Source organism: Streptomyces populi, from assembly GCF_002911015.1.
GTDB lineage: Bacteria > Actinomycetota > Actinomycetes > Streptomycetales > Streptomycetaceae > Streptomyces > Streptomyces populi.
The window spans coordinates 115344-172475 of the sequence record NZ_KZ626845.1 but is presented as its reverse complement, the minus strand read 5'-3'; the positions used below and the strand labels follow the sequence as shown (position 1 = coordinate 172475).

Annotated in this window: 53 protein-coding genes (2 of these 53 running past the window's edge); 30 read left to right on the top strand and 23 right to left on the bottom strand. The window is 71.9% G+C overall.

The genetic code is table 11. The features are described from left to right. The 15 genes from CW362_RS05575 to CW362_RS05505 all read right to left on the bottom strand — a co-directional run. Nucleotides 1-494 carry the 5' portion of an NAD-dependent epimerase/dehydratase family protein gene (locus tag CW362_RS05575; RefSeq protein ID WP_103548214.1) on the bottom strand. 532 nt of this gene lie to the left of the window's left edge, so only the first 494 of its 1026 coding nucleotides appear in the window; the start codon lies at nt 492-494; the stop codon falls past the left edge of the window. Between the two features lie 3 nt (nt 495-497). Beyond that, nucleotides 498-1145, bottom strand: a complete 648-nt coding sequence (locus tag CW362_RS05570) for a PIG-L deacetylase family protein (protein ID WP_103548238.1) — start codon at nt 1143-1145, stop codon at nt 498-500. Continuing rightward, nucleotides 1142-1960, bottom strand: coding sequence for a sugar phosphate nucleotidyltransferase (locus CW362_RS05565; RefSeq protein WP_103548213.1), 819 nt, complete (start codon nt 1958-1960; stop codon nt 1142-1144). Before CW362_RS05565 ends, CW362_RS05570 begins: the two co-directional genes overlap by 4 nt. Beyond that, nucleotides 1957-3192 carry a class I SAM-dependent methyltransferase gene (locus CW362_RS05560; RefSeq protein ID WP_103548212.1) on the bottom strand — a complete coding sequence of 412 codons (1236 nt, stop codon included), beginning with the start codon at nt 3190-3192 and terminating at the stop codon, nt 1957-1959. Before CW362_RS05560 ends, CW362_RS05565 begins: the two co-directional genes overlap by 4 nt. Beyond that, a complete protein-coding gene (locus tag CW362_RS05555; RefSeq protein WP_103548211.1) occupies nt 3192-4460 on the bottom strand; it encodes a glycosyltransferase in 1269 nt (422 codons plus the stop codon). Before CW362_RS05555 ends, CW362_RS05560 begins: the two co-directional genes overlap by 1 nt. 2 nt (nt 4461-4462) lie before the next feature. After that, nucleotides 4463-5698 (bottom strand): hypothetical protein, encoded by a 1236-nt coding sequence (locus tag CW362_RS05550; protein ID WP_103548210.1) that lies wholly within the window; start codon nt 5696-5698, stop codon nt 4463-4465. 1 nt (nt 5699) lies between these two features. Then, nucleotides 5700-7220: a right-handed parallel beta-helix repeat-containing protein gene (locus tag CW362_RS05545; RefSeq protein ID WP_103548209.1), complete on the bottom strand. Its 1521-nt coding sequence runs from the start codon at nt 7218-7220 to the stop codon at nt 5700-5702. Nucleotides 7221-7233: 13 nt separating this feature from the next. After that, nucleotides 7234-9183: a heparinase II/III family protein gene (locus tag CW362_RS05540; RefSeq protein WP_103548208.1), complete on the bottom strand. Its 1950-nt coding sequence runs from the start codon at nt 9181-9183 to the stop codon at nt 7234-7236. After that, complete coding sequence (locus CW362_RS05535; RefSeq protein WP_103548207.1) at nt 9180-11363, bottom strand: bi-domain-containing oxidoreductase; 2184 nt, start codon at nt 11361-11363, stop codon at nt 9180-9182. Before CW362_RS05535 ends, CW362_RS05540 begins: the two co-directional genes overlap by 4 nt. 25 nt (nt 11364-11388) lie before the next feature. After that, nucleotides 11389-13323 carry an asparagine synthase (glutamine-hydrolyzing) gene (asnB, locus tag CW362_RS05530; RefSeq protein WP_103548206.1) on the bottom strand — a complete coding sequence of 645 codons (1935 nt, stop codon included), beginning with the start codon at nt 13321-13323 and terminating at the stop codon, nt 11389-11391. 3 nt (nt 13324-13326) lie between these two features. Continuing rightward, nucleotides 13327-14880 (bottom strand): Wzz/FepE/Etk N-terminal domain-containing protein, encoded by a 1554-nt coding sequence (locus CW362_RS05525; protein WP_103548205.1) that lies wholly within the window; start codon nt 14878-14880, stop codon nt 13327-13329. Further along, nucleotides 14877-16244 (bottom strand): YveK family protein, encoded by a 1368-nt coding sequence (locus tag CW362_RS05520; RefSeq protein WP_103548204.1) that lies wholly within the window; start codon nt 16242-16244, stop codon nt 14877-14879. The genes CW362_RS05525 and CW362_RS05520 overlap by 4 nt, the downstream gene beginning before the upstream one ends. Further along, nucleotides 16234-17454: a glycosyltransferase family 4 protein gene (locus CW362_RS05515; protein WP_420856860.1), complete on the bottom strand. Its 1221-nt coding sequence runs from the start codon at nt 17452-17454 to the stop codon at nt 16234-16236. The genes CW362_RS05520 and CW362_RS05515 overlap by 11 nt, the downstream gene beginning before the upstream one ends. Before the next feature lie 43 nt (nt 17455-17497). Then, nucleotides 17498-18814, bottom strand: a complete 1317-nt coding sequence (locus tag CW362_RS05510; RefSeq protein ID WP_103548202.1) for a nucleotide sugar dehydrogenase — start codon at nt 18812-18814, stop codon at nt 17498-17500. A 73-nt stretch (nt 18815-18887) separates the two neighbouring features. Further along, nucleotides 18888-20366, bottom strand: coding sequence for a sugar transferase (locus tag CW362_RS05505; RefSeq protein WP_103548201.1), 1479 nt, complete (start codon nt 20364-20366; stop codon nt 18888-18890). A gap of 762 nt (nt 20367-21128) precedes the next feature. On the opposite strand from CW362_RS05505, the gene CW362_RS05500 reads away from it, so the two are divergent. From CW362_RS05500 to CW362_RS05455, 10 genes are all read left to right on the top strand, one after another. After that, nucleotides 21129-21533, top strand: a complete 405-nt coding sequence (locus tag CW362_RS05500) for an FKBP-type peptidyl-prolyl cis-trans isomerase (RefSeq protein ID WP_103548200.1) — start codon at nt 21129-21131, stop codon at nt 21531-21533. A gap of 50 nt (nt 21534-21583) precedes the next feature. Next, complete coding sequence (locus CW362_RS05495; protein ID WP_103548237.1) at nt 21584-22270, top strand: hypothetical protein; 687 nt, start codon at nt 21584-21586, stop codon at nt 22268-22270. A gap of 106 nt (nt 22271-22376) precedes the next feature. Next, on the top strand, nt 22377-22868 hold the full coding sequence (locus CW362_RS05490; protein WP_103548199.1) for a GNAT family N-acetyltransferase: 492 nt from the start codon (nt 22377-22379) through the stop codon (nt 22866-22868). Nucleotides 22869-23384: 516 nt separating this feature from the next. Then, entirely contained in the window at nt 23385-23600 is a 216-nt protein-coding gene (locus CW362_RS05485; protein ID WP_162683967.1) for a hypothetical protein, read from the top strand. Between the two features lie 303 nt (nt 23601-23903). Beyond that, a complete protein-coding gene (locus CW362_RS05480) occupies nt 23904-25838 on the top strand; it encodes an N-acetylmuramoyl-L-alanine amidase (protein WP_420856858.1) in 1935 nt (644 codons plus the stop codon). A gap of 200 nt (nt 25839-26038) precedes the next feature. Beyond that, complete coding sequence (locus CW362_RS05475; protein WP_103548197.1) at nt 26039-26536, top strand: winged helix-turn-helix transcriptional regulator; 498 nt, start codon at nt 26039-26041, stop codon at nt 26534-26536. 196 nt (nt 26537-26732) lie between these two features. Beyond that, complete coding sequence (locus tag CW362_RS05470; protein ID WP_103548196.1) at nt 26733-27257, top strand: SRPBCC family protein; 525 nt, start codon at nt 26733-26735, stop codon at nt 27255-27257. Continuing rightward, nucleotides 27257-28318: an LLM class flavin-dependent oxidoreductase gene (locus CW362_RS05465; RefSeq protein ID WP_103548195.1), complete on the top strand. Its 1062-nt coding sequence runs from the start codon at nt 27257-27259 to the stop codon at nt 28316-28318. The genes CW362_RS05470 and CW362_RS05465 overlap by 1 nt, the downstream gene beginning before the upstream one ends. Nucleotides 28319-28628: 310 nt before the next feature. After that, nucleotides 28629-29159 (top strand): DUF7144 family membrane protein, encoded by a 531-nt coding sequence (locus CW362_RS05460; protein ID WP_103548194.1) that lies wholly within the window; start codon nt 28629-28631, stop codon nt 29157-29159. Nucleotides 29160-29333: 174 nt separating this feature from the next. After that, entirely contained in the window at nt 29334-30728 is a 1395-nt protein-coding gene (locus CW362_RS05455; RefSeq protein ID WP_240657653.1) for a hypothetical protein, read from the top strand. Nucleotides 30729-30766: 38 nt separating this feature from the next. On the opposite strand, the gene CW362_RS05445 is transcribed toward CW362_RS05455, so the two are convergent. The 3 genes from CW362_RS05445 to CW362_RS05435 form a co-directional block, all read right to left on the bottom strand. Further along, nucleotides 30767-31558 carry an SDR family NAD(P)-dependent oxidoreductase gene (locus tag CW362_RS05445; RefSeq protein WP_206300867.1) on the bottom strand — a complete coding sequence of 264 codons (792 nt, stop codon included), beginning with the start codon at nt 31556-31558 and terminating at the stop codon, nt 30767-30769. A 191-nt stretch (nt 31559-31749) separates the two neighbouring features. Next, a complete protein-coding gene (locus CW362_RS05440) occupies nt 31750-33492 on the bottom strand; it encodes a hypothetical protein (RefSeq protein WP_167455606.1) in 1743 nt (580 codons plus the stop codon). Between the two features lie 99 nt (nt 33493-33591). Then, a complete protein-coding gene (locus CW362_RS05435) occupies nt 33592-34011 on the bottom strand; it encodes a TOBE domain-containing protein (RefSeq protein ID WP_103548192.1) in 420 nt (139 codons plus the stop codon). Nucleotides 34012-34186: 175 nt separating this feature from the next. Between CW362_RS05435 and CW362_RS05430 the strand changes: the two genes are divergently transcribed. From CW362_RS05430 to CW362_RS05415, 4 genes are all read left to right on the top strand, one after another. Further along, nucleotides 34187-34576: a cell division protein SepF gene (locus CW362_RS05430; RefSeq protein ID WP_103548191.1), complete on the top strand. Its 390-nt coding sequence runs from the start codon at nt 34187-34189 to the stop codon at nt 34574-34576. Between the two features lie 129 nt (nt 34577-34705). Continuing rightward, entirely contained in the window at nt 34706-35863 is a 1158-nt protein-coding gene (locus CW362_RS05425; protein WP_103548190.1) for an AAA family ATPase, read from the top strand. A gap of 33 nt (nt 35864-35896) precedes the next feature. Further along, entirely contained in the window at nt 35897-36229 is a 333-nt protein-coding gene (locus tag CW362_RS05420; protein WP_103548189.1) for a nucleotide pyrophosphohydrolase, read from the top strand. A gap of 193 nt (nt 36230-36422) precedes the next feature. Continuing rightward, nucleotides 36423-36902, top strand: coding sequence for a DUF6099 family protein (locus CW362_RS05415; RefSeq protein WP_103548188.1), 480 nt, complete (start codon nt 36423-36425; stop codon nt 36900-36902). A 273-nt stretch (nt 36903-37175) separates the two neighbouring features. Here CW362_RS05415 and CW362_RS05410 read toward each other — a convergent pair whose 3' ends face one another. Beyond that, complete coding sequence (locus CW362_RS05410; protein WP_103548187.1) at nt 37176-38099, bottom strand: LLM class F420-dependent oxidoreductase; 924 nt, start codon at nt 38097-38099, stop codon at nt 37176-37178. 122 nt (nt 38100-38221) lie between these two features. Continuing rightward, nucleotides 38222-38935: an SDR family oxidoreductase gene (locus tag CW362_RS05405; protein ID WP_103548186.1), complete on the bottom strand. Its 714-nt coding sequence runs from the start codon at nt 38933-38935 to the stop codon at nt 38222-38224. Nucleotides 38936-39105: 170 nt separating this feature from the next. Here CW362_RS05405 and CW362_RS05400 point away from each other — a divergent pair, with 170 nt between their 5' ends. After that, nucleotides 39106-39738: a TetR/AcrR family transcriptional regulator gene (locus CW362_RS05400; RefSeq protein ID WP_103548185.1), complete on the top strand. Its 633-nt coding sequence runs from the start codon at nt 39106-39108 to the stop codon at nt 39736-39738. Between the two features lie 529 nt (nt 39739-40267). On the opposite strand, the gene CW362_RS05395 is transcribed toward CW362_RS05400, so the two are convergent. Next, the gene (locus tag CW362_RS05395) at nt 40268-40723 is read right to left on the bottom strand and encodes a nuclear transport factor 2 family protein (RefSeq protein WP_103548184.1); all 456 of its coding nucleotides are present in this window, start codon (nt 40721-40723) and stop codon (nt 40268-40270) included. Nucleotides 40724-40930: 207 nt separating this feature from the next. Here CW362_RS05395 and CW362_RS05390 point away from each other — a divergent pair, with 207 nt between their 5' ends. After that, nucleotides 40931-42493: a class I adenylate-forming enzyme family protein gene (locus CW362_RS05390; protein ID WP_162683966.1), complete on the top strand. Its 1563-nt coding sequence runs from the start codon at nt 40931-40933 to the stop codon at nt 42491-42493. Further along, nucleotides 42480-43370 (top strand): MBL fold metallo-hydrolase, encoded by an 891-nt coding sequence (locus CW362_RS05385; protein ID WP_240657652.1) that lies wholly within the window; start codon nt 42480-42482, stop codon nt 43368-43370. Before CW362_RS05390 ends, CW362_RS05385 begins: the two co-directional genes overlap by 14 nt. Before the next feature lie 21 nt (nt 43371-43391). Here the strand turns inward: CW362_RS05385 and CW362_RS05380 are convergent, their stop codons facing one another. After that, on the bottom strand, nt 43392-43895 hold the full coding sequence (locus CW362_RS05380; protein WP_103548182.1) for a MarR family winged helix-turn-helix transcriptional regulator: 504 nt from the start codon (nt 43893-43895) through the stop codon (nt 43392-43394). Between the two features lie 179 nt (nt 43896-44074). On the opposite strand from CW362_RS05380, the gene CW362_RS05375 reads away from it, so the two are divergent. The 12 genes from CW362_RS05375 (at nt 44075) to CW362_RS45570 (ending at nt 55189) form a co-directional block, all read left to right on the top strand. Beyond that, nucleotides 44075-45541, top strand: coding sequence for an MFS transporter (locus tag CW362_RS05375; protein ID WP_103548181.1), 1467 nt, complete (start codon nt 44075-44077; stop codon nt 45539-45541). A 157-nt stretch (nt 45542-45698) separates the two neighbouring features. After that, nucleotides 45699-45998 carry an antibiotic biosynthesis monooxygenase family protein gene (locus CW362_RS05370; protein WP_103548180.1) on the top strand — a complete coding sequence of 100 codons (300 nt, stop codon included), beginning with the start codon at nt 45699-45701 and terminating at the stop codon, nt 45996-45998. A gap of 1 nt (nt 45999) precedes the next feature. Then, nucleotides 46000-46926, top strand: a complete 927-nt coding sequence (locus tag CW362_RS05365) for an MBL fold metallo-hydrolase (RefSeq protein WP_103548179.1) — start codon at nt 46000-46002, stop codon at nt 46924-46926. A gap of 65 nt (nt 46927-46991) precedes the next feature. Then, complete coding sequence (locus tag CW362_RS05360; protein WP_103548178.1) at nt 46992-47690, top strand: TetR/AcrR family transcriptional regulator; 699 nt, start codon at nt 46992-46994, stop codon at nt 47688-47690. Further along, nucleotides 47687-48151: a hypothetical protein gene (locus CW362_RS05355; RefSeq protein WP_103548177.1), complete on the top strand. Its 465-nt coding sequence runs from the start codon at nt 47687-47689 to the stop codon at nt 48149-48151. Before CW362_RS05360 ends, CW362_RS05355 begins: the two co-directional genes overlap by 4 nt. A gap of 281 nt (nt 48152-48432) precedes the next feature. After that, nucleotides 48433-49767 carry a beta-ketoacyl-[acyl-carrier-protein] synthase family protein gene (locus CW362_RS05350; RefSeq protein WP_103548176.1) on the top strand — a complete coding sequence of 445 codons (1335 nt, stop codon included), beginning with the start codon at nt 48433-48435 and terminating at the stop codon, nt 49765-49767. Then, nucleotides 49764-50987, top strand: a complete 1224-nt coding sequence (locus CW362_RS05345; RefSeq protein ID WP_103548175.1) for a ketosynthase chain-length factor — start codon at nt 49764-49766, stop codon at nt 50985-50987. Before CW362_RS05350 ends, CW362_RS05345 begins: the two co-directional genes overlap by 4 nt. A 62-nt stretch (nt 50988-51049) precedes the next feature. Beyond that, nucleotides 51050-51322: an acyl carrier protein gene (locus CW362_RS05340; RefSeq protein ID WP_103548174.1), complete on the top strand. Its 273-nt coding sequence runs from the start codon at nt 51050-51052 to the stop codon at nt 51320-51322. A gap of 86 nt (nt 51323-51408) precedes the next feature. Continuing rightward, nucleotides 51409-52194 carry an SDR family NAD(P)-dependent oxidoreductase gene (locus CW362_RS05335; protein WP_103548173.1) on the top strand — a complete coding sequence of 262 codons (786 nt, stop codon included), beginning with the start codon at nt 51409-51411 and terminating at the stop codon, nt 52192-52194. A 46-nt stretch (nt 52195-52240) separates the two neighbouring features. Next, a complete protein-coding gene (locus CW362_RS05330; RefSeq protein ID WP_103548172.1) occupies nt 52241-53200 on the top strand; it encodes an aromatase/cyclase in 960 nt (319 codons plus the stop codon). Between the two features lie 193 nt (nt 53201-53393). After that, nucleotides 53394-54962 (top strand): acyl-CoA carboxylase subunit beta, encoded by a 1569-nt coding sequence (locus CW362_RS05325; RefSeq protein ID WP_103548171.1) that lies wholly within the window; start codon nt 53394-53396, stop codon nt 54960-54962. Then, a complete protein-coding gene (locus tag CW362_RS45570) occupies nt 54881-55189 on the top strand; it encodes an acyl-CoA carboxylase subunit epsilon (RefSeq protein WP_103548170.1) in 309 nt (102 codons plus the stop codon). Before CW362_RS05325 ends, CW362_RS45570 begins: the two co-directional genes overlap by 82 nt. A 174-nt stretch (nt 55190-55363) precedes the next feature. On the opposite strand, the gene CW362_RS05315 is transcribed toward CW362_RS45570, so the two are convergent. After that, on the bottom strand, nt 55364-56188 hold the full coding sequence (locus CW362_RS05315; protein ID WP_162683964.1) for an AfsR/SARP family transcriptional regulator: 825 nt from the start codon (nt 56186-56188) through the stop codon (nt 55364-55366). A gap of 408 nt (nt 56189-56596) precedes the next feature. Here CW362_RS05315 and CW362_RS05310 point away from each other — a divergent pair, with 408 nt between their 5' ends. After that, nucleotides 56597-57132 carry the beginning of a 3' terminal RNA ribose 2'-O-methyltransferase Hen1 gene (locus CW362_RS05310; protein ID WP_103548168.1) on the top strand. Its footprint extends 967 nt past the window's final position, so 536 of the gene's 1503 nt are visible here — the first part of the coding sequence; its start codon is at nt 56597-56599; the stop codon falls past the right edge of the window.

Below are 57132 nucleotides of genomic sequence, written 5' to 3'. Positions count from 1 at the left end.
CGCATGTACACCGGGGTGAAGTCGTCGTCGGCCAGCTCGTGCAGGTCGTCCTCCACCCGCACCTTGGACTCCGCGTACGGCGTCACCGGCCGCAACGGCGCTTCCTCGGCGACCAGTTCGTCGCCGCCCGCGGCGCCGTAGACCGAGCACGTCGACGCGTACAGGAAGCGCCGCACCCCGGCGTCGCGGGCGAGCTTCGCCAGCTTCACGGAGGCGTGGTGGTTGATGTCGTAGGTGAGTTCGGGCGCCAGCGACCCCAGCGGGTCGTTGGACAGCGCGGCCAGGTGGATCACGGCGTCCACCCCGGCCACGTGCTCGGCCGTGACGTCACGCAGGTCGACCTTCGTCCCCGGCGGGTCGGCGGGCGTCGGGCCGAGCACGCAGTCGGCGAACAGGCCGGAGTCCAGCCCGACGACCTCGTGCCCGGCGGCCGTGAGGACCGGGGCCATGACGGTGCCCAGGTAGCCCTGGTGGCCGGTCAGCAGTACGCGCAAGGTTCATTCCCCCAGGTCGAGAGTCAGTTTGGTGACCGCGAACGCCTCGGCGTAGCGCGTGTTGCTTTCGATGCCGCGGATCCGGGCGAGCCCGAGGAAGGCCTCCCGGTCGTACCAGGGCCGGTGCTGCTGCGAGGGGTAGTGCTCCTGTAGCAGTCGCACCTTCTCCTCGGCGGTCTCCGGCGCCAGCGGCTGGTACGCCGACGGACGGCCGAGGTCGCCGTCCCACTTGACGATCTCGTAGCCGAGCACGAGGTGGTCGCGGAACGCGGTGGTCATGAGCTTCGCCAGGCCGCGGTGGTCCTGGTGCGCGTCGTCGGTGCGCGGGGCGAGCACGAGGTCCGGCTCCGTCCGCGCGCGCAGTTCCTCCACCGCGCCCTTGGCCTCGTCCCAGTGCGCGGGCAGCCGGCCGTCCGGCAGCTTGTGCACGGTCAGGTCGAGGTCGGCACCCGGGCAGAAGGCGGCGAGCGCGGCCCGCTCCTCCTGCTCCCGCTCGCCGCCACCGCCGGAGAGCACCAGCGCGTCGACGCGGACGCCCGGATGCGCGCGGCACAGCGCCAGCAGCGTGCCGCCCGCGCCGATGGCGATGTCGTCGCAGTGCGCGCCCACCGCGACGATCCCGTTCAGGCGCCCGGCCCCCAGCCGGATCACGCGGCGCCGGCCCGGCTCGCGGGCACCCGTGCCACGGTGCCGCCCTGCTCCCACACGGCCCACGGACGGTCGCCCCGGGTGTAGGCCTCGTCGAGCGCGGCCCGTTCCTTCACGGTGTCGGTCGGCTTCCAGAAGCCGCGGTGCTGGTGCGCCACCAGCCTTCCCTGCTTGGCCAGTTGGGCACAGCCGTCGGCCACCAGGTCCCCGTTCTCCGGTATGTGGTCGAAGACCTCCTGGCGGAGCACGAAGTAGCCGCCGTTCTCCCACAGCGGCATGTCGCTCACCGCGGTGATGCCGCCCACCAGCCCGTCCTCGCCCAGCTCCACGCAGTGGAAGGAGGACTGCGGCGGGACCACCATCATCGAGGCGCCCGCGTCGCGCCGGGCGAAGTTGTCGATCATCTCCGGCAGCGGGGCGTCGGTGAGCACGTCGGCGTAGTTGGCGAGGAACATCTCGTCGCCGTCCAGGTGGTGGCGCACCCGGCGCAGCCGCTCACCGATCGGCGACTCGATGCCGGTCTGGGCGAAGGTGATCGTCCAGTCGGCGATGTCGGTCGACAGCAGCTCGGTCCTCCCGCCCCGCAGCACGAAGTCGTTGGACGTCGTCTCCTCGTAGTTGAGGAAGAAGTCCTTGATGTGATGGGCCCCGTACCCGAGGCACAGGATGAACTCCTTGTGCCCGAAGTGCGCGTAGTAGCGCATGACGTGCCAGATCAGCGGGCGCGGGCCGACCATCGCCATCGGCTTGGGCACGTCGTCGGACGTGCCGTTGCGCATCCGCATCCCGTAACCGCCGCAGAACAGGACGACCTTCATCGCTTGACCTCGACAATGCTCAGTTCCGGAATGGGGAAGACGAGCCGGCCGCCCCAGTCGTGCACGAAGGACAGTTGCTCGGTCAGCTCGGTCCGCAGGTTCCACGGGAGGACGAGGACGTAGTCCGGCCTGTCGGCGGCGATCCGCTCGGGCGACAGGATCGGGATGCGGGTGCCCGGGGTGAACCTGCCGTGCTTGTAGGGGTTGCGGTCGACCGTGTACGCGAGCAGGTCGGGCCGGATGCCGCAGTGGTTGAGCAGGGTGTTGCCCTTGCCGGGGGCGCCGTAGCCGACGACCGTCTCGCCGCGCTCGGCCGCGTCGATGAGGAACCGCAGCAGGTCCCGGCGCACCTTGGCCACCCGGGCGGAGAACTCGGTGTACCCGGACAGCTCCTGGAGTCCGGCGGCCTTCTCCCGGTCGAGGACCTCGGCCACGCGGGCGGAGGGTTCCCCGGCCACCTCGGACGGGCGGGCCCACAGCCGGATCGAGCCGCCGTGCGTGGGCAGCAACTCGACGTCCACCAGGGAAAGTCCGCCGCTCGCAAGGGCTCGGATCGCGGACGCGACCGTGTAGTACTGGAAGTGCTCGTGGTAGATCGTGTCGTACTGGTTCTCCTCGATCAGGGTCAGCAGGTGCTGCACCTCGATGGAGACCCAGCCGTCGTCGGCGACCAGGGCGCGCAGCCCCTGGGTGAACCCGACCACGTCGGGGATGTGCGCGTACACGTTGTTGGCCACGACCAGGTCCGCCGGGCCGTGTTCGGCGCGGACGGCCGAGCCGGTGTCCGGGGACAGGAACGCGGTGAGCGTGGGCACGCCCGCGTCCCGCGCCGACGCGCCGACGTTCACCGAGGGCTCGATGCCGAGGCAGCGGATCCCGCGGTCCACCACGTGCTTCAGCAGGTACCCGTCGTTGCTCGCGACCTCGACGACGAAGGAGTCGCCGCCGAGATCCAGCCGCGCCGCCGCGCCGTCGACGAACGTCCGCGCGTGCTCCACCCAGGACGTCGAGAAGGAGGAGAAGTACGCGTACTCGCTGAACGTCTCCTCCGGCGTGATCAGCGGCGGGATCTGCGCGAGCCAGCAGTCGGTGCACACCCGCAGGTGGAGCGGGTACGCCGGCTCCGGTCGGTCCAGTTGGTCCGCGGCGAGAAAGCTCTCGCACGGCGGGGTCGCCCCCAGGTCGACCACGCTCGCCAGCGACGCCGCGCCGCAGAGTCGGCAACGTGCCATCAAAGTCCCCCATCCCGCTCGCCCGGGCGCACCCGCGACGAGCCCGTTCTTTCCCCTACCGGCGGCGGGCCGACCCCGTCGCCGGACCGTCCCGCGATCGCGGTGCGGTACCCCTCCACCAGGCGCTCCAGCCCGACGGCCGGGCTGAAGTCCCGCTCGTAACGGCGCCGGGCCGCCCGGCCCATCTCCCGGTTGCGGTCCGGATCGGCAGCGATCCGGCGCAGACAGGACGCGAGCGAGCCGGCATCGCCCGGCACGTGCCGCAGCCCGGTCACCCCGTCCTCGACGAGTTCCACGAAGGCCCCGTGACCGGCGGCGACGGCCGGGACCCCCGCCGCCATCGCCTCCACGACCACCAGGCCGAACGCCTCCAGCCAGGTCGACGGAGCCACCACGGCGACCGACCGCGCGACCGCCTTCCGGCACTCCGCCGTGTCGCACAGACCGGCGTAGCGCACGTCGTCCCGCCCCGCCGCCCAGGCGGTCACCTCCCGCTCCAGCGGCCCCGTTCCGGCGATCACGAGCGGCACGCCGATCCCGCCGCCGGAGGCGATCTCGTCCCACGCGGCCATGAGCAGCCGTACGCCCTTGGCCTCCGCAAGCCGGCCGAGATAGAGCAGGTGCTCGCCGTCGCCCTCCCGGACCACGCCGGGCTCGGGCACGAAGTTGTGCTTCACCGCCAGGCGTTCGGCCGGCATGCCGGCCCCCACCAGGACCTCGCGCTGCGCCGCGGAGATGCAGAAGAACCGCTCCACGCCGGACCACCAGCGCCGCCGGTTGACCGACAGGCTGACCGCCAGCGGCACCGTCGCCAGCCGGGAGCCGCGGTAGCAGCCGTGCCGGACGGCGGGCAGCGGCGTGGACCCGACGCACGCGGTGCACGGCCGCCCGTCCCGTTGCAGCGTGCCGGGCGGGCAGACCTGGGTGTAGTTGTGCAGCGTGGCGACGGCCGGCACGCCCGCGTCGGCGCAGGCGGCCAGGACCGCCGGCGACAGGAGCGGGAAGACGTTGTGGACGTGCACCACGTCCGGCCGTTCGGCGCGGAGCTTCGCGGCGAGCTCCTTGCGGACCGCGTGGTTCCACGGCACCCGCAACGGCAGCGCGGCCTTGGCGGGCAGGGACATGGCGGAGATGTCGTCGCTGCGCCGCTCGAACAGCTCGACCTGGTGGCCGGCCCCGCGCAGCAGTTCCACCTCCTGGTCGACGACCTTGTTCTCACCGCTCGGCTGTGCCGAGGCGTAGCGGTTGTGCACCACGAGGACGTGCATGCTCAGCCCACCTCCGTTCTCTGGGCCCAGCGCGGGACGCGCCGCCTCCGTGGGACATCGGGTGCTTGCGGGGGAGCGGCCGCGGCGGGCGTCGCCAGCAGTGAGGCGGCCACGGCCAGGTGCAGCAGGTACGGCGAGGCGTCGCCCAGTCCGGCCTCGGTGTACGACGCGATCGCGCAGTAGCTGATCAGGAAGATCGCGCAGGCCCTCGACAGCGACGGCGGACGCAGCAGGGCGACGCCGCCCAGCACGGTGATGAACGCCGCCACCAGACAGACGCCGATCATGCCCTGCTCGTTGTAGACGGCCAGCCAGCTGTTGTCGATCGGCAGCCCGTCGAACGACTTGTCGCCGAGACCGGCGCCGAACAGGTGCTCCGTGGTGCTCCGCGGCTCTGCCAGCAGGGCGTGCCAGACCTTGGCCCGGCCGGTGAGGCTGGAGAAGTTCTCCTGGCTCTGCCCGCGCAGGAACCACGTCTGCAGCGCGGAGGCGAACCCCACCGCGACCACCGCGACGATCGCCACCGCCCAGGTGAAGAACCGGCGGGCGGCGGCGCTGGTCAGCATGAGCGAGCCGATCGCCAGCGCCAGCCCGAGGAGCAGGCCGAGCGTGGCCGTGCGGGTGTGGGTCAGGGCGAGCAGGACGAGGGAGGGCACGATGACCACGGCCGCGCTGGTCCGGTCGGTCCGGCGGCCCAGGAGGAGCAGCACGGTCAGCCCGATGATCACCGCGGCGTACTGTCCGATCTGCGGCGGGGTGAGCGGCCACAGCGCGCCGACCAGACGCCCGCCGTAGAGGTCGGGCAAGGCCGCGCCCGGTGAGGCGACCAGGCCCGCGGCCACCGTCCCGAGCACGGCCAGGTACATCCGGATGTGGTGCCGGACGAATGTCGTCCCGCCGTCCCACCAGCGGCTGAGCAGCCACAGCGTGCCGACGAAGAGGGCCAGCCGGAAGCAGCGGAACAGCGCGCCGAACCCCGACTCCAGGTGCACGCTGGAGATCACGCTCGACACCAGCAGCAGGGTGAGCAGGAACACGTAGGAACTGGTCCGCACGCGCAGCCGGACGTTGACCACGAGCGCCAGTGCGAACGCGGTGACCAGCGCGCCCATGGTGACCATCTGGATGAGGGAGCGGGGCAGCGGCACGATGGTCTTCGCACCGGCGGAGCCGAGCGTGTTGAGGATCAGCAGTCCCCAGACCGTCCCGACGATCTTCGGTGTGCGGTCCGTGTTCATCTCAACCACCGTCCTGGGCGCGGAAGGTGCTGCCCGCGTCCTGCCGGTACGGCGTGCCCTGCCACTGCCCGGAGTCGAGTACCCGGCTCGGGTCGTGGGCGACGAACCTCCACGGTCCGACGTAGGTGTTGTCGTGCCAGCGGTTGTGCTGCTTGCCGGTGATCGCCTCGGCCACCCGGTCGCCCTGGTACGGCGACCAGTCCGGGTAGGTGCCGTAGTTGGCCAGCACCGCCATGCGGTCGCACTTCACGGTGCAGCCGACGACGGACTTGTCCAGCACGAAGCGGTTGTCGTGGATGTCCACCCGCTGGGTCCTCCACCGGCAGTCGTCGTAGAGCGGCGCGGTGGCGATCGCCGGCTGCGCGCAGCGCTTGGTGTTCTTCACCAGCAGCGTGCAGTCGCCGGACGAGGTGTTGGCCGGGCTGTTGCAGAACCGGTCGGCGTTCTCCCACAGGGTGATCCCGGACCAGTTGTCCTCCAGCAGGTTCCGGGCGATCTCGATCTTGTCGGTGCGGGCCCGGACCCGTGGTTCGCCGCCGGACTCGGACAGGTAGACGGTCGCGAACGGGAAGCTGTCGCCGCGGTCGGCGTACTTGCGGCCCTCGACCCAGTTGTTCCGCCGGATCGTGTTCCCGCGGACGACCGCGTTGTAGCTGGTCTCGTAGATCAGCGCGGCACCGTCGTTGGCCTCGAGCACGTTGTCCTCGATGAGGAAGTCGTTGTTGTCGGTGTCCGCCCAGAGCCCGGTTCCCCGGTTGTCGTGCACCCAGTTGCCGCGTACGTCGGCGCCGTCGACGGCCCAGAACTTGACGCCTCCGGTGCAGCCGCAGCCCTCCTGCTTCCGCTCCCAGTCGTCGGTGTTGTTGCCCGTGATCTCGTTGCCCTCGAGCACCAGGCCGCTGATGGGACCGTTGCCCTTGTACGCGTTCATGCCGTACTGCCCGTTGTCGCGCAGACAACTGGCGCGGACCTGCTGACGGGCACCGGCCATCAGCCCGGCGCCGGAGTTGTCCTGGATCGTCGTGTGCTCGATCACCCAGCCGTCGGCCGAGTCGTGGTTGACCACGCCCTCGTTCTGCGGGGCGACGAAACCCCGCACGGTCAGGTAGCGGATGGTGACGCCGGGGGCGTTGCCGGAGAACGCGTACTGGTTGGTCCTCCGGCCGTCGAGCACCGCGCCCGGCGCGCCGAGGTAGACGTCCCCCTTCTTGGGGACGACCTGGGCGTAGCGGTCCTTGTCGAGCCGGTGCCTGCCCGGCCGGAGCCAGAACGTGGTGTTCGGGGGACGGCTCTTGGTCTTCGCGGCCAGGTCACCGGGCTTGGCGGGGTCGACCGTCACCGCGCCCGCCGGTGCCTTCGCCGGCCCGGACGCGGGCTCGGCGCACACCCGGGCCACGGTCGTGGCCGGCCCGGCGGTCGGCTTCAGCCGCGTGCTCGGCGCGCTGTCGCAGCCGGTCGCCATCGGCAGGACCAGCGCCAGCAGTGCCGCCGGCAGCGCCCAGTGCCGCCCCTTGATCCCCAAGCGTCCTTCCCCCCTAGCCCCGGAACCCGAGTACGGTCGTGAACTCCCGCGTGCCCTCGGCGAAGCCGGTGCCGACCAGCGTCGTGGCGGGTTCCTTGCGCCCGAAGCCGGCGGAGTACCAGCCCAGCGGCGGCTCGCTCTCGCCGCGGTGCGCCCGCCAGTCCAGCTCCCCGGGCAGGTCGAGCACCGCGGAGCGGTCCTCGCCGTCCCGGGTCCAGGTGAGCCGCGCCCGGTTCCCCTCCAGGTCCGCGGTGACCGCCGGGCCGAGGTGGAACGCGAGGCGCACCGCCCGGCGCGGGCCGCGCACCTCGTCGACCAGCTTCAACTCCCGGCTCGTGGAAGTCAGTTCCACCCAGCGGCGGTGCACGGAGTGCTCGTAGCCGTCGTGCTCGGCGCACCAGCGGGCCACTCCCTCGCCGGACGTGTCCGCGACCAGGACGCGGCTGCCGGCGTGCCGGGTCCACAGGAACGGGCCGCCGGAGCCGGACTGGTCGGTGCCGTCCAGCTCCAGGGTGTTGTGGCCGAGGGTGGAGCGGAAGTACTGCCGCCACTCGGGCTGCCCGTGGTAGCAGTACGTCCCCGGATCGGCGAGCACGTCGACCCCGTCGTGCCGTACCTCCACGGACAGCGCGTCCGCGTGGGCGTGCGCGGCGATGGACAGGAATCCGTGCGGACCGCCGTCGCAGCGGACCCAGATCTCCTCCGGACCGCGCAGGATCGTCATGCCCGCGTCGGCGAAATGGGCCGGCCGGGCCGCCGGGCGGGTCACGCTCCCGTCCTTCGCGTACGGCCGGACGAGCGCGGCCAGCAGCGAGGTGCGCACATCGGTGCCGGTCACCTCCGGCCACCAGCCGAGCCGGCCGAACACGGCCTCCCCGGTGGCCAGCAGCGAGCCCCAGCGGTCGGTGCCCGCGCCGTCCACGACCAGACCGTGTCCGTCGTCCGCGTCGCCCTGGCGCGGCGGCCGCAGCCGGTTGTCCACGACGGCCGCGAGCGCGTCCGTCATCCGCAGCAGCACCAGCCGGACCGTCGCGGGGACCTGTACGCCCGCGGCGTCCGCCTCGGCCAGCGCGGCCAGGCCCAGCTCCAGCACCAGCCCGTGGTACTCGGTGGCCAGCTCCCGGTTGAGGCCGGAGCCGAAGGTGTTGGCCCGCAGGTTCCGCTCCAGCGAACGCAGCGCGTCGGCCCGCCAGCGCGCCGAGGAGGGGAACCATCCGAACGCGCAGGACGCGGCCAACTGCCCGGCGGCCTCGGCGATGACGTGGTTGTTCGCCGAGGAGCCCCGGCTGGGGAAGGCGGCCAGCCAGCGCTGGTGGTGCCAGATCTGCTCGCGCGCCTCCGGATTGTCCTCGAACAGCGCGGCCGCGCCCGGCCAGCCGTCGAGCAGCCGGCGGATCCACACCCAGGACAGCAGCCGGATCCCCAGCTCGATGCCGCTGGTCCACTGCACCCCGCGCAGCGGCGTGTTGACCGCCCACCACGACCGCAGGTGCGTGGCCACCCGTTCCGCGTACCGCTCGTCCCCGGTGACCGCGTAGGCGGCGGCGAGCACGGTGAGGTACTGGTGCCGGGACGGCTCCCAGATCTGCTTGATGTCCCCGACCGCCTCCTCGTCGCGGTACGGCACGTCGAAGGCGTACACCAGCGGAGCCCGGCGCCAGGTCTTCGGGTCCAACGACCAGTCAGGGGCGGCCATGTCGTGGCGCTCCACCCCGAAGAACTCGGCGTGCCCGTCCATCAGCCGGTCCGCCTCGGCGACGAGACGCTTCACGGCGTCCGGCGGCACCGCGTCGACCGTCCCCGCGGGCAGCACCGCGGTGAACCGGGCGCCGCGCACGCTCGGGCAGACCGGCTGCGCCGACCGCCAGCGCCGCCTGCGCACCGTGTCACCCACCCGGCCGCCGACCTCCCGCGGCCCCATCCGGGACAGCCGCCGCAGGTACCACCCCGCGCTCATGGTCATCGGGCGTCCGCCAGCGTCACGGGCGCGCCGCCGGCCAGGCCGGCCTGCACGGCGAGGGTGGCCGCCGTCGTGGCCACCAGCGACTCCAGCGGCACCGGCATCGGACCGCCGGTCCGGACGGCCCTGACGAACGCGGCCAGTTCGGCGGACTGGCCCTTGTCCCGGGCCTTGGGCAGCCGCGAACTGACCCACTTCTTGTGGCCGTACACCGAGGCACGGACGAAGTCGTCGAGCCGCAGCACCTTGCCGTCCGCGACCAGGTCCAGCGTCTCCTTGGGGAAGCCGGACGCGCCGGTGGTGACGTAGCTGATGGTGGCGGTGGATCCGTCCGGGTAGCGCAGCACGACCTGCAGGTCCTCGTTGCCGGACGGGGCGACCGCGTACACCGAGACCGGATCGGCGTCGAGCAGCCAGCTCGCGGTGTCGATGAAGTGCCCGCCCTCGCCGGCGAACCGCGATCCCTCGGTGCCCTGCTGGAGGTACCAGCTGCCGTGGTCGAGGCGGCCCGCGTTGACCAGGTAGCGCAGGCTCGCCGGGCCGGTCCTGGCGCCGAACCGCTGCCTGGCCTCCTGCAACAGTGGCGCGAACCGGCGGTTGAAGCCCACCTGCAACCGGTCGTTGCCGGACTCCTCCACCGCGGCGAGCACACCGGCCAGTTCGTCCTCGGTGAGCGCCAGCGGCTTCTCCACGAAGACCGCCTTGCCCGCCAGCAGCGCCTTGCGGGTCAGCTCGGCGTGCGAACTGTGCCGGGTGACCACGAACACCGCGTCGACGGACTTGTCCCCGAGCACGGCGTCCAGGTCGGTGGTCGCCTCGGCGAAGCCGAACTTCCGCTGCGCGTTGGCCGCGGACAGCGCCGTCGTGGTGACGACCGTCGACAGCTCGACACCGTCGCGCTGGGTCAGGTGCGGCAGCAGCATCGACGTCGCGTAGTTGCCCGCGCCGACGAACGCGAGGCGCACCGGCGTCCTGACGGGCCGGACCGGGGCGGACCCCCCGGCCGCGGTCCGCTTCACCGCGGGCACGGTCACCGCGGGGGCCTCGGCCTCCACCGCCTGCTCGGGGTACCGGAACAGCACGGCCACGGCCTTCAGTTCGCCGTCCTTCAGGCTCCGGTACGTCTCGACGGCGTCGTCGAAGCCGGCGATGTGGGAGATCAGCGGCTCCACGTCGACCTTGCCGCGGGCGACCAGGTCGAGGAAGCACGCCAGGTTGCGGCGCTCGGTCCAGCGCACGTAGCCGATCGGGTAGTCCCGGCCCTCCAGCTCGTACGCCGGGTCGTAGCGCCCGGGTCCGTAGCTGCGGGAGAACCGGACGTCGAGCTCCTTCTCGTAGTACGCGTTCCACGGCAGGTCGAGGCGGCACTTGCCGATGTCGACGACCCGGCCGCGGTCCCGGCAGAGCCGTGCCGCCAGCTCGACGGGCTGGTTGCTGCCGCCGCCGGCGGCCAGGTACACCTGGTCCACGCCGTGGCCGTCGGTGAGTTCGGCGACGGAGTTCTCCACGGCCGCGGAGGAGGGGTCGCCGCAGGCCGTCGCGCCCAGGCTCTCGGCGAGCTCGCAGCGCGCCGGGTCGGGGTCGACGCCGACGACCCGGACCCCCGAGGCGGTCAGCAGCTGCACCACCAGTTGTCCGATCAGCCCGAGGCCGATGACCAGCGCCACCTCGCCGAGCCGCGACTCGCCCTGGCGGACGCCCTGCATCGCGATCGACCCGACGGTGCCGAAGGCCGCGTGCCGCGGCGCGAGACCGTCCGGCACCGGGGCGTAGAGGTTCTTCGGCACCCAGTTCAGCTCGGCGTGCAGCGCGTGCTCGTTGCCGGCGCAGGCCACCAGGTCGCCGACCTTCACGTCGTCGATCCCGGCGCCGACCTGCTCGACCACCCCGCACAGCGAGTAGCCCAGCGGTGTGTAGGAGTCCAGCTTGCCCATCACCTTGCGGTAGGTGGCGGGCACCCCGTTGGTGGCCACGCTCTGCACGACCTTGGCCACCTGGTCCGGCCGGGAGCGGGCCTTGCCCAGCATCGACATGCCGGCCTCGGACACCTTCATGAGCTCGGTGCCGGTGGAGATCAGCGAGAAGGCGGTCCGCACCAGCACACCGCCGGGCTTGCACCCGGGGACCGGCACGTCGAGCAGCGCCAGCTCGCCGCTCTTGTAGTTCTGTACGACCTGTTTCACCGAAGTCCTCTTGTCTCTACTGTCTCTACGCCGTCACGGGGGAGTCCTGGCCGGCCTTGGAAGTCGCGCCGCGGTACCAGTACTCGAGGGTCAGCACGTGCCACAGATGCTTGGAGAAGTCCCGCTGCCCGGAGGCGTCCTCGGCGACCATGCGCGCCAGGGCGTCCCGGCGCAGGAGCCCGGAGCGGACCAGTTCGCCGTCGTTCACCACCTCGCGCACCAGTGGTGCCAGGTCCCGGCTCATCCAGGCCCGCAGCGGTGCGCTGAACAGGCCCTTGGGCCGGTACACGATCTCCCGCGGCAGGACCGAGGTGGCCGCCTCCTTGAGGACGGCCTTGCTCTGCCGTTTGACGATCTTGCGGTCACCGGGGACGGCGAACGCCGCCCTGACCACCTCGACGTCCACGTACGGCACCCGCACCTCGGTCGAGGCGGCCATGCTCGACCGGTCCGTGTACGTGAGGTTCAGGCCCGGCAGGAACATCCGGGCGTCGCCCAGGCACATGCGGTTGACGAAGTCGTCGAGGTCGTTGTCCTCGTAGACGTCCGCGTGCTCGGTCAGCACGTCCTCGACCGTCGGGGCCAGGTCCGGATCGATCAGGGCGAGCAGCTCGTCCTGGTCGTACATGGTGTAACTGCGCCGGAAGGCGGTCTCCTCCGGCAGGTCGGCGAAGGACAGGAACCGCTTCGCGAAGCGCACCGACCGGTAACCGCGGCGGGCCGAGGCGACCGGCAGCCGGTCCACGGCCGCGGACAGGCCGCGCCGCAGGGGCCGCGGGACGCGCTGGTAGCGCAGCGCGATCAGGTTGGCCAGGTGCTTGCGGTACCCGGCGAACAGTTCGTCGGCCCCCATGCCCGAGAGCATCACCTTGACCCCGGCCTCCCGGGCGGCCGAGCAGATCAGGAACGTGTTGATCGCGGCGGGGTCGCCGATCGGCTCGTCCAGGTGGTGCGTCATCCGCGGCAGCAGGTCGAGCACGTCCGGGGCGATCTCGATCTCGTGCAGGTCCACGCCGAACTCCGCGGCGACCTGCCGGGCGTAGCGCAGGTCGTCCGGCATCGCCTCGAACTTGGCGTCCTCGGCGCGGAACCCGATCGTGTAGGCGGAGATCCCCGGCCGGTCGCGGGCCGCCAGCGCGGTCAGATAGCTGGAGTCGAGACCGCCGGAGAGGAACGTCGCCACGGGCACGTCGGAGAGCAGGTGGCGCCGGGTCGACTCCTCCACGACGGCGGCGATGTCCGGCAGTTCGCCGCTGCGGGCCCGCTCCCGCCCCTCGGCGGCGACGTCCCTCAGGTTCCAGTACCGGCCGCGCTCCACCCGGCCGTCGGGCCGGAACCGCATCCAGCTCCCCGGCGGCAGCTTCTCCGCCTCGCGGAACGCGCACCGTGAGTCCGGCACCCAGTAGTACAGCAGCGACGCCACCAGCGCGGCGTGGTCCACCTCCAGCGTGCCGCCGGTCACCGCGGCCAGCGCCTTGAGCTCGGAGGCGAACACCAGGCCCGGGCCGCGTCGCAGCAGGAACAGCGGCTTGATGCCCAACTGGTCGCGGGCGAGCACCAGTTCACCGGTGCGCTCGTCGAAGACGCCGAACGCGAACATGCCGCGCAGCCGCGGCAGGCAGTCCGTGCCCCAGCGCCGCCAGGCCTCCAGCAGCACCTCGGTGTCGGAGGTGCCGCGGAAGCGCACCCCGGCGGCCTCCAGCTCGGCGCGCAGCTCGGGCGCGTTGTACAGCTCGCCGTTGTACGTCAGGACGAGGCCGCCCGAGACCATCGGCTGGGCGCCGGTCTCGGACAGGTCGATGATGGCCAGCCGACGGTGCCCGAGGTGCACCTCGCCGTCACCGGCGGGGTGGCTGTAGCGGCCCGCCCCGTCCGGACCGCGGTGGGCGAGGGTGTCGGTGAGCCGGTCGGCCACGGCCTTCCCGTCCGGCCACCGGTACGTGCCTGCGATGCCACACATGTACTACCGAGCCTCCTGGTCACTGTCCGGGACGCGGGCCGCCCACATCGGCAGCCGCTCCGTCCGCGGCCGGTCCTCCCCCACCGCCTGAACGGCGGGGGAGGTACCCCCACCGCCCTGCCGGGCCGGACGGTCGTTCTGGCCGCGCAGCGCGGTGAGCGGTCCGTCCCACAACGTGCCGTCGGTCCGGTCACGCGGATCGGGGTCGATCAGCACCACACCGATAACCGCGACGCGCTGGTCCGCGAGCTGCCGCGCCACGGTGTGCAGCCACGCGGCGCTGCCGTGCCCGGCGCGCACGACGAGCACGGTCCGGGTGCCCAGGTACCGGAGGTCGGTCCACGCCGTGCCGGGCGCCACCGAACCGACGCCGATCCGGCGTTCCTGGTGCGGTGCGTCCGCGGCATCGGCACCACTGACCACGGCCGGGTCTCCCGGCTTCGGGCGCCGCCTGCTGAGCTGTGGGCCGGGCAGGCCGTCGACGACGACCACCGGTCCGTCCGCCGCCAGTGCCCTGGCGAGGTCCAGGGCGATCGCGCCCGCGTTGCGGGCACAGCCCAGTTCCAGCAGCGACACCGGTTCCGCGGAGCCGCGCACGGCCCGGGCCAGGGACGTGGTGAGCCGTTCGCGTGCCGCCCGGTTCCGGCGCCGCCGCCACAGCCTGGCCTTCCGGCGGGGCAGTTCCGTGATGACCGAGGCGCCGAGGTTCGACGCGATGTCCCGGCGCAGCACGGGGCGATCCGCCACCACCGAGCCGACCGCGGCCACGGAGAGGCCGAGGACGAGGCCGAGGACCAGCCCGACCGCGCCGTTGGTGGCGGCGTTCTTCGGCAGGGAGGCCTGCATCGCGCTCGGGGTGTCCACGATCTGGGTGCCGGCGACGAGTTGGGGCGTGCCGATGCGCGCGTCCGCGGCGCGCTGGCTGAAATCGGTGATCCGCGAGGTGAGTTCGGCCCGGCGGGCGAAGAGCGACTCCAGGTCCGCCGACGCCGTCGGTCCGGTCTGCGTCGATCCGTCCCCGATCGCCTTGTTGACCTGGGCGAGTTCGCCCTGCATACGGTCACGCTGGTCGAGCAGGGCCTTCGCCTCGGCGGTCGCGGCATCCTTGATCCGCTTCACGTGGTCTGCGACGAACGCGTCGGCCAGCGCCTTGGCGCGAGCCTCCGCGTCCGCGTCGCTGTCACCCGTCACCGTGATCTGAAGCAGGTTGTTGGTCAGGCCGGCACCCGAGTACTCCTTCATGAAGTCCTCCGGTTTTTCCGAGGACTTGAGGGACTTCAGGGCCTGGCCGGCGATCCGCGTGGTCTGCAGCAGCGCGACGTCGGTGCGGATCAGTGTTCCGGGGTCGTTCGGCTGATCCTCCCGGTGCGCGACCAGCACCTTGGTCACCGCGGTCGGCGGCGCCGGCATCAGGATCGCCACCGCGGCGCCCGCCAGCAGTCCCAGCAGTCCCGTGGAGCACCAGAAACGGCGCCGTCTGCGGACCGCCACCACCAGTGCCTGCAGGTCCACCAGCGGAGTGGCGGCCGACGACTCCGGCGTCGTACTCGTCGTCACCCTGCACTTCCCTTCACGTCATGGCCCACCGCGAGCACCGGCGTGGCGGCCTCCTGGGGACGGTCGGCGGCTCGCGCCGGAACGGTCCGGGCCGTTCCGGCCAGTACGACGCCGACGACCTCGTGCCGGGCGTCCGCACACGCCTCGGCGATGCCGGCGAGTTCCCCGGCGGTCCAGTTGCCCGCGCTCAGCACGACCAGGGCCCCGGACTCGTCGCCGCGGTCGGGCACCATCGGCCGGGACACCGGGACCTCCACCAGCCGCAGCAGCGGATCGCCGCCCGCCTCGGCGACGAGTTCCACGGCGGCCCGGCGGGCGATCCCGTCGCCGTCCGGGACGACGACCAACAACCGCCGGGGGGCGGGCAGCCGGTCCCGGAGACGGGCGCACACCCGCCGGTAGTGGATCAGCCTGCCGGCCTCGTCGCCGTACACCTGCGGGGCCGGTACGTCCCAGCGGACGTCGACACCCAGCAGCCGGCGGATCCCGGCCCGCGGGCCACGCCCCTCCGGCCGGTGCGTGGGCCGGGACCCGGCCACGTCGACGGTGCCCAGCAACGTCGAACCCAGTGCCGCGGCGATCTCCGGCCGGGTGCGCAGCCGACGGCTCATCCGCGCCACGGTGAGATGGCCGATGACCCCGAGCAGCAGGAACAGCAGCGCCCCGGCGGCGATGAGCTGCGTCCGCGTCGGCGGTGCCTCTCCGGTCGGCCGGGCCGCCGGGCCCATGACGACCATGTGGGCCTTGTTGGCGGCCGGGTCGGACTGGTTCAGCTTGGTGATGGCTTCCTGCAGCGTCGTACGCAGCTTCTCCAGCTCCGTACGGGCCTGCACGCCCTCCACGGTCTTGCCCGGATCGGCCGCGTCGGCCAGCTGCGTGATGCGGCGGCTGGTCTGCGTCACCGTCTCCTGGAGCGCCTCGCGCTGCGCCGCCGCCTCGGGGTCGCTGTTGTCGTCCACGACCCGCGCGGCGAACGTGACGAACTGCTGGGCCACCGCGTCGGCGAGCTGCTGCGCGCGCTCCGGGGTCTCGGCCGTGCCCGAGATCTCGATGATGTTCCCGTCGGAGGTCTTGGCGCTCACCCGCTTGCGCAGTTCGCTCTTGGAGACCCCGGACCAGTGGAGCGTGCCGGCCGCCTGGTCGACCACGACCGAACTGGTCGCGATCTCCTCCTGGGTCAGCAGCTCGCGCTCCTCCCACGCCCCCGGCAGCAGCACCGACGCCGACGTCGTGTACTGCGCGGGGAACAGCAGGGAAGCGCCGTACCCGCCGAGCGCGCCCACCAGGGCGAGGGCGGCGAGGAGCCGCCAGCGCCGACGGATGATCCGCCCGATGGTGGCCAGGCGTATCGTGTCATCGTTCAACGGTGCGGCCTCCGCCCTGTGCACGGTCCGGGTCGCCCGCCGACGCCGGAGCGGCGTCACCGCAGGCGGCGGCGTAGGCGGCGAGCAGCGAGGCCTGCGAGTTGCGCCAGGAGAGCGGGCCGCTGATCCGCTCCTGGCCGATCTTGCCCATCAGGGCCCGCTTCTCCGGATCGTCCATGAGCCGTGCGACGAGCCGCGCGAACTCGGCCTCGTCGTTGGCGGGCGCGTAGACGGCGGCGTCACCGGCGGAGACGCGCGCCTCCCGGAGGTCGAAGGAGACGAGCGGCCGGCCCATCACCATGTACTCCAGGACCTTGTTCATGGTCGACACGTCGTTGAGCGGATTGTGCGGGTCGGGGGAGAGGCACACGTCCGCCGTGGACAGGTAGCGCACCAGGTCGGCGTCCGGGATGCGCCCGGTGAACTGCACCTGATCCGAGAGCCCGAGCTGCCGGGACAGCTCCACCATCGCGTCGAAGGTGTCACCGCCGCCCACGAACACCGCGTGCCAGTCGCTCCGCCCGACCTCGTCGCGCAGCTTCGCCAGGGCCCGCAGGGCGTAGTCGACGCCGTCCTGCGGGCCCATCACACCGAGGTAGCACAGCAGATGGGGCTTGCCGCGCTTCAGCTCCGGCTCCGGCGGCACGGGGTGGAAACGGTCGATGTCGGGCGCGCTGCGCACCACGAAGACGTCCTCGGGCCGCTTGCCGCCACGGCTCACCGCGACGTCCCGGTAGCTCTCGTTCGTGGCGATCACGACGTCCGCGGTCCGGTACGTCATCCGCTCCAGCGCGCACACGCCGCGGTAGAGCAGGTCCTTGCCGCGGCCGAACCGGGAGAGGTACAGCTCGGGCACCAGGTCGTGCTGGTCGAAGACGAACCGCGCGCCGCGCCGCTTCAGCCACCGGGCCGGCAGGAACAGCAGGTCGGGCGGGTTGCAGGCGTGGACGACGTGGACCGGGCCGACCTTCCGGGCCAGCCGGAACGTGTGCCACAGCGCCGATCCGTACTCCCGCAGGTAGCCGGCCGGTCCTCCGGTGGCCGCGCGCAACGGGTAGCGGTGGATCCGCACCCCGTCGATCACGGCCTCCGGCTCCGTGTCCCGCTTGCTGCCCTGCGGACAGATGACGTGCACCGTCCAGCCCGCGTCGCGCAGTGTCGTGCACTCCTGCCACACCCGCCGGTCGAACGGCACCGACAGGTTCTCCACCAGGATCAGCGCGCGCCGGCCCGGCCGGGCGCCCCCGGTCTTTTTACCAAGCAAGGCCCATGTATCCCGGTTCGGCCCGGCGCGCGTCGGCGTCGGGAAGGCGGACGAGGTCGACGATGACGGGGCCGTCACCATGGGGAAGCGCCGCCAGTACGGCCGGATCCTTGGTCCCGACGAGGCACACCTCGGCGTGCTCGAGCACCTCGTCGACGGAATCCGCGAGCAGCTGCGCGAGGTGCGGCAGCCGGGTCTCGATGTACTCGCGGTTCGCGCCGAGCAGCCGGGACAGGCTCACGTTGGCGTCGTGGATCCGCAGGTCGTAGCCCTTGCCGAAGAGCCGCTCCGCCAGTTCGACGAGCGGGCTCTCGCGCAGGTCGTCGGTGCCGGGCTTGAAGGACAGCCCGAACAGCCCCACCTTGCGCTTGCCGGTGCGCTCGACCAGCTCCACCGCACGCTGTAGATGGTCGGCGTTGGAGGGCAGCACATGGGACAGGATGGGCACCGACACGTCGGCCCGCTGCGCCGCGTGGACCAGGCTGCGCAGGTCCTTGGGCAGGCAGGAGCCGCCGAAGGCGAAGCCGGGCCGCAGGTAGGCGGGGCTGATGTTCAGCTTGCGGTCGGCCAGGAACACGTCGATCACCTGGTGCGAGTCCACCCCGAGCGCCTGGCACACCGCGCCCAGCTCGTTCGCGAAGCCGATCTTGAGGCCGTGGAACGCGTTGTCCGCGTACTTGATCGCCTCGGCCACCGGGACCGGTACCCGGAACACGTCGCCGGGCAGATCCTCGTACAGCTCCGCCACCACGTCGCCGCTCGCCGCGTCGAGTTCGCCGATGACGGTCTTGGGCGGGTCGAAGAAGTCCCGCACGCTGGTGCCCTCGCGCAGGAACTCCGGGTTGACCGCGACCCCGACGTCCACGCCGGCCGTGCCCCCGACGGCCTTCTCCAGGATCGGCACCAGCAGGTTCAGACAGGTGCCCGGGAGCATGGTGCTGCGGAACACGACGGTGTGCCGCCCGCCCCGCTCGGCCAGCGCGGTACCGATCTCCTCGGTGACCCGCTCCAAGTACGTGGTGCACAGACTGCCGTTGGGCTCCGACGGCGTGCCCACGCAGATCAGCGACACCTCGCTGTTCGCGATCGCCTCACGGACGTCGGTGGTGGCGCGTAAGGCGCCGCTCCCCACGACGTCGGCGACGAGTTCGCCGATCCCCTCCTCGACCACCGGGGCCTTGCCGTCGTTGACCAGGTCGACCTTCACCTGGTTCACGTCGACACCGATGACCTCGTGCCCCCGGCCGGCCAGGCACGCGGCCGACACACAGCCCACGTAGCCGAGCCCGAAAACGCTGACCTTCATGACCCGTTCCTCCCCCCGGTCAGGCCCCTGCGGCCTGCCGTCCGCACCCCTGCCCGACGACGCTCCGCGCGCATCAGTAGGCCCCCTGCCCGTACAGCACCGCACGCAGCGTCTTCCACAGGATCACCGTGTCCAGGGCGAGCGACCAGTCCTCCACGTACCGCAGGTCCAGCCGCACCGCCTCCTCCCACGACAGGTCGCTGCGTCCGCTGATCTGCCACAGGCCGGTGAGTCCGGGCTTGACCAGCAACCGCCGCCGGATGTCCGGTCCGTACGCGGCGGACTCCTCCGGTAACGGGGGCCGCGGACCGACGAGCGACATGGACCCGGCCAACACGTTGAAGAGCTGCGGGAGTTCGTCGAGCGAGTACCGGCGCAGCACCGCTCCCACCCGGGTCACCCGCGGATCTCGGCGGACCTTGAACAACAGCCCGGCGCCCTCGTCGAGGCCGGCCAGCTCGGCACGTGCCTTGTGGGCCCCGACGACCATGGTGCGGAACTTGAGGATCGTGAACTCGCGGCCGTTCTTGCCGACCCTGCGCTGGCGGTAGAACGCCCCGCCCCGGCTGTCCAGCAGCACGAGCAGCCCGACGACCAGCATCAGCGGCGCGAACAGCAGGATCAGGACCGCCGCGCCCAGCCGGTCGACCACCACCTTGACCGCCCGGCGGCCCCCGGTGAAGGTCGGCATGCTGACCCGCAGCAGCGGGATCCCGAGCACCGCGTCCACGTGCAGCCGCGGGCCGGCCACCTCCATCAGCACGGGCGCCACGACCATCTCGGCGTCGCTGCCCTCGAGGTTCCAGGCCAGCCGCTGCAGCTTGTCCGGTGACCAGTGCGGGTCCGGTGTGACGGCGACGACACGGTAGCCGTCGCGGTGGACGTGGTTCGCGACGTCCGCCAGCCTGCCGACGACCGGAACCCCGTCCAGCTGGTCACCCTCGAGCCCGTGACCGTCCGTCGTGCACACCGCCTCCACCCGCCAGCCCAGGTGCGGGAACTTGCGGGTCCGGGAGACCAGGTCGCGCACGGTGGCCGGGCTCCCGGCGGCGAGCACCGGCCGCAGGCAGCGCCCTTCCTTCCGCTGTTTGTGCAGCCACAGGCGCAGCAGATACCGCTCCGTCATGGCGACCAGCGCGATCGCGGGGATCGCGACGAAGATCCAGAGTTTGATGTTGCGCGAGGTGAGGGCGATCCCGCCGAGCGCGAGCACGACGGTCGCCGTGAACAGAGAGCGGCCGAGCCGGCGGAATTCCTCGGCGCCCTGGCCCAATACGGCCGGTGCCCACGCCCGGCTCACCCAGAGCGACCCCAGCACCAGCAGTTCGGTGCCGAAGGCGAGGATCCCCCACTTCTCATGCCAGTTGGCCGCGTCCCGGGCCCCGAAGAAGTTGCCGATCGCGGCCACCACGCAGGCGGTGACCACCGTGTCGCTGGTGATGACGGTACGGCGGTACCGCTGCTCCCAGTCGGTCGCAGGCTGGTTCATCGCCTCGTCCGTCAGACGCCCGCGCGCAGACGGAAACGGGCGTACTAGTCCCCCTTGCCGCACAGAACCCCCCAGGTTCCAGTGATTCGACGTGTTCGTCCAACACTGTTCCTCGCTCCGGGAGGCACCCCCGCCCCCCGCACCGCGCCGCGCCGTTCCTCCCCCCGGGAGGCCCCCGCCTCCCGCGCCGCGCTCTTCCTCCCCCCGGGAGGCGCGCCTCCCGTGCATGACAGTCCGACCGTTCCAGGGCTGTATGAACAATTCGCCCTGACGGCGGCGGACTTGCTCGTCCTGCCGGACGCCCGAGGTGTCCGGGAGCCGTCGAGGTCCCGGGTGCTCCCCGCACCCAAGCCCTCTGGAGCCCCGAGAACCGACCACCCCCAAGTCTGGTGCCGAGGACGCCCATACTGGCATTCCGTGGCACCGGACCTATAGATCCTTATTGGTCGCCTCGTGTCCGAACAGGTGAAGCACGGTCAATCTAGACCATCGAGGCCGGTATGAAGAGGGGGATGTGTGGAATTTGTGCCCAAGATTTGGTGTCGGGCCCATTGATCGACGACTACCCACGGGTGCTTCGGTGTAACCGAGCGTTCCGGCGGCCCGCCCGGCGCCGGGGCGCGGCTCGCACGGGGTGGTGATCGGTGAGCGTCCCGTGTCGTCTCTCCTGTGTCGTCCCTCCGGTGGGGGACGGCTCCGGCGATGACGGTCGTGCGGGCGGGCCCGACAGGGGCATTGCCGGTAGCGTGATCGACTGCCGCATGGAAGGTCCATGTGTCCGGCCGGCCCGTACGAGGGATTCCGGTGGCGAGCGATGGGACCGTGATGAGCGAACTGACGAAGCCCGGAATCGAGGTGCCGGAGGGTGACGCGCCCACCGAGCTGACGATCCGGGACCTCGTGGTCGGAGACGGACCCGAGGCGCAGCCGGGCAGGGTCGTCCAGGTTCACTATGTAGGGGTCACGTTCGCGTCCGGAAGGGAGTTCGACTCCTCCTGGGAGCGGGACCGGCCGTTCAAGTTCGCCGTGGGCGGTGGCAAGGTCATCAAGGGCTGGGACCGGGGGGTGAGGGGAATGAAGGTCGGCGGCCGGCGCGAGATCATCGTTCCCCCGCGGCTCGGTTACGGCAGGCAGTCACCCTCTCCGTTGATCCCGGCGGGCTCGACGCTGATCTTCGTCGTGGACCTGCTCACGGTCGTGAGCGGGCCCGCCGGAGCGAGGCACGCTTGACCGCCTCGGTCACGGGTGTCCCGCCGTTCAAGTCTCCTCTCGTCAAAGCGGTGTTCAGGGACGTGACCTCGATGCACGTCTCCCGGCCGGCCGCGTGGGCCGCCGCGTCGGTGACGCGGACAGTGCTGACGGAGATCATCGACGGCGCGAGGAGCGCGGCGGCGGAGGAGGCCCGGAAGAAGCTGATTCCCCGGGACCTCGTCTCGGCGATCGGCCGGAACGTCGAGATCGAGGTGGGGTGCCAGTGGTACCTCCACAGCCCGACGTTCCATGGCCTGACCGGTGTCCTGTACGACGCCGAGGGAGTCATCGTGTCTGTCCGTGAGCGCAGAGGGGCGCGCAGACCGAGTGCTGTGGCCGGCGCCCACAGGTTCGAGGCCGGGGTCAGGAAGCTGCTGCGGAGCCAGGGGGTGACGGCCGTTCCGGCGATGGTCCGCGACCTGGACGGAATCGCGAGCGTGTTCCTGACGGACCTCGCCCGGGACGCGGCCGTGGTCGTCCGCGAGGACGGGGCCAGGCGTTTCGGTACGGTCACCCCGGTGACGTCGGGCGAACCGGCCGCGCCCCCGTTGCCCGGGGAATCCCTCCGGACCCCGTCCGCCCGCAGGGCGGCCGGGCGGACCATCGGCAGGGACGACGTCCTGGCCGCCACCAGGATCCAGTTGTTCGGCGGCGACCTCAGGCGGCGAGCCCTCACCGAAGCACGCGAGGCGACACGGAACACTTCGGCCGGCTGAGCGGGTGCGATTCGCCCGGCCCGGGTGCGCCGTGACGGAGGCCGGCGCGTCGGTACGGAGAAAACCCGGGAGAGCGGACACCCGTGCGGTGCTACGGTCGGGCGCCATGAGCTGGCTTCCCGACGACTTCGTCCACCCCGTCCTGGTGCCGCTGTCGGACGGCCATCACCTGCGGCCCATCCGGGAGGCGGACACCCCGCTCGACTATCCGGCCGTGATGGGCTCGCGCGAGCGGCTGTGGACCGTCTTCGGCCCGGCCTGGGGCTGGCCCGCGGCCACCATGACCTACGAGGCCGACCTGTTGCGGCACGAGAAGGAGATCGCCGCACACCAGTCCTTCAACTACGCGCTGTTCGACGCGGCGGAGACCGCGCTGCTCGGCTGCGTCTACATCGACCCGCCGGAGAAGGCCGGCGCGGACGGTGAGATCTCCTGGTGGGTGGTGGACGAACTGGTGGGCAGCGAGGCCGAGCAGGCGCTGGACGCGCTGGTGCCGCGGTGGATCGCCGAGGACTGGCCGTTCGAGCGACCGCGCTTCATCGGCCGCGAGATCTCCTGGCAGGCCTGGCTCGCCCTGCCACCGCACCCCGATGCCTGAGAAGCCGTATTTCCACCGGTCATGAGGACGGGTGTGATCGAACAAGGTCCCTGGACGAGTGATCTCGGCCGGGTGGACGCATGAGAGCAGAGCCCCTCGACGGCTCGAGACTGCGACACCGGTCGAGCACCAGGAGGCACGGCTCGACCGACTGGCCGGCGAAGCCGGGTCCGAGGGCGCGCGAGGGCCGGTCCCGATCGAGGAGGCGGCCGCCACGCTCCGCGCCGGTCCCGCCGACTGCCACGGCATCGATGGGCAACGGCCGCATCGGCGCCGTTCCCGGCATCGTGCACGCCACCGGTCCGTCCACTGCGTGAGGCACCATCGCATTTTCCACCTCCATCATGTGGCTGCGTCTCGCATCTATCGCATTCACTACGTCAGGGCCTGCGCGGTATGGGGCACCAGCGCGGCCGGTCCGGTCTTCACGTACGGCACGTGGACCGGGGAATCCGGCTGGGGCACGGCCGGAGTGACGTTCGCCTTCGGGTGCGGAGGCGGAATGTGGGGCACCGCATGGAACTGAAATCAGAGGTGGCAGAAATGCGCTCGCCGGATCACAAGACCGACCGTATCGGACCCGTCATCGCTTCCGTCGTGAGCGTGGGCAGTCTGTATGCGGCTCACCTCGTGGCGCCCGAGCTGTCGCTCGGTCTGCTGCTCGTGCCTGGGATTCTCCTGGGTACGGCTGTCGCGATGGTGCTGCGCAAGCCGAAGGGGAGAGGGCGGTAGATCGAGCTGGGCAAGCCTTGTGCCGCCGACGGCAACGGTACGGCGGCGCGCCGCACGGGGCGACGGGCGGCATCCGGTGGATTCCTCATCCGCCGGAGGCCGTCCACCGTCTTCGGGGCCGTGGCCGTTCGCTATTCTCTGGTCTCCAGCGACCGTGTCGTCACTCGTCCGCGGTGGTGAATTCCTTTCGCGGTCGCAGCATGCCCCGAATTTTCCCCATTTTCTCCTCGAAGAGACACCGGATCCGCCCTGCGGCAGTGGTGTGAGCCGGTCATTTTTCATTTCCCCTGGAGTACGGAACACGTGAAGACGAAGACAACGGCGGACAGCGCTGCCCGAAAGCGCCTGTCACGCCATCGGCTGGCCGGATTAGCGGCAGCGGGCGCGCTGACCGCGGGAACCCTGACCGCCCTGGTGCCGACGGCCGCGCAGGCCGGAACCACCGCACCGGCCGGATCGAGCGCACGACAGCGGGACTTCACGGCCGCCGCCGCCAAGTACCACGTCCCCGTAGGGGTGTTGCTGGCCGTGGCGTACCAGGAGTCGGCGTGGGACGCCCACGCGGGCCGGATGAGCACCAGTGGCGGCTACGGTCCGATGCACCTCACCGACGTCACCCCCGCGATGCTGGCCGCCGGTCCGGCCGGAGCGGTGGGGCGGGCGGACCTCGCGGCCAGGGCGAAGGACCCCGCCCTGCACACGCTGCGGGCCGCGGCGAAGCTCACCGGTCTGACCCCCGCCGAACTGCGCGACGACCCCGCCGCCAACATCGCGGGCGGTGCCGCGCTCCTGGCCTCCTACCAGCAGGCCGTGTCCGGCGGCCGGCCCTCGGACGCGGGCCGGTGGTACGGGGCGGTGGCCCGTTACAGCGGCTCGTCGCAGAAGCGCAGCGCCACCGCGTTCGCCGACCGCGTCTTCGCCACCGTCAGGAACGGGGCCACGCGCGTCACCCAGGACGGCCAGCGGGTGACCCTGGGCGCCGACAGCGGAGTCCGTGCCGACAAGGGGCAGTTGGGCAAGCTCTCCCTGGCCGGCGTCGCGACGGTGGCGGCGACCGAGTGTCCGGCGGAGGTCTCGTGCACCTTCGTGCCGGCGGCTTCGTCCAACGGCCAGGTCTCCAACCGTCCGGCCAACGGCATCAGGATCGACACGATCGTCATCCACGACACCGAGTCGTCGTACGAGTCGGCCATCGCGACGTTCCAGAAAGCGGGCGGCGCTTCCGCGCACTACGTGATGCGGGCCTCGGACGGCGCGGTGACGCAGATGGTGCCGACCAAGGACGTCGCCTACCACGCCGGAAACTACTCGACGAACCTGCACTCCATCGGCATCGAGCACGAGGGCTACGCCGCGCACGGGGGCACCTGGTACACCGAGGCGCAGTACGAGGCCACGGCATCCCTGGTGCGCTACCTCGCGGACCGCTACGGCATTCCGCTGGACCGTGAGCACATCATCGGCCACGACAACGTCGCCGGTCCGAACTCCAGTCTCGTCGCGGGCATGCACTGGGACCCGGGCGCGTCCTGGGACTGGGAGCACCTGATGAGCCTGGTCGGCGCTCCGGTGACGGGCGAGCACGGGGTCGGCCCGGTCGGCTCGGCGGTGACGATCACTCCCGGCTTCACCGAGAACCAGCAGACCGTGCAGGTCTGTCCCATCGACGATCCCACCGGTGCCACTTCTTCGTGCACCGAGCGGCAGCAGTCCTCCAACTTCGTCTTCCTGCGCACCGCTCCCAGTGACACCGCTCCGCTCTTCGGCGATCAGGCCATCCACAAGGGCGCGGCGGGCACCGACCAGATCAGCGACTGGGGGTCCACCGCCCAGGCGGGGCAGCAGTTCGTCGTGGCAGGTGTCGAAGGTGACTGGACCGCCGTCTGGTACAGCGGCTCCATGGTCTGGTTCCACAACCCGGGCGGCGCCAACACCACTCCCGCGCACGACGTGACGCTGGTCTCCGCCGCGGGCACCACGCCGGTGGCGGTCTACGGCTCCAGCTACCCCGACCGGGCGGAGTACCCCGCGGGGCTGTCTCCCTCGACACAGGCGCCGATCAGCTACTACACCGTTCCCGTGGGCCAGGCGTACGTCGCCACCCGGCCGCCGGCCAACACCGACGACTACTTCACGTCCGGGACGGTCGTCACCGGCGCCAAGCAGATGTACACCATCCAGTACAACCACCGTGTCGCGCTGGTCTACTCGTCGGACGTGACGGCGACCGGCGTCTGACCCCCGGCTCCGGCCCGTCACGCCGACCCGCCGGACGGGCGGCGCGCGTGGCCGGGCCGCCCGGGGCGCGAGCGGGTGCCCGGCACGTTCCGACGTGCCGGGCACAGCGGCCGTCCGGCCGGGACCCTCGGGGGCGTGTGCCGCGGCCACTCCGCCCCGACCTGCCGGGTTCGTTTCCGAGACCTTCGTATGCTGGGTGCGTGAGGCGGACTTCTTTTGCGAACTGGCCCTGTTCCATCGCGCGCACGATGGACCTGCTCGGCGACTGGTGGACACCGCTGGTGCTGCGCGAGGCGTTCTACGGGATCAAGCGCTTCGACGCGTTCCAGCAGGAGCTCGGCATCGCGCGCAACACCCTGACCGACCGGCTCCGCCGGCTGGTCGACGAGGGGCTCATGGAGAAGCGGGCCTACCAGACGGACCCGGTGCGGTACGACTACGTGCTCACCGAGATGGGCCGGGACTTCTTCGGGGTGCTGGCCGCCATGAACAGCTGGGGCAACCGCTGGCTCAGCGGTGAGCAGGGGGCGCCGGTCGTCTTCCACCACGACCGCTGCGGGCACGAGGCCGAGGCCGCGGTCGTGTGCGCCGACTGCGGCGAACCGATGACGGCCGAGGACACCCGTCCGCGGCTCGGCCCCGGCTATCCGCCCCACCTCGCCGAACGGCCGGACGTCCAGAGGCGTTTCACCGCCTGAACGCGATCCGCTCTCCCGGCCCGCCCTCGTTCCGGTTTCTCCCGCCGCTCTCCCCTTCCGTTCTCGCGACCGCTCCCGCTTCCGGCCCCGCGCCGGGAGCGGTTTTCCTTGACACGACAGTCTATCTACGCAACTCTCAAGGTCAGAGGCCTGGGGCGGGTGGGATCCCGGGGGACGAGAGGAAGGCCGGAAACACATGGAGTGGACGGGCGCGCGCTACGCGGACCAGCCGACCGTCGACGTGCGGACACGGATCGACGCCCCGCCGCGACGGGTGTGGGACCTCGTCTCCGACATCCGGCTGATGCCGGACCTGAGCGCTGAGCTCCAGTCGGTCGAGTGGCTCGACGGCGTGACGGCGCCGCGCGTCGGCGCCCGTTTCGTGGGGCGCAGCAGGCACGAGTCGCTGGGGGAGTGGGAGACCACCTCGTACGTCGTGGAGTGCGAGCCGTGCCGGACGTTCGCCTGGGCCGTCGGGGACCCCGAACACCCCAGCGCCCTCTGGAGGTTCGTCCTGGAGGAGGCGGACGGCGGCACGGAACTGACCCAGTGGATGCGGATGGGGCCGGGCCGCTCCGGGCTCTCCTTCGCGATCGACCGGATGCCGGAGAAGGAGCAGAAGATCGTGTTCGTGCGGCTGCGGGAGTTCGAGCGGAGCATGAGGGACACCGTCGCGGCGATCGGGAAGCTGGCCGAGAGCGCGGAAGGGGCGGACGCCTGATGCGTACCTCCACGACGATCGAGGCGTCGGCGGGCGACTGGCGGGAGACCGTCGACTTCGTGGTCGAGGCCGAGAAGCTCGGGATGGACATCTGCTGGGTCGCGGAGGCCTGGGGCTCCGAAGCCCCTTCCCCGCTGGGCTACTTGGCGGCACGGACCGACCGGCTGCTGCTCGGCTCCGGGATCATCCAGCTCGGGACCCGCACCCCGGCGGCCATCGCCCGTGCCGCGATCACGCTCTCCAACATCTCCGACGGGCGCTTCCTCCTCGGCCTCGGCCCCTCCGGCCCGCAGGTGATCGAGGGGCTGCACGGCGTGCCGTTCGCGCGCCCGCTGTCCCGGATGCGGGAAACCGTGGAGATCGTCCGACAGGCGGTCGCCGGGGAGAAACTCTCGTACGAGGGAAGGGAGTTCACGATCCCGCTGCCGGGTGGCGAGGCACGGCCCATGCGGATGTCCATGCGCGCCGAGCACGAGCTGCCCGTCTATCTCGCCACCCTCTCGCCGAGGATGCTGCACCTGACGGGCGAGGTCGCCGACGGCTGGCTGGGCACCAGCTTCGTGCCCGAGGGTGCCAAGGAGGCGTACTTCGACCACCTGGACGCGGGCCTCGCGGCGGCGGGCCGCAGCCGTGCCGACCTCGACATCTGCCAGGGCGCCGAAGTGGCCTTCGCGGAGGACGAGGACGCCCTGCGCGCCATGGTCGCGGGCCGGAAGAAGGAACTCGCCTTCAGCCTGGGCGGAATGGGCTCCGCCACCACCAACTTCTACAACGCCGCCTACAGCAGGCAGGGCTGGGCGGACGTCGCCGCCGAGATCCGTGAGCGCTGGCAGGCCGGGGACCGGGACGGCGCCGCCGGGCTCGTGAGCGACGAGATGGTCCTCGGCACCACCCTGATCGGCACCGAGGGCATGGTCCGTGAACGGCTGCGCGTCTGGCGCGCCGCGGGCGTCGACACCGTCCGCCTCTACCCCGCCGGCGAAACCCTGGACGAGCGGCTCACGACGCTGGGGCGCGCGCTGGACCTCGTGTCCGAGGAGGAGCCGACGACCGCCGGGTGACCCGTGACCGCCCCGAAACCGGTGACCGTCGCGTGACGTGACCGCCCGGAAGCCGGTGGCCGCCGGGTGGCCCGTGACCGTCCGAAGCCGCCGGCCGCCGGTGCCGGGAAGCGGGCGGTGTCCGCCGACCGTGCCGCGGTGTCCCGGCGCCCGGTCGGCGGGCACCGCGCGGTCGGCCGGACGCCGCCCGGCCGTCACCCGGCCGGCGGCACTCCCGTGGCGGGGCGGGCGCGGCGGGCGGACGCTCGAACTCCCCGGTGCTTCCGGCGCGGGGACGGCCGCGGCCGACAGCGCAGCGAGGTGGTCGAACATGAGCCAGGATTCTTCGAGGCCGCCGGGCCCCCCGCCCGGCGGCGGCACGGGATCCCAGCCCAGTGGCGCAGACATGCCGCTGTGGGGAGACCAGTGGTCCGGGGCCGGCCCCGCCGCGGGAGGCATGGGGCCGCCGCCCTCGGGCAGCAGCGGCTGGGCGGCGGGCGGAGTGACCTTCGCGGGCGTCCTCCTGCTGGTGAACGGCGGTCTCAACATCCTCCAGGGCATCTCCGCGATAGCCAAGGACGACGTCTACGCGCGCGTGAACGACTACGTCTACCGCATCAACCTCACCGGCTGGGGCTGGATCCTGCTGATCCTCGGCGCGGTCGCCGTCGTCACCGGCTGGGGGATCCTCAAGGACGCCGGATGGGCCCGGATCACCGGCATCGTGCTGGCCTCGCTGAGCATGCTCTTCCAGTTCATGTTCCTGCCGTACGCGCCGATCTGGGCGGTCATCCTGCTGGCCATCGACGTCTTCGTCATCTGGGCCCTGGCCACGTACCGGCCCGCCGCCCCACCACGCTGACGCCCCCTTCCCGGCCCGCCGACGGCAAGTGCCGGGAAGGGGGCCGCCGCAGTGCCGTCGAACCCACGAACCGGACCGAGCGGAACGAGACGCCATGGATGACGTGACCGACCGGACGCGGGCGGGGCTGCCCGCGCGCGCCGTCGCGGACACCCTCGACGATCCGGGGACGACGTGAGCACCGCGGACGCGAGCGGCGGCGCCGCGAACGGCGGTGGTACGGGCGGCGGCGACGCGCGGGAGATCGCCGAACTGCGGGCCCGCATCGCCGAACTGGAGCGGCGCCCGCCGAGACGCGAGCACCACCGCGTCCGGTCGACCTTCGCGGTCGTGCTGGTCCTCCTCGCCGCCCTGCTGACCCCGCTGAGCGCCGTGGCGGCCTGGTCGAGCGATCTGATCGGGAACACCGACCGGTACGTGCAGACCATGGAGCCGCTCGCCTCCGACCCGGACATCCAGAACGCCGTCGCCAACCGGGTGACCGACGCGGTGATGCAGCACGTCGACGTCGAGACGCTGCTCCAGTCGGTCGCCCCCGCCGACCGGCCCCGGCTGGCCAAGGCCCTCGGGCCGCTCAGCGGTCCGATCACCAGCGGCATCAAGGACTTCGTGCACACCGTGGCGCTGAAGTTCGTCAGCAGCGACGCGTTCGCCACCCTGTGGACCCAACTGAACCGCCGGGCGCACGCCGCCGTGGACAAGGCGCTGACCGGAAGCGGCGGCGGAGCGGTGAAGCTCACCAACGACGCCGTCGTCATCGACCTCGCCCCCGTCATCGACCAGGTCAAGCAGGCGCTCGTCGACCAGGGGCTCGGCGTCGCGGCGAAGATCCCCCAGGTGCACACGAACTTCACCGTGATGACCTCCGACTCCATCGGCAAGGCCAAGAAGCTCTACCGGCTGCTCGAACTGGTCGGGTTCTGGCTGCCGGTCCTGACCCTGCTGCTGGCCGCCGGCGGTGTGCTGCTCGCCGTGCGCAGACGCCGTGCCCTCGTCACGGCGGCGCTCCTGGTGGCGGCCGGGGCCGCCGTCCTCGGCATCGCACTGTGGATCTTCCGGGAGATCTATCTCGACGGTCTCCCGGCGGACGTCTCCCAGCCCGCCGCCGCGTCGGTCTTCGACACCCTGGTGCGCTACCTGCGGACGTCGGTACGCCTGATCATCACCCTCGGCATCATCGTGGCGCTGGCGGCGTGGCTGACCGGCAGGGGCCGGGCGGCCAGGCAGGTCAACGCCGCCTGGACCGGCGGCATCGGTGCCGTGCGGACCGCGACCGGGGCCGAACTCGGCGCGGTCGGAACCTGGGTGCACCGGGAGAAGAAGTGGCTCAACTGGACCGTGGTCGTGGTCGCCGCCGCCGTCCTGCTGGTCTGGAACTACCCCACGGCCGTCGTCACCGTCTGGATCGCGGTGCTGGCCCTGCTGGCCCTGGCGGTGGTCGAGTTCCTCGACGACGACGGCACCCCGCACCTGACCGGCACCGGCACCGGCACCGGCACCGGCACCGGTATCGGCACCGGCGGAGGCGGCGGACCGGCGGCGGGACCCGCGGCCGGGAACACGGCCTGACCCACCGGTGTACGCCGAGTCCCCCGCCCCCGGTTCGTCTAGACGCTGTACCCGCCGTCCACTCCCAGTGCCTGCCCGGTGATGAAGCCCGCGCGGTCCGACGCCAGGAACGCGACGGCCTCGGCGACGTCCCGCGCGGTGCCGAAGCGGCGCAGCGGGGTGTTGCGGCGGGTGATCTCCAGTGCCGCCTCGTCGAGTTCACCGGACCCGATCAGACGGGCGGCGGTGCCGTCGGTCAGCATGCCGGGTCCGACGCAGTTCACCCGGACGCCGTAGCGGCCCTCCTCGGCGGCCAGGGCCCGGGCGACCGCCTCGACCGCCCCCTTCGGCCCCGAGGAGAGCCCGTCGCGCACCGGGAACCGGCGGGTGGCCACGGTGGTGACGACGACGACGCTGCCCCCGCTCTCCCGCAGCAGCGGCAGCGCGGGGTGCACCAGGTTGAAGAACGCGCCCGCGTCCACGTCGAGCTGGGTCCGGAACTCGCTCGGTGTCACTCCGCTCAGGTGCACCATCGGCACATGCGGGCCCGCCGCGTGGACGAGGGTGTGCAGTCCCCCGAACGCGGCGGCCGTCCCGGACACGGCCTCGGCGACGGACCGTTCCTCGCCCAGGTCGAGCCGCAGGGGTGTCACACGGCGGCCCTGCTCCGCGAACTCCTCCGTCGTCCGCGCCGCGAGCGCGTCGGCGGCCTCCCTGCTGGAGCGATAGGTGAACACCACGTCACTGCCCCGCTCGGCGAGGATCCGCACGATCGCCGCGCCGATGCCTCCGGTGCCGCCGGACACGAACGCGACGCCCGTGCGGTGCGAGAAGTCCGACGTCTTCGTCATCGGCATCACAGTCCCGGTGGTTCGGCGATGGTGACCTTCACGACCTCGCCGGTCCGGCATGGATCCGGTGCGGATCCGGACGACGCACGTCCGCGTACAGCCGGGCGACGGGACATTCCAGCACGCGCCGGTGCCCGGCGAACAGTCACGCGCACCGATCCGCCGTCCGGGCGGGACGCACGGCACGGCGCTCAGGGCCGGTCCGCCGACAGATCGAGGTCCGTGCTCGACAGGGTCATCGGCGCCGCCGAGACGGCTTGCAGGCGCACGCGTACGCCGGCCCGCGGGAGCGCGAACCCCCCTTTCGGAGGCCGGAGTTCGTAGCGCCCGGAGGAGTGTCCGGCCAGGGTGGAGGGGCCGGACGCCACCGTCCAGTAGGGGCTCGTGCCCTGGCCCGTGGCCAGCGTGAAGTGTGGACTCAGGTCCGCGGCACCGAGGTTGGTGACCCCGACCGTGATGCCGGTCAGCGCCCGGGCGGTGCGGTGCGCCTCGGTGACCCGCATGCGCAGCGGCGGTGACCCGGTGGCCGCCAGGCCCGCCGCGGCCGCCGACGGCGCCAGCAGCAGGACGACCGCGGCCACCCGGGCCCCGCGCCGGCGCGGACCGCGCAGGAAGACGGGGCGGGGCTGCCACGCCGTCCTGAAGGACTGCCAGGGCGCGGTGATCGCGGCGGCCACCCACAACGGCGTCATCAGCAGGTAGTAGCCGTCCTGCGAACGGGTCGCCACGTAGAAGGCGCACCAGGGCAGCACCGTCGCCGCCGGTCCCAGCCGCCGCACGAACAGCACGAACAGCGCCAGCAGACCCGCCGCGAGCAGCAGGCTCGCGTGCGCGTACCAGACGAGGCGGTCGCTGCCGTCGGTGAAGTACAGCGAGATGTCGACCAGACCCTGCCCGTGGACGTTCGCGTCCTGGGTGAGGGGCAGCGCGATCCCGGAGAGCCAGGAGCGCGGCTCGCTCACGACGAAGTACGCGTTGATCAGCAGCCAGGTGGTGGCGGCGACGCCGACGAAGCGGCCCACCGCGACCGCCGCCGCCCGCGCGCCGAGGTCGCCGCGGCGCAGCGCGTACACCCCGGCCAGCAGGAACGGCGCGAGGAACCAGGGGAGTTGCTGCGCCGCGCAGGCCGCCCCGAGGCAGGCCGCCCGTACGAGGTCGCCCCGTCCCCCGCCGCCCGTCCGCGGCCATCCCACGACCACCGGGACGAGCAGGGCGCAGGCGAGGACCGCCGGATAGCCGAGCCGCGCGTACGTCGGCAGCAGACCGAACCCGACGCAGGCCAGCGTCGCGGCGGACCGCCAGGGCACCGGCAGCGTCCGCCACATGGTGACCGTGCCCGCGATCAGGGCCCCGGTGCTGACCGCCGTCGCGGCGGCCGAACCGTGTCCGATCCACAGCAGCGGCGCGGTGAGCATCAGCGCGAGCGGCGGATAGCCGTACGTGTAGTCGTAGCCGCCGTTCATCGTCGCGGTGAGGGCGACGCCGTGGCCGAAGAGCCAGGGCCACGGACGGCCGTAGACCTGGTGGCCGGCGAGGAACTCGTGGGCGGCCCGGGTGGTGAGGACCGACTCGTCGCTGCCCTGGTGGTTCATGACCAGTCCGCACACCACGAGCGTCACCGCGGTCACCAGGACGACGAGGTCGAGCCGCGCCAGCGAACGGCTCCGGCGCACCACGAGGGTCAGTACGCCCGTCGCCAGGATCGTGGCGTAGCAGAGCGAGACGACCGCCGCCACGACGAGCCGGTGGCCGACGGCCTGCGCCCACAGCGGGCGCGTGCCGATGAACAGGCTGATGTCGGCCAGGAGCGTCAGGAGGCGGTGCCACTGTGCGGGCGCCCCGTCCGGGTCCCGCCGTGCGACCGGCCCGCCGGGTGAGAGCGTCGAAGGGGCCTGCCGACGGGCGGGCGCAGGCTCGATTTCTGCCGAGTACACGGCCCCGTACGCTAATTACCGCTGGTGAGCGGTGTGCGACGGGACGTGAAGAGTCCGGTGTGAGGCGAGTAAGAGCACGCCTGCGGGCCGCCGGACACGTCAGGCACCGGACAGCGACACCTCGGTGGACTTGATGAGCGCGACGACCTCGGAACCCGCCGAGAGGCCCAGTTCCGAGACCGCGTCCTTGGCGATCGCCGAGGTCAGTTCGGCCCCCGCGATCCGGACCTTGACGCGGGCCATGGCGCCGCCGGAGGTGACGTCGGTGACCGTGCCCGGAAGCTGGTTGCGGATGCTCAGCCCGTCCACCGGACCGGTCGCGAGGGAGACCTCCGTGGACTTGACCAGGGCCCGCACGGTGGAGCCGGACGCCAGGCCGAGTTCCTGCACGGCCTCCAGGGTGACGGCCGCGGTGATCTCCTGTCCGGCGTCGAGCCGGACCTTCACCGTCGCCATCACCTCACCGGGGGTGACGGAGACGACCGTGCCGGGGAGCTGGTTGCGGATGCTCAGGCTCATGGGGAGGCCTCGTTCGCCGTGTGGAGTGATGGATAGATGTTCATATGCGCAGTTTGCCGCACGCGTCGACTCCCGGTCCGGGTCGCGTACCGTGTCGTTGTTGGGCCGAACGGGTGACCATGCGTAAGAATTGCCCGGTGCAGACAACGAGTGCGAGCCAGGACGGGGTGGATCGATGAACGGCCACGACGTCACCGATGAACAGTGGGAAGGGCTCGCCCAGGTCGTTCCGTTGCGCGGCCGGGACGCCTGGCCGTCGGCGGTGCGCCACCGGTCGATCCCCGAGGCCGAGACCGAGACGCGGCGCCGCTTCGTGGTCCTGCGGGTCAACGTCTTCGCGGACGCCCGTGACGTCGCCGAGACGCTCATGTCGGGCATCCCCGTGCTCCTCGACCTGACCGGCGCGGAGACCGAGGTCGCCAAGCGGGTCCTGGACTTCAGCACGGGCGTGGTCTTCGGCCTCGCCAGCGGCATGCACCGGGTCGACCGGAACGTGTTCCTGCTGACGCCTCCGGGGACCGAGGTGCGCGGTCTGATGGAGGGGGTCGGCGTTCCCGGTCTCTGACGGCGCCCGGTCTCTGACGGTTCCCGGCTCCTGGCGGCGCCCGGCCTCGATCGGGGACCCGTCCCCCGATCGTAGGAAGGTCCCCCGGGCGTAACGGTTCGCCTCGCCGTGGAGGCCTACCGTCCGCATATGACCCTGTCCTCGCCGGAAGCCCCCGCGGCGGTGGAGGCGCGCCCGGTCCGTCCGGGCGTCACCGAGCTGCGGCTCGCCGCCTTCGCCGCCCATCGCCGCGTCCGGCTCCCGCTCGGACCGCTGACCCTCGTCGTCGGCCCCAGCGGCAGCGGCAAGACGAGCGCGCTGCGGGCCTACGAGGCGCTGGCGCGGCTCGGTGCCGGTGCCGGGCTCCAGGAGGTGTTCCCGGACCCGGCCGCCTGTGTGCCCGAGCGGTCCCGGCCCGACGCCCAGCACCGCCGGGGTTTCCGCATCGGCTGCACGGTCGACGGACCCGGGGGCCCGGTCCGGCTGGACGTCGCCGTTCAGGCCGAACCCGGACTGCGCGTCGTGGGCGAGCGGTTGTCGGCGGGAGGGCGGACCCTGCTGGAGACGGCGCTGCGCGACCCGGGCCGCCCCTTCGTCCAGGCCGCCTGGCACACCGGCGGCTCCTCCTCGGTGACGCGGGTCCCGCTCCCCGACGACCGCCTCGGCACCGCGCTGCTGCCCCTGCGCGTCGCGGGACGCACCGCGGGGGAGCGTCAGGTCCTGGCCGCGGCCGAGCAGATGGTGCTCGCCCTGCGGTCCGTCTACGTCTGCGATCCGGATCCGGACTCCGTGCGCGCACCCGTTCCGCTCGGCTCGGGGCGGCTGCTGCGCGGCTGCGGCAACCTCGCCGAAGTGCTGTGGCGTACGAGGTCGGAGTGCGGTCACCGGTACGCCCACCTGGTCGCGGCGGTCCGCGCCGGATGCGCCGGCCCGGTCACGGACGTCCTGGCCGAGGTGCTCGGCGACGGTACCGTCCGTGCCCTCCTCGACCGCGGCGACGGAGTCCGTACGCCGCTCGGGCTGCTCGGGGACGGTGAGTTGAGGTATCTCGCGCTCGCCCTCGTGCTGCTCACCGGGCCCGGTGTCCTGGAGGTCGACCCGGCGGGCGAGGTCCCGGCCGCGTTCCAGTCGCTGACGGTCCTGGCCGACGGCCTCGACCGCGGGCTGGACGTCCGGCAGACCGCGGAACTGGTGCGGCTGGCGGCGCGGATGTGCGAGCGGGGGCACGTCCGGCTGCTGGGCGCGGTGAGCGACGGGGCCCACGTGTCCGGGACGGCCGGGGTCACGGTGGCGGACCTGACGCCGTGAGCGGACCGGGCCGGGGGTGATAGACCTGACGCCGTGAGTGGACTGGACGTGGCGACGCTACAGCGCAGACTGGCCGAGTTCGCGGCCGCGCGGAACTGGCAGCCGTACCACACCCCCAAGAACCTGGTCTCCGCCCTGAGTGTGGAGGCGTCCGAACTCCTGGAGATCTTCCAGTGGTTGACGCCGGAGGAGTCGGCCCGTGTGATGCGGGACGCGGACACCGCGCACCGTGTCACCGACGAGGTCGCGGACGTCCTCGCGTATCTGCTCCAGCTCTGCGAGGTGCTGGACATCGACCCGCTCGCGGCGCTCGACGCGAAGATCGACCGGAACGAGCGGAGGTTCCCGGTGCCGGAGGACCCCTGACGGGCGACCTCCGCACGGCACGCAAAAACGGAATTCGCTACTCCTTGTAGTCGTGAAGCCGCTCCGATGCGATTCCGTGTCCACAGATTTCGGGCTTCCTCTGGCTTTCTGTCTCAAGCACCCTCACTCTGGGTAGTGAACAAGGGAGTTCGGCTGGACGTGCGAGAGCGCGTCGGACAGACGGGGGCAGCGCATGGAAGCGGTGCGGCTCATCGCGGCGAGCAGACGTGCCCTGGCGGAGAGCGGCGAGACTCCGGAGAAGATGGCGGAGGCGTGGCAGGCGCATTCCCTGGCGCAGGCGGTCGGCAGCCGTCTCGCCGTGTCCGGACCTCCGGAACTCCGGGGTGAGGCCCTGGGGTTGACCGAACTGGCGGGACGCGGCTGCGGAATCCTCGGCGACCACGCCCTCGAGGTCGGTGCCTTACGGGCCGCCCGGCTCACGGAGCTGGGCGACGCGCGCGAGGCCCTGCTCTGCCTCGGCGGCCTCCTCGCCGAAGTCGGCATAGCCCTGGTCGGCATCGCCTGCGCGGCGGACGACGAGGGGACCTACTGGCAGTGCATGGAGGCGATCGACGCGGCGGACGAGTCCCGGGACCGCGTCCTGGAGATGCTGAGACGTCTCGCGGTGCGGGACGAGAAACGCGTGGCGGAGCGGGATCCGGCCGCGGGGTAGACGACCGCGGGCCGTGCGCCCCCTGCCCCCGTGACCTGCGCGCCGCCGCCCGCGTGGCCTGCGGTCCCGTGCGGCTGCCCGCACGTCCGCGACCCGCGCGCCGCCGTCCGTCCCCCGCCCGCACGCCCGTGAGCCTCCTGCGCGCCCGTGAGCCTCCTGCGGCCGTCGCGTGCCCGGGCGCCTGTGGTCCGGTGCCGTTCCCGCTGCCGGTCCGACCCGGCCGGGGCGGGGCGGACCGCGGCGCCCGGCCGGGCGGCGTCGCCCCGGAGGCGGTCAGTCGAGCTGGGGTGCCACCTCGGAGGCGATCAGGTCCAGGTGGTCCAGGTCGGACAGGTCGAGCATCTGGAGGTACATCCGTTGTGAACCGACCGCCTGGTACCGGGCGATCCGCTCGACGACCTCCGCCGGGGAGCCCGCGAGTCCGTTGGCCTTCAGTTCGTCGACATCGCGGCCGATGGCGTCCGCCCGCCGCCTCACCTCGCCGTCGGTCCGGCCGACGCAGACCACCAGGGCGTTGGAGCAGACGAGTTCGTCGTCCTTGCGCCCGGCCTGCCGCAGGGCCGCGCGGACCCGGCCGAACTGCTGCTCCGTGTCGGCGATTCCGGCGAAAGGGATGTTGAACTCATCGGCGAAGCGCGCCGCGAGCGCCGGGGTCCGCCGGGCGCCGTGGCCGCCGATCAGGACGGGCACCTTCGACTGCGCCGGCTTGGGCAGCGCGGGCGAGTCCTTGAGCTGGTAGTACGTCCCGTCGAAGGTGAACCGCTCGCCGACCGGCGTGCCCCACAGCCCGGTGACGACGGCGAGTTGCTCCTCCAGCCTGCCGAACTTCTCCTTCGGGAACGGGATGCCGTACGCCGTGTGTTCGGCTTCGTACCACCCGGCGCCCAGGCCGAGTTCGACACGGCCGCCGGACATCTGGTCGACCTGGGCGACCTGGATGGCGAGGACGCCGGGGAGGCGAAAGGTTCCGGCGGTCATCAAGGTGCCCAGGCGGATGCGGCTCGTCTCGCGGGCGATGCCGGCCAGGGTGATCCACGCGTCGGTGGGACCGGGGAGGCCGTCGACGGATCCCATGTGCACATAGTGGTCGGAGCGGAAGAAGGCTCCGTAATGAAGGTCTTCGGCGGCCTTGGCGACGCGGAGCAGCGTGTCGTAGGTCGCGCCTTGCTGCGGTTCTGTGAACACTCGAAGATCCATGTGGTCATCATGCACGGGCCGCAACAGGCGCCCCATGGCGAACCGCTGGCGCTCCCTTCCGCGTTACGAAACGTTTTTGCCCGAGGCGGGCGGGGCGGTTCGGAGGCGGAGCGCGCCGCGGGTTACCGCCCCACGGCGAGCTGGGGGTACAGGTCGCTCAGTTCGCCCGAGAGACCGGCCTTGACCTGGCGGGTGAGCGCGTCCGCGAGGACTTCGTGGGCGTCCGTCTCGATCCCGTCGAGGGCCTGCCCGGCGACACTGCGCGCGGTGACCTTGGGGACGTCGAGGCTCGCGGTCAGATCCGTGTCGACGTAGCCGACGTGCAGCCCGGTGACCTGGATGCCGCGCGGCTGGAGCTCCAGCCGCAGCGCGTTGCTCTGGGACCACAGGGCGGCCTTGGCCGCGCTGTAGCCGTCGGCGCCGGGCACCGTGACCCACGACAGGACCGAGTGGACGGTGAGGATGTGCCCGCCGCCGTTGCGCTCCAGGACCGGGACGAAGGCCCGGGTGGTCAGGAGCGGCCCGAAGAAGTTGATGTCGAACTCGCGCCGCACGTCCTCGACGGGCGAGTTCAGGAACGACGTGGGGGCCGTCGCGCCCGCGTTGTTGATCAGCACGGTGACGTCCTGGGCCTGCGCGGCGGCCGCCGCGACCGACGCGGGGTCGGTGACCTCCAGGGCCAGCGGCACCGCGTCGGGGTGCGCGACGGTCCGCGGGTCGCGGGCGGTCGCGTAGACCTTCCGGGCGCCGCGCTCGTAGAGGGCGTCCACGAGGGCTCTGCCGATGCCGCGGCTGCCGCCCGTCACGAGCGCCACCGAGCCTTCGATGCTGGTCATGAGCCTTCTCCTCTTGCGGGTCGCCGGTGATCGGGAGGAAACGAGCGGAACGGGGGCCGGTGATGCGGCCCGCCGCGCCGGACACATCGTAAACCGATCGGTTTTCTACCGTGTCCGCACTGTAAACCGATCGGTTTCCGGGAGGCAAGCGGAGAACGTAAGGTGGGCTCATGACACAGGCGACCTCGACCGCGACCGCCGGTTCACCGACCCGTGACCGACTGCTCGACGCCGCGGCGGAGCTCTTCTACCGCGAGGGCGTCGGCGTCGGTGTCGAGGCGCTGTGCCGGGTGGCCGGAGTGTCCAAGCGCTCGATGTACCAGCTGTTCGACAGCAAGGACGGCGTGCTGGCGGCGAGCCTGGAGCGCAGGGCGCCCGCCTATCTGGCGTTCCTGCTGCCCCCCGACGACGACCGGCCGCCGCGGGAGCGCGTCCTGCACGTCTTCGAACGCCTGGAGGAGATGGCCGCGCGCCCCGACTTCCGGGGCTGCCCCTTCGTGGCGGTGACCGCCGAGCTGAAGGCGCCGGACCACCCCGCGAGCCTGGTGGCGCGCCGCTGCAAGGACGCGCTGACCGCGTTCTTCCGGCAGGAGGCGGAGCGCGGCGGAGCGGCGGACCCCGAGCTCCTCGCGCGCCAACTGACCGTCGCCTTCGACGGATCCGGCGTCCGGGCCGTCATGCAGGGCCGGGGCCTCGACGGTCTCGCCCTCGCGACCGCCGCCGCGCTGCTCGCCGGCGCGGGCGTCAACGGCGGCGACGGCGGGGACGACACCGCGCGCCGCGCACCGGAAACCTCCGGCTGACCTCGGACCGCACCGCCCGCGCGGCGAGGAACCGTGGATCCACCCGGGGGTTCGCCGTACGGATGTGGAGCCGGCCGCCCGCAACGGTTCCGCCGGCGTCAGCGGCCCTCGCGGGCGTCGGGGGAATGCCGCCGGTGGTGCGCGGGGCCGGTCCCGGGGGCCGCCGTACCGTGCTGCCGGTGGCGGCCCCGCGGAGCCGGCTCAGTCGATTCCGCGCACGATGTGCGCGTCCTCGGGATCGTCCTCGTACCCGGCCGGCCGGACGGGAGCGCGGCGGGACCGCGTCTCGGAACCGCTCGGCCGGTGGGCCGTGGAGGTCCGGATCCGGGTTCCTTCTTCGGGTGTCTCCGGGGATCGCCGTTTCTGTGTCACAGGGTTCCTCCTCGTGTGCCAGGGCGCGGCGCGCGTGCACGGGCGTGGCGGATCGGGCCCGGCTGCCGCCCGGTGGGACTCCGGGCAGGCGGTGGGTCCTCCCGCCGGACCCGATGGCCCGGCGGGGGAACCGTGTCCGCACGCCGGTCCCGGCCGGCTACAGGTCGTCGCGGCGCACCTCGCGCCGGACCACCTGCCAGCCGCCGTCCACCGGCACGAGGACGTCTTCGCACAGAGTGCTGCAATAGATGGTCGGCTTCTGGCCGCGCCGGGTCTCCAGGACCATGACGTACGAGCGGGTGTGGATCCGTTCACCGTCTCCGGCCGCGTGCTCGGCCGTCAGCATCGTCATGACATGGCGGCGGACGATCCCGGCGGCGGCCTGTGCCGCGAAGGCCCGGTCGCAGTGTGCGGCGATCGCGGCCCGGCCCGTGATGGGCTCGGGGAACGCGTTGGTGGCGAACACGCCGTCCTCGGTGAAGCTGCCCGCCCACGCGGGCACGTCGAGGTCGTCGGAGGACTGCATCTGACGGGCGTAGAAGTGCTGGAGGCGCTGGTAGACCTCCGTGCTGACAGGTACGGGTACCGGTGCGACTGCCGCGGCCTGGACCATGGCGGAGCCTCCTGGGGTTCGGGAACCGACGTGTGTGACGGGAAGGCTGGGCGTCCGGGCTCAAGGTCCGCTGTAGACCGGGTCAAGGGAGGCCGCCCGTCTTGACCCGGTCTACAGCGGCCCTTGAGCCCGTCTCACCAAGGTCGGGGGCTGTGCGGCGCTCCCGCGCGGACCGCCGTGAAGACCACTGCCGGAGACGAGGACGAGATGACCCGAACCGATACGGCGCCCCCGACCGCGGAGACAGCGTCGAAGGCCCCAGACCTCCCGTCGAGCCGGCTGGACGGGCCGGTCGACGCGCTGCTCGCGGAGGCGGCGCGAGCCCACCCGGCGCGGGTGGCGATCCGCAGTGGTGACGCGGAGGTCTCCTACGCCGAACTGGACGCGGCCGCGACGGCCTGGGCCCGGGCACTGCGCGGACTGTTCGACGAGCCGCCGGGCACGGTGGCGGTCGTCCAGGCCCTCGATCCCGGGTTCCCCGCCGCGTACTACGGCGTGCTGCGGGCGGGCGGTACGGCCGCCGTGGTCAATCCGTGGCTTCCGGCGCCCGTCCTGGCGCACGTCCTGAGACTGTCGAAGGCCCGGCTGGCGGTCGTTCCCCGCGACGTGAGGGAGCGGCTGCTGCCGCTGCTGGACTCGCTTCCGGACCTGCGGCGTGTGCTGGTCCTCGACGACGGTCCCGTGGACGACGGCGGTGACGGGGGTGACGGCGCCCGTCGGCCGATGGCCCCGGCCGAGGAGGACCGGGCCGTGATCCTGTTCACCAGCGGCTCCACGGGTGTGCCCAAGGCCGTCCGGCTGAGCCACCGCAACATCAGGGTGAACGCGGCCCAGATGGCGGCGGCACACCGGGTCGACGCGTCGTCGACGGTCCTGCTCCACCTGCCGATCTACCACCCGATGCACATGAACACGGCCGTCTCCGTGGGGGCGACGCAGGTCCTGTGCTCGAGTCCGCGTCCGGCCGAGGCGATCGGTCTGGCGAACCGCACCGCCGCGACGCACTACTACACCTTCCCGGTGCGCCTGCTGGAACTCGCCGCCGACCCCGATCTGCCGAACCTGCGGCTGGACACGGTCACGCTGATGGCGTCCGGCGGCACCGCCGTTCCCCCGCGCGTGCTGGACAGCCTGGCGGACGCCTTCGGCCTCCCGTTGCTCCAGGGGTACGGCATGTGCGAGACCTCGTCGCTGGCGACCTCGGACGATCCGGACGCACCCCGGCCGGGCTCCGTGGGCCTGCCCCTGAAGGGCAGCCGGATACGGATCGTCGACCCCGGGTCCGGGGAGGTCCTGCCGGCGCACGGCGTCGGGGAGATCCAGATCCACGGCCCGCACCTGATGCAGGGGTATCTGGGGCACGACGGTCCCTCCCCGGTGGACCGGGACGGATGGCTCTCCACCGGGGACATGGGACGCCTGGACGAGGACGGCTACCTCTTCATGTTCGACCGGGTCAAGGACGCCTTCCGGTGCGGGGGCGAGCTGGTGTCGCCGACCGCGGTGGAGCGCAGGCTGGACGCCCACCCGGCGGTCCGGGACTGCGCGGTCGTCGGAGGGGCCGATCCCGTGCTCGGTACGTCCGCGGTGGCCTTCGTCGTGCTGGAGGACGGCACGGACACGGACATCGACGCCGTCCTGGACGCGGTCAACGCGGAACTGACGGAGGGGCAGCTCATCCGCCGGGCCGAGGTCGTGCCGGACATCCCGCGGCTCGCCACCGGCAAGGTGGCCCGCGACGAACTCAGGGGACGACTTGTCGGCGGCTGAATCACGGGGGCGTGGCGGGCACGTCTGGGAGATCGGCGAGAACTGCATCAACTGCGACGTGGCCCGCCAACTGGCCCCGGAGACGGTGGTCGAGGCCGGTGCCCGTTCCCTGCTGACCCGCCAGCCCGCCGACGCGGCGGAGGAACTGGCCCTGGAACGGGCGGCGGTCGCCTGTCCGGTGCGGGCGATCCGCCGGGACCCGGAAGGTGTCCCGGCGGTCCTCTTCCCGATGCGCCTCGACCGCGAGGTCTATCTCTGCGGGTACAACTCGGCCCGGACCTTCGGGGCCAACGCCTATCTGGTGCGCCGCCCGGAAGGCAACCTGCTGGTGGACACGCCGCGCTGGACGTCGGCGGTCGCCTCCTCGTACGAGGAACTGGGCGGCATCGCGCACATCCTGCTGACGCACCGCGACCACACCGCCCACGCCCGGCGGTTCGCGAAGCACTTCGGTGCCCGGGTGTGGATCCACCAGGACGACAAGGACGCCGCGCCGTACGCCGACAGGGTGCTGCGGGGCAGGGAGCCGGCCGAGGTGCTCCCCGGCGTGATCGCGCGACCGGTGCCCGGCCACACGCGGGGGAGCGTGGTGTACGTGGTGGACGACCGGTACTGCTTCACCGGTGACACGCTCTACTGGTCGCGGACCGCGCAGGACCTCGAGGTGTTCGAGACGGTGGTCTGGTACTCGCGTCCGGAGCTGGTCGGTTCGCTGCTGCGCCTGGCCGAGGAGGCGCGCTTCAGCTGGGTGCTGCCCGGTCACGGCGACCGGTGTCACCGGCCGGCCGAGGAACTGCGCGACCGGCTGGCGCGGTTGGCCGCGCGGATGGAGGGGCGGCCGCCGCGGCCGCTCGACATCGGCGCGGTCGAGTGGTGAGCGGCCCGGAGCCGGTCCGGCTCAGTCCTTGGCCCGCCACTGGGCGTCGAACCCGCGGATGACCTCGTCGAGCATCCCCTGAAGGCTCTCCAGTTCGTCCTGGCCCAGGCCGGAGAGCGACTGCCGGATGTTGTGGACCTGGAGCGGCAGCGCCTTGGCCAGGGTGGCGCTGCCGTGCTGCGTGAGTGCCGCGTAGACGGCCCGTTTGTCCTCCGCGGGTGTCACCCGGCTGACGAGCCCGGCGAGTTCCATGCGGTCGACGAGCTTGGTCACGCTCGCCTTGGAGACGACCAGGGCCTGGCTGAGGTGCAGCAGGCGCATCCGGGTGTCCTCCGCGTTGCTGAGCCGCGCCAGGACCTCGAACCAGGCGAGGGAGATGCCGTGTTCCTGGGTGAGCGAGCGGTCCAGGGCCTTGGAGACATGCCCGTAGGCGTGCGCCAGGGAGATCCATGCCCGGAACTCCGGGCTGCCGGTCCCGTTCGCGATGGGGGTCTCCCCGGACGTGAGGCCTAGTTCGGTTGACATGTTAACTCGCTCCTGTTTACCCTGGCGCTGTCGCGGTTTCCAGGTTAACTGTTTCACGTCCAACCGTGTTTGTCACGCTCGCCGCAGCACCTTCCTCGGGAGTGCGTCAGGCCGCGACACGGCTCTTCCCGGCACCTCACACCGATCCGCAGTCCATTCGAAATCCGAAGGAGTCGAAGATGGACAGCACCACCTCTCCGGATGCCTCCGAGGCCACCACCGGCCATTTCGGCCGCACCATGACCGTGACCGCCATCGCCACCTTCATGGTCTCCCTCGACCAGTTGGTCGTCACCACCGCGTTGACCAAGATCCGAGAGCATCTGCACACCGGCCTCGAAGGGCTGGAGTGGACGGTCAACGCCTACACCCTCACCTTCGCCGTCTTCCTGCTCACGGCCTCCGCCCTGGCCGAGCGCTTCGGACGGCGCCGGCTCTTCGTCGCGGGCCTGGTCCTGTTCACCGCGTCGTCGGCGATGGCCGCGCTCGCGCCGGGCATCGGCGTACTCATCGCGGCCCGCGCCATCCAGGGCCTCGGCTCGGCCATCGTGCTGCCGCTCACCTTGACCCTGCTCTCCGCGGCGGTTCCGCCGAGCAAGCGAGGGGCCGCCCTCGGTGTGTGGGGAGGAGTGGGCGGACTGGGCGTGGCCCTCGGCCCGGTGATCGGCGGCTTCATCACCGAGAGCGCCTCCTGGCAGTGGATCTTCTGGCTGAACGTGCCGATCGGCGCGGTGCTCATCGTCCTCTCGTCGGCCTGGCTGACGGAGAGCTTCGGGCCGGCGGCCAAGCTCGACCTGGTGGGCACGGTGCTGGCCAGCGTCGGTCTGCTGGGTGTCGTGGTCTCGATCATCCGCGGCGACGCGGAGGGCTGGACCAGTGCGCAGACCCTGGGTTCGGGGATCGGCGGCCTCGTGGTGCTGGCGGCGTTCGTCGCCTGGGAGCTGCGGACCCCGCATCCGATGCTGCCGATGAGGCTCTTCGCCGGGCGCGCCTTCACCACGGTGAACCTGCTCTCCCTGTTCATGTTCTTCGGGATGTTCGGCTCGATCTTCCTGATCACCCAGTACCTGCAGGCCGCGCTCGGTTACTCGCCGTTCGCCGCGGGACTGCGCTTCCTGGCATGGACCGGTGTGGTGCTCATCGCGGCACCGCTGGGCGGCGGTCTGTCCGACAAGATCGGCGGCAAGCCGATCATCGTGGCCGGTCTGGTCCTGCAGAGCGTGGGCCTGCTCTGGCTGGCCCTGTCCATCACGACCGGGAGCTCGTTCCTGTCCCTGGTGCCCGCCTTCGTCTGCAACGGCTTCGGCATGGGGCTGTACTTCGGGCCGGCGGGCAACGTGGTCATGGGCTCGGTGCGGCGCGAGGAGGAGGGGATCGCCTCCGGCGCCAACAACGCGATCCGTGAACTCGGCGGTGTGTTCGGCGTGGCCGTGCTCGCCGCCGTGTTCGCCGGGCACGGCGGTTACGACAGCCGGGAGCACTACGTGCACGGCATGCACGTGGCCCTGTGGGTCGGCTTCGCGTTCGTCGCCCTCGGGGCCGTCACCGCCCTCCTGATGCCCCGTCAGGGGCGGGTCGCCGTACCGGAGGCCGAATCGGCCACCGCCACCCGCGAGGCGCGGACCGCGGTCGCCGTCGGCGAATAGCGCACCCGCCCGCAGTACCGTCCGGGCCCGACGCCTTCCCCCGTCGTCGGGCCCGGGCTCTTGCGCGCGACCGCTTCTCCGCCCCGGCCGGCGAGGCCGGACGAACGGGGCGGAGCCGGTACGCGGCGCGTTCCAGGTCCGAGAAAGGAGTGTTCACGTGATAGTTCTCGTCAACGTCTTCCAAGTGCGCCGGTCCACGGCCGAGTTCGAGCGCGAATTCGCACGCGCGGCTGAATGCATGCGGGCGCAGCCCGGATTCCTGCACCACAGGCTGCTCCGTTCCCTGGGCACCGGATCGACCTACGTGAACGTCGCGGAGTGGCAGGACGAACAGTCACTGCGCGACGCCCTGGCCCGCCCTGAGGTCACCGAACGGCTGCGCCCCCTGGCGGCGTTCGCGACCGGCAGGCCGACGGTCTGCCGCCCCGTGCTCGACGGCTCGCCCCTGGAGGTGTGATATGCCGTCCGTCCGTCTCGAACCGGCAGCCCCGGCGCACGAGGTGAAGGAGATCGAGGAAGGCGTCTACGCCTACCTCCAGCCGGACGGAGGCTGGTGCCTGAACAACGCCGGCATCGTGCTGGCCGGCACCGGACCCGTGCTCGTGGACACCGCGGCGACCGAGGCCCGGGCCCGCCGGCTGCGGCACGTGGTCGACGACCTGAGCCCGACCCCCGTGGACATCCTCGTGAACACCCACAGCCACGGCGACCACACCTTCGGCAACCACCTCTTCGAGCGGGCCACGGTGGTCGCGCACCGGAGGGCCGCCGCCGAGATGGCCGAGCACGGACTGGCCCTCACGGCCTTGTGGCCCGACGTGCGGTGGGGGCACGTCGAGGCGGGGGCCCCGGAAGTCGTGTTCGACGACCGCATGACCCTGCCGGCATCCGGCTTCCGGATCGAGCTGATCCACCTGGGCCCCGGACACACGGCGGGCGACGCGGTCGTCTGGCTCGCCGACCAGCGCGTGCTGTTCACCGGCGACCTGGTCTTCTCGGGCGCCACGCCGTTCACGCTCATGGGATCGGTGTCGGGGTCCCTGCGCGTGCTCGACCGGTTGCGGGCGCTGGAGCCGCGGGTGGTGGTGCCGGGGCACGGGCCGGTCGGCGGCCCCGAGCTGCTGGACGCGGACGCCGACTACCTGCGCTGGGTGCGCGGCCTGGCGCGCCAGGGCCTCGCGGAGGGGCTGACACCCCTGGCGCTCGCGCGGGCGACGGGCCCGGGACCGTTCGCCGGACTGACCGACAGCGAGCGCCTGGTGGTCAACCTGCACCGGGCGTACGCGGAGGAGCGGGGCGCCGAGCCGGCCGCGCCGCTGGACGTCCCGGCCGTGTTCGGGGAGATGGTCGACTTCTGCGGGGCCCATCCGCACTGTGCCGCGTGACCGGCACCCGCCCCACCGCGTGACCCGTTCCCGGCACTCGACAACAAAGCCCAAGGAGCCGCCTTGTGCCCCCAGTCCCCGCCTCCCGGCCCGCACCCCGTGGCCGCCGCCGGGAAGCCGAACGCAACGACGAGCGTCTGCTCCTCGCCGCGCACGAGGCCCTTTCGGAGGTCGGCTGGAACGTCTCCGTGGCCGAGATCGCCCGACGGGCCGACATCGGCATAGGCAGCTTCTACCGCCGCTACCGGGGGAAGGTGTCGGTGGCCCAGCACGTCCGGGTCGTCTGCATGGAGCGGCTCTCCGAGGCCGCTCTCGCGGCCGCCGAGGAGGAGGACGGCTGGCAGGCGCTGGTCCGGTTCATGCGTGATGCCGTCAGCACGCCCACCAGCAGTCTGCTGCCGCTGATCGGCGGTGTGCTGCCCGCGACACCGGCGGTCGACAGGGCGTCGGACCGGCTGCGGGCCGCCATCGACGCGCTCCTCGAACGCGCCCGCTCCGAAGGGGCGTTGCGTCAGGACGTCGGCGCGGCCGACCTCGTACTGCTTCTGGTGCACCTCAGGACGCGGCTGCCCGGCCTGCCCGAGCGCATCCGCCAACTGCGGCTGCGCTACCTCCACATGGCCCTGGACGGGATGCGCGCCACCGTCCCCCCGGAACGCTCGACGCTGCCCCAGCCGTGCCCGGAATGGCAGGAGCTGCGTCTGCTGTGGGACAAGCAGCCGGACACGCGGGCGCGCCCGGACGAGGGGAACCACGAGGGATGACCTGGCCCACCGCCTCACACCGTGCCACCGCCGCCCTGGTACTGGCCCAGACGCTGGCCGTGCTCTACACGACCGGCTTCGTCTGGACGCTCCAGCTGATGGACTACCCCATGGTGGCCAGGCTCCGGGAAGGCGCGGCGGAGTCGTACATGGAAGCCCACAACCAGACGTTCTGGCGGGTCCTGGCCCCCGGCCTGCTGGTGGCCGGCGTGACGTCGGTCCTGCTCGTCGTGGCCAGGGGCCCGGCGGTCCCGCTCCGGGCGGCGCTGTTGTCCCTGGCACTGCTGGTCCTGATCATGGTGCTCTCCGGCGCCGTGGCCACGCCCGACCGGACCGCTCTCGCCCAGCACTTCTCCGCGTCCGTCCACGCCCATCTGCTCCGCGTGAGCTGGGTCCGCACGGTGGCCTTCACCGTCTGGAGCGGACTCGACGCCTGGCTGCTCTGGCGGCTCGTGCGCTGACCGGAACCGAACCACCGAGACCCCTGTGGCCTGCGACGCGGAACGCTCCGTCGCAGGCCACAGGCCTGTCCCGGCCCTCCCGCGGAACGCCGCCCGAGAATGGCCGGAAGACTCCTTGGGCCGCCCTTGAGCGGACCTTGAGGCCACGTCGAGAACGTGGTTCCAGCCGGTGCGGCCCTCCCGCCGACGGCAGCTCGACGATCTGAGTCCCTGTGCGCTCCGGCGGCCGACGGCCCGGCCGTGATGCGAGGGGACGCACCTCTTACGGAAAGGCAGCCGACATGTCAGCGACGGAACCTGCCGCGGGCTCGCGCCGCGCGGCGGAACCGGGGCACGAGCCCACGGCCGGACGCCGGGTGGTCATCACCGGCATCGGCGTGGTGGCACCCGGCGGCACGGGTACCAAGGCCTTCTGGGACCTCATCACCTCGGGACGCACCGCGACCGGGCCCATCTCCTTCTTCGATCCTTCGCCGTACCGCTCGCAGATCGCGGCCGAGTGCGACTTCGACCCCGCGCTCCACGGGCTGACGCCGCGTGAGATCCGCCGCATGGACCGGGCGACCCAGTTCGCCGTCGTCGGCGCCGGCGAGGCGGTACGCGACAGCGGCCTCGACTTCCAGTCCCCGGACCCGTCCCGGATCGGGGTCACCATCGGCAGCGCGGTCGGCGCGACCATGGGCCTGGAGGAGGAGTACGTCGTCCTCAGCGACAGCGGGCGCAAGTGGCTCGTCGACGCCGAATACCGGGTGCCGCACCTGTACGGGCACTTCGTGCCCAGCAGCATCGCCTCCGAGGTCGCCTGGTCCGTGGGCGCCGAGGGTCCCGCGGCCGTCGTCTCGGCCGGTTGCACGTCCGGCCTCGACTCGGTCGGCTACGCCCGCGAGCTGATCGCCGAGGGCAGCGCGGACATCATGGTCGCCGGCGCCACCGACGCCCCGATCTCGCCGATCGCGGTCGCCTGCTTCGACGCCATCAAGGCGACCTCGCCGCGCAACGACGACCCGGAGCACGCCTCCCGGCCGTTCGACAGGAGCCGCAACGGCTTCGTGCTGGGCGAGGGCGCGGCGGTCTTCGTCCTGGAGGAGTACGAGCACGCCAGGCGGCGCGGCGCGCACGTCTACGCCGAGATCGCGGGGTTCGCGTCCCGCTGCAACGCCTTCCACATGACCGGACTGCGGCCGGACGGGCGGGAGATGGCGGTGGCCATCGAGACCGCGCTGGCCGAGGCCCGCATGAACGCGGAGGACGTGGAGTACGTGAACGCGCACGGCTCCGGGACCAAGCAGAACGACCGCCACGAGACGGCCGCGTTCAAGCGGAGCCTGGGCCGGCACGCGTACGCCGTGCCGGTCAGCTCCATCAAGTCGATGATCGGCCACTCCCTCGGGGCGATCGGCTCCATCGAGATCGCCGCCTGCGCGCTGGCGATCGAGCACGGAGTGGTGCCGCCCACCGCCAACCTGCACACCCCCGACCCGGAGTGCGACCTCGACTACGTACCCCACACCGCCCGCGAACAGCGGGTGGACTCGGTGCTCACCGTCGGCAGCGGATTCGGCGGGTTCCAGAGCGCCATGGTGCTGACCCGGCCCTCGGAGAGGAGGACGGCATGACCGAGTCCGCAGCGGTGACGGGCATCGGCGTGATCGCGCCGAACGGCCTGGGGACGGAGGAGTTCTGGACCGCGACCCAGAAGGGCATCAGCGGAATCGAGCGGATCAGCCGCTACGACCCCGCTTCCTACCCCACCCGGCTCGCCGGCGAGGTCACCGGCTTCGAGGCCGGGGAGTACCTGGCGAGCCGGCTGCTGCCGCAGACCGACCGGATGACGCAGATGGCCCTCGTGGCCTCGGACTGGGCGCTGGCCGACGCGGACCTGGACCCCGCGGCGGTGCCCGAGTTCGACATGGGCGTGGTGACGGCCAGCGCCTCCGGAGGCTTCGAGTTCGCGCAGAACGAGCTGCAGAAACTGTGGAGCAAGGGACCCGAGTACGTCAGTGCCTACCAGTCGTTCGCCTGGTTCTACGCCGTCAACACCGGCCAGATCTCCATCCGTCACGGGATGCGCGGCCCGAGCGGCGTACTGGTCACCGACCAGGCGGGCGGCCTGGACGCCCTCGGCCACGCACGGCGGCACATACGCAAGGGGACCGGCGTGGTGGTCTCCGGCGGGGTGGACGCCTCCCTGCCGCCGTGGGGCCTGGTCTCCCTGCTGTCCACCGGGCGTCTGAGCCCCACCGACGACCCCGCGCGCGCCTACGCGCCGTTCGACACCTCCGCGGACGGGCACCTGCCCGGCGAGGGCGGCGCGATCCTGGTCCTCGAGCGTGAGTCCCGGGCGCGGGAGCGCGGCGCGCGCGTCTACGGCACCGTCGCCGGCTACGCCGCGACGTTCGACCCCGGGCCCGGATCCGGCCGTGGACCAGGACTGCGCCGTGCGATCGAAACGGCCCTGGCCGACGCCCGGGTGACCCCGGGCGCCATCGACGTCGTCTTCGCGGACGCCGCCGGAGTACGCGATCTGGACCGGGCGGAGGCGGCAGCGCTGAGCGCCGTCTTCGGCCCGAACGGGGTGCCGGTCACCGCCCCGAAGACGATGACCGGCCGTCTCTATTCGGGCGCGGCGTCGCTGGACACGGCGACGGCCCTGCTCGCCATGCGGGACGGCGTCGTTCCGCCCACCCTGCGCGTCACCGACCAGGCGGCGGACTGCGCGATCGACCTGGTCCGGGACACCGCACGCGAGATGCGGGTGAACCACGCGCTCGTGGTCGCCCGCGGGCACGGCGGATTCAACGCGGCCATGGTGCTGCGGGCCCCCGCCGCCGACTGATCCGTCCGACCCGTCCGACCGACGACACGACGTACCGAACCACCGAAACGAGGACACCACTCATGACCGCACGTGAACTGACCATCGACGACCTGACCCGCATCCTGCGCGAGAGCGCCGGCGAGAACGAGGGCGTCGATCTCGACGGGGACATCCTGGACACCCTCTTCACCGACCTCGGCTACGACTCCCTCGCCCTGCTGGAGGCGTGCAGCCGGATCGAGCGGGAGTTCGGCGTCAAGCTCTCCGACGACGTGCTGAGCGAGGCGGAGACCCCGCGGCTGCTGCTGGAGGCGGCGGGCGGGGCGGTTCCGCCGGCCGCCCGGGCCGCGTGAGCCACGGGCCTGCCGCCGTTCCGCGGCAGGCCCGTCCCCCCGCTCCGCCACCCACGAACCTCATCGACGTGAGAAGAGAGCACAGCATGGCCAACGAGACAGCCACCTCGGTCATCGTCACCGGGGCCACCAGCGGAATCGGACTCGCGATCACGGAGAGCCTGGCCGCCGCCGGCGCCAGGGTCTTCATCTGCGCCCGCAGCGCGGAGGATCTGGACGTCACCGTGAAGGACCTGCGCGAACGGGGCTTCGAGGTGGACGGCAGGACCTGTGACGTCCGTTCACGGGACGAGGTGCGTGACTTCGTCCGGGCGGCGGTGGAGCGGTACGGCACCGTCGACACCCTCGTCAACAACGCCGGGCGCAGCGGCGGTGGCGTCACCGCCGACCTCGACGACGACACCTGGTACGACGTCATGGACACCAACCTCAACAGCGTCTTCCTCATGACGCGCGAGGTGCTCACCACGGGCGGCATGCGCGACAAGGGGCGTGGCCGCATCGTCAACATCGCCTCGACCGGCGGCAAGCAGGGTGTCGTGCTCGGGGCCCCCTACTCGGCCTCCAAGCACGGCGTCATCGGATTCACCAAGGCGCTGGGCCTCGAGCTCGCGAAGTCCGGGATCACCGTGAACGCGGTCTGCCCCGGCTATGTCGAGACACCCATGGCACAGCAGGTGCGCGCCAACTACGCGCGCATCTGGGACACCGAGGAGCAGGCGGTCCTGGAACGGTTCGAGACCAAGATCCCGCTGGGGCGGTACTCCACCCCGCAGGAGGTGGCCGGTCTGGTCGGCTATCTGCTCTCGGACCTCGCCGCCTCGATCACCGCCCAGGCCCTCAACGTGTGCGGCGGGCTGGGCAACTACTGATGCGGACCGACCCGTACCCACACCGTTCGACAGGGAGCAACGCGCGATGACCGATGTACGGCACACCATCGTCACCACCGCCGCGCCGCGGACCCTCTACGCCCTTCTGGCCGACACCGCGCTGTGGCCCGTGAACTTCTCCCCGACCGTCCACGTGGAACAGCTGGAGCGGCCCGAGGGGGACGGCGGAACGGAGCGGATACGCATCTGGGCGCTCGCGGGGGACACGGTCAAGGCGTGGACCTCCCGCCGTGAACTGGACCCCGAGGGGCTGCGCATCGGCTTCCGGCAGGAGGTGTCCCAGCCGCCCGTCGCGTCGATGTCCGGCGCGTGGAGGCTCCGGGCGCTTCCGGACGGCGGCACCGAGATCACCCTCGACCACGGCTATCGGGCGGTCGGCGACGATCCGGCCGCCCTGGCCTGGATCGCCGAGGTCACGGACCGCAACAGCCGTGCCGAGCTGGCGAACCTGAAGTCGCTCTCCGAGCGGGCCGCCGCGCAGCCGGCGCACCGACTGACCTTCGAGGACACCGTCCTGGTGGAGGGGGGCCGGGCGGACGACGCCTACGCCTTCCTCCACGAGGCGTCGCGGTGGCCGGACCGGCTGCCCCACGTGTCCCGGATGGACCTCGTGGAGGACGAGACGGGCGTCCAGGTGATGGAGATGGACTCCATCACCGCGGCCGGTGACCGGCACACGACCAAGTCCGTACGGGTCTGCTTCGCCGGCGAGCGCATCGTCTACAAGCAGACCGTGGTACCGCCGCTGCTGGCCGCCCACACCGGTGAGTGGCGGGTGACGGCCGTCGACGGCGGCGTCGCCATCACGTCGCAGCACACCGTGGTGATCGCCCCCGAGGCGGTGGCGGGCGTCCTCGGGGACACCGCGACGGTGGCCGACGCCCTCGAGTTCGCCCGGACCGCGCTCACCGGCAACAGCCGGATCACCCTGGAGCACGCACGGGCGTTCGCCCAGGGCGACCCGGCCCTCGCCCTCGGCGACTGAACGAACCGCTCGACGGGCGCACGCGGAGGCGGCCGGCGCACCCGGGGAGCCACCGCGGTCGCGATCACCAGGTCGCGCCCGGGGGCTCCCCGGCGTCGCGGTGGACCACGACGCCGGGGCCACGGGCTACCGGCACCCCGGTCCGCCCTGGATTTCCACAGTCAACGCGATCCACGCAGAAAGGGCGAAAGCGATGCCAACCACTGACGACACCGTCGCTCACCAACGGCTTGCCGAGCTGCGGGAGATCAAGGAGTCGGTCCGTGAGGGGCCGGACCCGGCAGCCACGGAACGCCAGCACGCCAAGGGCAAGCTGACCGCCCGGGAGCGCATCCAACTGCTGCTCGACGCGGGCTCGTTCACCGAGGTCGAGGCGCTGCGCCGGCACCGGGCGACCGGGTTCGGCCTGGAGGCCAAGAGGCCGTACACGGACGGTGTGATCACCGGCTGGGGCACGGTCGAGGGCCGTACGGTCTTCGTCTACGCGCACGACTTCCGGATCTTCGGCGGGGCGCTGGGCGAGGCCCACGCCACGAAGATCCACAAGATCATGGACATGGCCATCGCGGCCGGTGCCCCGCTGGTCTCCCTCAACGACGGCGCGGGCGCCCGGATCCAGGAGGGCGTGAGCGCGCTCGCCGGCTACGGCGGCATCTTCCAGCGCAACACCAGGGCCTCCGGCGTCATCCCGCAGATCAGTGTGATGCTCGGCCCCTGTGCCGGCGGCGCCGCCTACTCCCCGGCGCTGACCGACTTCGTGTTCATGGTCCGCGAGACCTCGCAGATGTTCATCACCGGCCCCGACGTGGTGCGCGCCGTCACGGGTGAGGAGATCAGCCAGAACGGTCTCGGCGGCGCCGACGTGCACGCGGCCACCTCCGGGGTGGCGCACGCCGCCTACGACGACGAGGAGTCCTGCCTGGAGGACGTGCGCCACCTCCTGTCGCTCCTGCCCGCCAACAACCGCGAACTCCCGCCCGCCGAGGAGTGCGCGGATCCGGCCGACCGGCGCACCGACGTCCTGCGCGACCTGGTGCCGCAGGACCCCAACCGTGCCTACGACATGCGCGCGGTGATCGAGGAGATCGTCGACGACGGCGAGTTCTTCGAGGTGCACTCCGCGTGGTCCACCAACATCCTCTGCGCGCTCGCCCGCCTCGACGGCCAGGTGGTCGGCATCGTCGCCAACCAGCCCTCGTCGCTCGCCGGCGTCCTGGACATCGGGGCGTCGGAGAAGGGTGCCCGCTTCATCCAGCTGTGCGACGCGTTCAGCATCCCCCTGGTCTCCCTCGTCGACGTGCCCGGCTTCCTGCCCGGTGTGAGCCAGGAGCACGGTGGCGTGATCCGGCACGGCGCGAAGCTGCTGTACGCGTACTGCAACGCCACGGTCCCGCGGATCCAGCTGATCCTGCGCAAGGCGTACGGCGGCGCCTACATCGTGATGGATTCCCGGTCCATCGGGGCCGACGTCTCCCTGGCGTGGCCCTCGAACGAGATAGCGGTGATGGGCGCGGAGGGCGCGGCGAACGTGATCTTCCGCCGGGAGATCGCGGCGGCCTCCGACCCGGAGGCGGTGCGGCAGCAGAAGATCAAGGAGTACCGGACGGAACTGATGCACCCCTACTACGCGGCGGAACGCGGGCTGGTGGACGACGTCATCGACCCGGGCGACACCCGGTCGTGCCTGATCCGCTCTCTCGCGATGCTGCGCAGCAAGCACGCCGACCTGCCGTCGCGCAAGCACGGCAACCCTCCGCTGTGACGCCGGGTGGTCCGGACCTCGTCCGGGTGCTCCACGGGAATCCGAGCGACGAGGATCTCGCCGCGCTCACGGTCGTCCTGTGCGCCGTGACGCGGCACCTCGCGGCGGCACCGGTCCGGCCCGGCGTCCCGAGGGCCGGCTGGGGGGACACGCGGCGGGACCGGTCCTGGTCGGCGGGTTCGTGGCGGGCCGCGTCACGGGGATGGGGACGGGGGAGCCGTGCGTGAGGCGCTCGTCGCCGACGGGGCCGAGTGCGAGGCGGAGGACTGAGGAGCCCGGGGCGGGACGGCGTACCCACTCGGAAGCGGTCTCGGTCGTCCGGTGGCGCACCCTGTGCGATGCGCGCAGGGTGCGCCACCGGAGCCGGCTCGGGCGGTCTCGGGCAACCCGTGATCATGCGACTACGCGGCACAAGGACGCGACGGGTCCAGGCTCAAGATGTCGTCCCGAAGCAGCAGGGAGGTATCTCCGGAGAGGATTTTCTCGTGGATTTTCGTGACGTGCGGTGACGGTTCTATTCCCAGTTCTTCACGCAGGTTTTTGTGGAGTTTCCGGAATGTTTCAAGAGCTTGTGCCGGACGCCCCGAACGATACTGAGAAACCATGAGAAGGGAATGCGTGCGCTCGTGCAGTGGATCCTGAATTACCAGTCCTGAAAGTTCACCTATCAACTGGTGGTGTCGGCCCAGATGCAGATCGGCTTCGATGCGCTGTTCGACGGCGACGGTGCGGGATTCCTCGAGCGAGGTGCGGTGGGCCAGGAGCTGCGGTCCGATGCGGACGTCCGCGAGGGCGGGGCCGCGCCACGTCTGCAGGGCCCGCTGGAGCGACATCGTCGCTCTCTGGTAGTCCCCGGCCGCGAGCTCCCGGCGGCCCTGCTCGGTGTGCCTGGCGAAGCGGTCGGCGTCATGAACTCCGCCGTCCTGCGGCAGCAGTTGGTAACCCCAGCCCGTGTAGGGCAGTACGTCATGGGCCACCTGCTCGGTGCCGGTCTGCAAGGTCGTGGCGAGCGCGCGTCTCAGGAGGACGATGTAGGTCTGTATGACGGTCACCGCACTGGCCGGCGGATCGTGCTCCCACAGTTCGTCCACGAGTGCGTCCGTCGGTACGACGTGACCGGTGCGGGCGGCGAGCAGGGCGAGTAATTGGCGAGGTTTCGGCGCCGTCGGCGCCGCTTCTCGCCCTGCTGATCCGACGCTGAGCGGCCCGAGTATTCCGATGTCCATGTTCCCCCTTGGCTGCACGCCCAAAGTGCGACGCGTCGACATCGAACAATGAGGGAGCCGGCAACGCTGACGCCTCCCCCGAGAGCGTTCCTTTGAACAATACGATAGTTAACCTGTCACCTGTCAAGGTGAATCGGAGTGGTGTCGGTCCGATTTGCCGCCCTCGGAGGCGCGCCGCACATTGTGTTTACTTTGCGAAAAAAATACTGTCGCCGGGTGGTGTCGAAGGAGATCGCCGAATCCCTGCGCACCTGCCGGGGATTCGCCGGGAGCGGCCATTTCGCATCGTGACGGCCGCCTTCGCCGGGCCCGGGCGGGACACGACCGCCGGGTGCGCCGAGGCGGGGCCCCGCCCTTCACGGGTAATCCGGTACCGGCACGGGCCCGGCCGCACCCATACTCGTTCATGTGTTCCTGACGATCTCCACCACCGGCAACGAGCAGCACCCGGCCACCGACCTGGGGTTCTTGCTCCACAAGCATCCTGACAACCCGTTCTCGACCGGCCTGTCCTACGGCACGGCGCACGTGCTGTACCCCGAGGCGACCGCCGAGCGGTGCACGGCCGCCCTGCTGGTCGAGGTCGACCCGGTGGCGCTGGTCCGGCGAAGCAAGGGCAAGGGGCGCGGCGGCGCCCCCGACGCGGCACTCGCGCAGTACGTCAACGACCGCCCGTACGCCGCTTCCTCGCTGCTCGCCGTGGCGATCGGTTCCGTCTTCTCCAGCGCGATGAAGGGTCAGTGCAACGCCCGGCCCGAGCTGCCGGCCGAGACCAGGCCGCTGCGCGTCGAGGTGCCCGCGCTGCCCGCGCGCGGCGGCCCCGACCTGGTCCGAGCGCTCTTCGAGCCGCTGGGCTGGACGGTGACGGCCGAGGCGGTGCCGCTCGACGAGCGCTTCCCGGAGTGGGGCGACTCCCGCTACGTACGCCTGGAACTCGTGGCGGA

What these genes read in the sequence shown, in the direction of transcription:
- CW362_RS05565 (WP_103548213.1), bottom strand. Translation starts at nt 1,960, where the DNA reads ATGAAGGTCGTCCTGTTCTGCGGCGGTTACGGGATGCGGATGCGCAAC.
- CW362_RS05560 (WP_103548212.1), bottom strand. Translation starts at nt 3,192, where the DNA reads ATGGCACGTTGCCGACTCTGCGGCGCGGCGTCGCTGGCGAGCGTGGTC.
- CW362_RS05555 (WP_103548211.1), bottom strand. Translation starts at nt 4,460, where the DNA reads ATGCACGTCCTCGTGGTGCACAACCGCTACGCCTCGGCACAGCCGAGC.
- CW362_RS05550 (WP_103548210.1), bottom strand. Translation starts at nt 5,698, where the DNA reads ATGAACACGGACCGCACACCGAAGATCGTCGGGACGGTCTGGGGACTG.
- CW362_RS05540 (WP_103548208.1), bottom strand. Translation starts at nt 9,183, where the DNA reads ATGACCATGAGCGCGGGGTGGTACCTGCGGCGGCTGTCCCGGATGGGG.
- asnB (WP_103548206.1), bottom strand. Translation starts at nt 13,323, where the DNA reads ATGTGTGGCATCGCAGGCACGTACCGGTGGCCGGACGGGAAGGCCGTG.
- CW362_RS05510 (WP_103548202.1), bottom strand. Translation starts at nt 18,814, where the DNA reads ATGAAGGTCAGCGTTTTCGGGCTCGGCTACGTGGGCTGTGTGTCGGCC.
- CW362_RS05500 (WP_103548200.1), top strand. Translation starts at nt 21,129, where the DNA reads ATGAGCGAACTGACGAAGCCCGGAATCGAGGTGCCGGAGGGTGACGCG.
- CW362_RS05490 (WP_103548199.1), top strand. Translation starts at nt 22,377, where the DNA reads ATGAGCTGGCTTCCCGACGACTTCGTCCACCCCGTCCTGGTGCCGCTG.
- CW362_RS05485 (WP_162683967.1), top strand. Translation starts at nt 23,385, where the DNA reads ATGGAACTGAAATCAGAGGTGGCAGAAATGCGCTCGCCGGATCACAAG.
- CW362_RS05470 (WP_103548196.1), top strand. Translation starts at nt 26,733, where the DNA reads ATGGAGTGGACGGGCGCGCGCTACGCGGACCAGCCGACCGTCGACGTG.
- CW362_RS05465 (WP_103548195.1), top strand. Translation starts at nt 27,257, where the DNA reads ATGCGTACCTCCACGACGATCGAGGCGTCGGCGGGCGACTGGCGGGAG.
- CW362_RS05460 (WP_103548194.1), top strand. Translation starts at nt 28,629, where the DNA reads ATGAGCCAGGATTCTTCGAGGCCGCCGGGCCCCCCGCCCGGCGGCGGC.
- CW362_RS05445 (WP_206300867.1), bottom strand. Translation starts at nt 31,558, where the DNA reads ATGACGAAGACGTCGGACTTCTCGCACCGCACGGGCGTCGCGTTCGTG.
- CW362_RS05435 (WP_103548192.1), bottom strand. Translation starts at nt 34,011, where the DNA reads ATGAGCCTGAGCATCCGCAACCAGCTCCCCGGCACGGTCGTCTCCGTC.
- CW362_RS05430 (WP_103548191.1), top strand. Translation starts at nt 34,187, where the DNA reads ATGAACGGCCACGACGTCACCGATGAACAGTGGGAAGGGCTCGCCCAG.
- CW362_RS05425 (WP_103548190.1), top strand. Translation starts at nt 34,706, where the DNA reads ATGACCCTGTCCTCGCCGGAAGCCCCCGCGGCGGTGGAGGCGCGCCCG.
- CW362_RS05415 (WP_103548188.1), top strand. Translation starts at nt 36,423, where the DNA reads ATGGAAGCGGTGCGGCTCATCGCGGCGAGCAGACGTGCCCTGGCGGAG.
- CW362_RS05410 (WP_103548187.1), bottom strand. Translation starts at nt 38,099, where the DNA reads ATGGATCTTCGAGTGTTCACAGAACCGCAGCAAGGCGCGACCTACGAC.
- CW362_RS05405 (WP_103548186.1), bottom strand. Translation starts at nt 38,935, where the DNA reads ATGACCAGCATCGAAGGCTCGGTGGCGCTCGTGACGGGCGGCAGCCGC.
- CW362_RS05400 (WP_103548185.1), top strand. Translation starts at nt 39,106, where the DNA reads ATGACACAGGCGACCTCGACCGCGACCGCCGGTTCACCGACCCGTGAC.
- CW362_RS05395 (WP_103548184.1), bottom strand. Translation starts at nt 40,723, where the DNA reads ATGGTCCAGGCCGCGGCAGTCGCACCGGTACCCGTACCTGTCAGCACG.
- CW362_RS05390 (WP_162683966.1), top strand. Translation starts at nt 40,931, where the DNA reads ATGACCCGAACCGATACGGCGCCCCCGACCGCGGAGACAGCGTCGAAG.
- CW362_RS05380 (WP_103548182.1), bottom strand. Translation starts at nt 43,895, where the DNA reads ATGTCAACCGAACTAGGCCTCACGTCCGGGGAGACCCCCATCGCGAAC.
- CW362_RS05375 (WP_103548181.1), top strand. Translation starts at nt 44,075, where the DNA reads ATGGACAGCACCACCTCTCCGGATGCCTCCGAGGCCACCACCGGCCAT.
- CW362_RS05365 (WP_103548179.1), top strand. Translation starts at nt 46,000, where the DNA reads ATGCCGTCCGTCCGTCTCGAACCGGCAGCCCCGGCGCACGAGGTGAAG.
- CW362_RS05355 (WP_103548177.1), top strand. Translation starts at nt 47,687, where the DNA reads ATGACCTGGCCCACCGCCTCACACCGTGCCACCGCCGCCCTGGTACTG.
- CW362_RS05350 (WP_103548176.1), top strand. Translation starts at nt 48,433, where the DNA reads ATGTCAGCGACGGAACCTGCCGCGGGCTCGCGCCGCGCGGCGGAACCG.
- CW362_RS05345 (WP_103548175.1), top strand. Translation starts at nt 49,764, where the DNA reads ATGACCGAGTCCGCAGCGGTGACGGGCATCGGCGTGATCGCGCCGAAC.
- CW362_RS05340 (WP_103548174.1), top strand. Translation starts at nt 51,050, where the DNA reads ATGACCGCACGTGAACTGACCATCGACGACCTGACCCGCATCCTGCGC.
- CW362_RS05335 (WP_103548173.1), top strand. Translation starts at nt 51,409, where the DNA reads ATGGCCAACGAGACAGCCACCTCGGTCATCGTCACCGGGGCCACCAGC.
- CW362_RS05330 (WP_103548172.1), top strand. Translation starts at nt 52,241, where the DNA reads ATGACCGATGTACGGCACACCATCGTCACCACCGCCGCGCCGCGGACC.
- CW362_RS05325 (WP_103548171.1), top strand. Translation starts at nt 53,394, where the DNA reads ATGCCAACCACTGACGACACCGTCGCTCACCAACGGCTTGCCGAGCTG.
- CW362_RS05315 (WP_162683964.1), bottom strand. Translation starts at nt 56,188, where the DNA reads ATGGACATCGGAATACTCGGGCCGCTCAGCGTCGGATCAGCAGGGCGA.